A 56,658-nucleotide genomic window follows, 5' to 3' on the forward strand; every position below is an offset into this window, starting at 1 on the left:
CGTCCGCAAGCGGACGTCCAACCGAAGGGGCCGGCGCAAGCGTCGGCCCGGTGGCGCTTGCGCACCACCAGATGTCTGCGCAAGCCCAGACATCGAAGGGGTGTCCGCTGACGCTCCCACCCCTTCAGGTCCTTCCGGCTCCGCCTCCAGGACCAGGCCCGCTGTCGCGGGCCAGCTGGCAGCAGCGCGGTGTGGGGCTCGCCCTGCTACTCGTCTGGGGGCGTCAACCAATCCAGGTGGTCCAACGCGTGTGGGACGGCTCGCACTGCCCCGACTCGATTGCCCGTTGATACGCCTCCTTCCGGGTCACCGAACCGCTGAAGGCGAACACGCAATCCGGGTAGACCGGTTGCAGCCCATACCAGCAGATGGTTATCAGGAGAGTCAGCACGAATGCAGCAAGGGGGTGCCTCCACGTAAGAGGACCTGAGAGAGGACGGGTCACACCGGAGATCGTACGGCCCAGGCCTCACCAAATCCGCCGCCCAAACACCTGCCCCGGTGGTGCTGACGTGCCACCAGATAGCCACCCAAGAACGGCCCTCGACAGGCTGGGGCGGTGTGGCTCACCGCCTGCTCCCGGAGCTGGCCTCACGGGATTCGATCGGCTCCACACGTGCGTTGTCGATGTACGGATACAGTCCACCATGCTCTGAGCACCTCAGGCCGACGGAGAGCCGCCGCACGACACCGTCCTGGCCGAGCACCACGGCGACAGCCACCTGAAACACGCCGCCCCCGGCAGAACATCTGAAGTAGTCCGAGGGTGGCAGCGGAGGAAGCGGGGCCGCGGACGGTACGAGCTTCCACGGGAAGGCGTGTACCGGCAGGGGGAACGCCTCGGGTTCACTGCCGTCCCACACACCGATCGCTATGAGGCATCCCACGCAGTAGCAGTCACCCGCCCACACCTCGAACTCGCCGTCCGAACCGCACAACCGGCAGATCACGAGAGGTATGGCCACAACCTGCTCGGCCGTCCCCGCACCTGTCGCCCCCGCTACCAGCGACATCAGGTCGGCGTGACCCGTAGCCGACTCTGCATCGCATCCGCTGCTGTGTTCCATCCCTGGATCCTCGCATGATCGGTTGCTCGGCCTGTCCGCCACGGCTCTGCTGCATCATCTAAAATATGCTGTGTAGCATCCCGAGAACATCGCCATATCCCCCTGGCGGGGATCCAGCCGCCTGAATTTCAGTGGAGTGCCGCATGCAGAAGACCGGCGACATCGTCCTGCGGCCCCACCAGGAGGAAGCGGTGGAGGCGATCGTCCGGGGGCTGGATATTCCGCCGGGCAAGCGAATTCCGGAGGCCGGTCTGCGGGCGACGGTGGTGGCGGCGTGTGGGACAGGCAAGACCGTCATGGCGGCCTCGGCCGCGCTCCGGCTCGCCCGGCACGGGCGGGTGCTGGTGCTGCTGCCGACCCTCGATCTGCTGACTCAGACCGCGCGGGAGTGGCGGCTCGCCGGGCATGCCGGGCCTGCGGTCGCGGTGTGCTCGCTGGGGGACAACGCCCAGCTCTACGGCCTGAACGTGCGCGCGACGACGTCGGCGCCCCAGCTGGGGTTGTGGCACGGGCGGGGGCCGGTCACCGTGTACGCCACCTACGCCTCCCTTGGTGTGATCGCCGAGGCGCACCGGGGCGGGTACGGGTTGCCGATGGATCCCTTCGACCTGGTGGTGGTGGATGAGGCGCACCGGACTTCGGGGTCGGCGGGGAAGGTGTGGGCGGATGTGCACCGGCAGGAGATGATTCCGGCGCGGCGCCGGCTGTACATGACGGCCACGCCCAGGATCTGGGCCGAACGCCCGCCGCGGTCGCGGGCGGAGGCGCGGGCGCTGGAGGAGGCCCGGCGGCTGGCCGAGGAGGAGTGGCGCAGGGAGGCTGAGGCGGAGGGGCGGGTCTACGTCTCCCGGCCGCATGTGGACCGGCTGCCGAAGGAACTGGCGTGCTCGATGGACGACGCGAAGGTGTTCGGGCCGGTCGTGTACGAGCTGTCGCTCGCCGACGCGATCTCGCGCGGCCTGTTGGCGAAGTATCAGGTGGTCGTGGCCGAGCTGGTCGACCCCGTGGTGACTCCGGACCGCCTCTACAGCGAGGAACGGTACGAGGAGCAGCTGCGCGGCGAGCGGCTCGCAGCCCTGCAGACCACGCTGCTGGAGACCATGGCCACCCATGACCTGAAGACGACGATCACCTTCCATCACCGGACCGTGGAGGCGCAGGCCTTCGCCGAGGGCCTCCCGCGGGTCGCGGCCCGGCTCCACGCCGTCGACCCCGCCCGGCATCCGGAGAAGGTGTGGACGGGGTGGCTGCGCGGGGAGCACGAGGCCGGGCACCGGGCCACGGTCCTCGCCGACTTCGGCCGCCGCGCCGGGCGCGCCGTGCTCGCGAACTGCCGGGTCCTGGGCGAAGGCGTCGACATCCGCGCGGTGGACTCGGTGGCCCTGCTTGACCCGAAGGGGTCGGCCGTCGACATCGTCCAGGCCATCGGGCGGGCCCTGCGGCAGAAGCCCGGCCAGGGGAAGATGGCCACCCTGATCGTGCCCGTATTTCTGGGTGTGGATGAAAAACCGGAGGACATTCTTTCCTCGAAGTCGTACGGCTCTCTTATTCGGGTTCTGAACGGTCTTCGGGCGCATGATGAGCGTGCTGTGGAAATGCTGGCAATTCCACAGGAAGGTCAGAAGCGTGTCGTAAAGCCGTCGCTGCTGGTCGGGAAGGCGCCGGAGGAGGGTGAGGAGGAGCATCGGCTGCTGCTCCGGTTCGCGGTCCCTCGGGATCCCGCGCTGATCGCGAAGTGGATCAGCTACCAGATCTTCAACACCGAACGCCAGGACTGGCGCCGCGGTCTGGAAGCCGCCCTCCGGTACCGGGAACGCGAAGGCGGACTCAACGTCCCCTACGACCATGCCGAGGGCGCGTACCCGCTCGGGCGGTGGCTCTCCGACCAGCGCCGCGCCTACCGGGCCGGAATGATGACCGGGGAGCGGGCGGCCGAGCTGGAGGAGCTCGGCATCGTCTGGGACACCGCCGACCACGGGTTCGAGCAGAAGCTGGGCGCCGCTCGTGCCTACTACGCCCTCCACGGGACCCTCGCAGCGCCGCGGGGCGCGGCGCTCCTCGACATCGCCATCGGGCAGTGGCTGACGAACATCCGCCGGCCCGGCGGGCTGGGCAAGGACCCCGACCGGGCGCAGCGGCGGGCCGCCGCGCTCACCGCCATCGACCCCGACTGGAACCCGGGGACGCTGGGGTGGACGGTGGACTGGCAGCGGCACTACGCCTACCTCGCCCAGCTCCTGGCCGGAGGCGCCCGCCTGACGGCCGTCGTCCCCGGTGTCACCCGGCACGGCGACGACATCGGACGCTGGCTCGCCACCCAACGCCGGGCCTGGGACCGGCTCAACGCCGAGCAGCAACGCCGGCTCGCCGAACTCGGCGTGAAGAAGGCCCCCCGCGCCCGCAAGACGGCGGCGAAGACGACTACGGCGTCCGGGCCGCGCGCGGGCGGCGAGGCGTTCCAGAAAGGCCTTGCGGCCCTCCAGCAGTACATCGCGCGGGAAGGCGGAATGCCGGGGCGCGGCGCCATCGAGCAGCTCCCCGATGGTCCTCACCGGGTGGGCATCTGGATCGGGAACCAGAAAGCCCGCCGCGACCGGCTCGACCAGGCGCAGCACGCCGCACTCGCCGACCTCGGCATCGACTGGGCGCCGTAGGCGGTTTGGGGCGGTTCGGGTGCCGTTCCGGATTCCTGGAACGGCTGTCAGGCCGCCGCCCGGCCATGCATCACCTTGCGGAGGGCGAGCTCATCTCGCTCTTGCGGTAGTGCCCGTGCGAACCACCGGCCCGTAGCCCGATCGTGGAAGACCTGGGGGTCCTCCGCTGAGACTGGCGGCTCGCGCGGCGGGAAGGAGATCCGCCCGTTCGCTCCCGACATCAGGTAGTCGAGCATCCAGGTCGCCGTGTCGTTGGCCCTGGTTCGGCCGAGTACGGTGATCTCCACGAAGGCGTCACCCCAGCGCTCCAGCTGACGGCCTGCAAGGCCGCAGGCTGTCAGATAGGCGACGAATTGCTGCCGACTGGCGGGCAGGGCTTGCCGGTTCACTATCCGCCCGGCGCTGCTCACTGGCAGCAGATGGGTACCGCCCGCACGCCGTGCGAGCAGGCGCAGCGAGGGTGCCCCGGCCGCCTCGTAGAAGTACTCCAGTGCCGCGCTCAGCTCGGCGGGCGTGGTGATGAGCTCCGGTGCGGCCGGCCGGCGCAGCTGCGCCAGACGGCCCCGGTCCGCGGCCCTGGCTGCACGCCACAGCGTTCCGATCTTGATGGGATCTCTGCCGCAGGCGGCGGCGACTGCCTGGGCCGTCTGAAGGGCAGGAACGGTCCCGCCCGACGCGGCGCGCTTGAGCGTTGCCGGCGACACTCCGGTCCTCACCGCCAGCTCGTCATAGGTCAGACCGGCCTGCCGACGGAGGTCGCGTAGTGCCTCGGCCAGGAGGCCACGTGCCGGGACCGTGTGGTCCACGGGCAGTTCAGGACGTCCCATTAGATCCCCCTCAGCGGCCTGACTGCACAGCGGCCCGGACCATCGCGGCCACACTGCCCCGTACCGCTGGCGCGAGGACAACCACTACTCCGAGTCCGGCCGCGCCCGCCAGCATCCTGAAGGCTTCGCCCGCCGGCATCCCGTACAGGCGCAGTACCACGGCCGAGATCAGAATCACGCTGATAACCACCGCCTGCGGCATGCTCAGCCCGGCCGCCCGGCCGCCCGTCTCCCGCCGCGGTCCGTCCGGACGCAAGTTTTCTTGCACGCCCATGGCCATCCGCCTTACCGGGGCCGAGTATTCGGCCCCCCTTGAAGTTGATGGGAGGGCGCGGGACAGCGCCCTCCCGTATCGGTGACGTCGCGCCAAGTAGCGCTTTCCCAGGGGCGATTGCCGTCGCGTGCCTAGGAACACAAGGATGACAGGGATAGCCCGTCCGGCCTAAGGCCTGCTACGAACCCAGGGCCCGTAATGCCGCAAATGCCCGTTCATTCGTTCACTGGCGTCCACACCTTGCATACCAGGCAAGGCCCCCGCCGATCACAGCCTGAACTGCGGCAATACGTTCCCGGTTCCTCGCAGGTTCCGCTGCGGCCCGGCGGACGTCCCAATAACGTCCCCGTAACGGGGACGAGTAGCCCCGTTCGTACACCCCCGTCCAAGCAATTCTTGCCTCCTGCGACCGCTCCAGGGCACGGTGGGAAGGCACAACCCGCCGGGAGACCGACGGACCCCCTGAAGTTGGTGACTTCGCAGCAGGGACACAGCAGCACCACGTTGCCGCGTGAGTGCCGCACGCGACAGGGCCGACCCGCACCGCCGGGGCGGCCCTGTCCGCGTTCCCCCACTCCGTACTCCCACCGGTCCGTGAACCGGTTCACGGAGCCCCCGCCTCAACACCCCCAAACGACCCCACGCCCGTAGCGCTCCCGCCCTCACGGGCGCAGGCAGCCGTGACCCGGCGGGTACTCACCGGCGGGAAGTCCGGCGGTGCCGTGAGCACGATCGCTCGAACTCCGACCACTCCGCCGACAGGCCCGTCGTCGCCGGCTTCGTCGGTCGCTGCAGCAGGCGCAGCGACCGCACCCGGTCCGACTTCGCCCGCTCCGATACCGCGGGCCGCGGGGCCGGGCCCGGCTGGGATGGAGCGGGGCGCGGGGTGCAGGACCCCCGAGCGCCACGCGCCTACCGGCACCACAACCCCGGCCAGCAGGCTCAGGACCAGGCCAGCGGTCCCGTGCCCGGCCCAGTCGGCCCACCAGCCGGACGCGGCCAGCACCGCCGCCAGCACACCGGCCCCGGCACGGCGCGGTCGGGGCGGTCGACGGCAGATCCTGCCAGCATCCTGGGGCTCAGCTGCCCAGTCGGCTGAAGGCCCAGCGGAGCACTTCCTGGTCGGGGTGTTCGCGGCCTGTGCGGTCGAGTGCGGTCAGGGCGTGTGCGGTGAGCCGGGCCCAGTTGCGGAAGTTTCCATGCGCTGCGTGGCGGTCGGCGTAGGCGATGTCGACGGGGTCTGTGTTGGCCCAGATGGGATGGTAGAGCGGGACAACCTGCTGGACTTCATCCAGGGTCAGTCTGGTGACGGGCTGCCAGATGAAGATGCGGGAGGACAGCATCGGCTCCTTGCGCAGCACGCTGTGCGCGCCCTCTCCTCCGGCGAAGATGATCGCGATCTGGGTGTAGGGGTGATCCCAGATGAACCGGAAGTATTCGAACGTTTCTCGATTGAGCCACTGGGCTTCGTCCACGACCAGCGTGCGTGGTTGGGCTGCGAGTGAGTCCAGGAGCAGGCGGTCGAACTCGGACGGGTGGCGTGGTGGCTCTCCTGGCAGGCCGAGTGTGTTGAAGAGTTCGTGGCGCACGGCGCGGGCGGTGGGGCGGGCGCGGAAGGTGATCCGGCAGACTTCCTCGCCGCGGGTGCGTTCGAGGTCGCGCAGACAGACGTTGGCGGCGAGGGTCTTGCCAACGCCGGCCGGACCGTGAAGGCACATCATCGCCCGGGCCTCGATGGTGTCGGTGATGTTCTCGCGTGCGGTCAGCAGTGCCCGGGTCGTGACGACCGTGGCGTCGGGGAGCTGGCTGTAGTGGTCGGTCTCCCGGGGCGGGAGCTGGCTGGTCATCGCTTCTTCTCTCCGGTGCGGGGGTGTTGGGCGATGGTGGGGCGCAGGGAGGCTGGGGTGTTCCAGTCCTCGGGTGGTGGTGCGGGCGGGATGAGGTCCGGGAGGGCCAGGGTGGCCATGTCGTCGTGGGCGGCTGCGTGGAGTTCCTGGTCGGCTTCGGCTGCTGTGACGGCGCCCAGGCGTTGTGGTGTCGTGGGGGTGGTGGCGGGGGCGTAGCGCTGGCGGCGCTGGGCTTCGGCCTTCTTTGCGTCGTCGCGCAGGCGGCGGGCGCGTGTGGTGCGGGTGCGGCGCAGTGCGTCGAGTTGTTCGGGGGTGGCGGCGTCGGCGAGGTGGGCGGTGCCGAGGTGTCGTCCGGCGGGGTCGCAGACCTCGATCTCGTGGTTGTGGTGGGGCATGTGGCGGATGCGGACGCTTCGGCCGGCCTGGCCGGCCATCCATGCCGCGATGTAGTCCCGGCCGCGCCAGCGCACTCCGTGGCTGGTCAGCTTCCGCAGCCGGCCGTCGTCCTCGAGCATCAGCCCCCACATGGCGCTCTCGGCGACATCGGAGAGCGGTGTGGGGTCGGCGTTCCAGGCCTCGATGGGTGTCTGGCCCGCCAGGCTGGCGGGGCGGTGCTCGGTGTTCCACCAGCGCGCCCAGTCCAGGACCTCGGTGGTGAACTCCTCGAAGGGCAGCGGCGGGGAGGTGTCCGGGCTCGTCTTCTTCCTGCTGCGTCGGGTCGTGGCCGTGGGGGTGTAGCCGGGCAGGGCAGCGAAGAGCATGCGGTCGGCGCAGCGGTTGAGGTTTTCCACGGTGCCCTTGAGGTGGGGGCTGTAGGCGGGCAGGTCCTCGACGCGGGTGCCCAGGGCTCCGAGCGCGCCCAGGACCGTCTTGGACAGGAAGTCCTTGCCCCGGTCGACACGGACGTGCTCCGGTACCCCGCCTGCCGGACCGTAGGGGTCGGTTCGCAGGACTGCGGCGCGCAGGGCGGCCAGGATCGAGGCCCGGGAGGGGTAGCCGGGTGTGACGGCGGTGCCGGTGATCGTTTTGGTGGCGGTGTCGATGAACCACGTCACCCACGGGCGCACCATGTCTCCGTCCGCGTCGACCAGGAGCGGGGCCTGGACGTGGTCGGTCTCCCAGGTGTGGTTTCGCCACAGGCGGGGACGGCGGGCGAACACGTCGTGGGCGCGGGCTGCTTCCGGGCCGTGTGCGAGGGCCGCGCGTTCACCCGCGGTCAGGTCACGGCGTACGGCGCGCAGGAACGTCGACAGCGACGGCAGCGGATCCAGCACCGGCACCGCGTCCGCCGGGGCTCCTCCTGGGACTGAGGTGGCGGGCTGCCCGGCGGCGGTTCGGGCGCGGGCCGCGAGCTGACGGTGGACCACGGAGGCGTTCCCGTGCCAGTACGCGAGCAGCACTCGTATGTCGGCGGTGACCTCGAACCGGTCCCCTGACCTGGCGCCCGGCCGGGCGACGGCATCAGGGCCTGTTTCCGTCTGCGCGAGCCACCGCCATACCGTCCGCTCCGAGACCCCCAGGCACTCCCCCGCCAGGCGCACATGCCCGCGTGAGAGCCGTCGCTGGGCCCGCAGGCGGAGCAGCTGCTCGACTGCGGGCCCGCGCAACGCGGCAAGGCCAGGGCCCTCCAGTACCGGCGTGGCCGCAGATGCCGGCGTCGGGTCTTCTGGTTCATGTGAAGTGCTACTCATGGGTGTTCCGCCTGTCTCTGTGCCGCCGAGCTTTCCTTCTCCTCGGGTCGCTGGGTGTCATGGGTAGGGGCCCAGCCGGGCGCAGGCCTGCTCGATCAAGGGGCGGTCTACTCGTGTGGCGTTCTCGCGCTTGGACAGGGCGTAGACGTGGGAGGTGATCTTCGCCCAGGTGCGGAAATTGCCGCGCGCGACCGTGGCATCCGCCCAGCCGACGTCAGCCGGCTCCACGCCCTCCCACACGGCATGGAACATGGACAGCGTCTCTGTGAGCTGCTCCTGTTCCATGCCAAGGACCTGGTGCCAGGTCAGGACCCTGGAGCGCAGCGCCGGGGCCCGCGCGATCATCCGTTCCGCGCCCGCCCCGCACAGCACCAGCGCCGCCGCCGTCCCCGGCTCGTCCCACAACAGCCGCAGATAGTCCAGCAGAGCGGGAGACAGACGCTGCGCATCATCGAGGAACAGCACCCCAGGCCGGTGCAGCGCCTCCCCGAGCGCGCGGTCAGCCGTCTGGGCCCGGTGCGCGAGGGAGCCCCCTGACAGGCCCAGGGCTTCCAGCAGCGACGCGCGCATCTGAGGCAGCCCCGGCTTCACCGCGACCACAGCCCGCCACACCGGCACCCTTGAGGGCAGTAGATGCAGCGCCTGCTGCACCGCCACCGTCTTACCCACTCCCGGATCTCCGAACCAGCAGCCGATTCCTCGCGCCGCAACTGTGTGGCCGACCGACTCCACCACCGCGGCCACGGCGGCCGTCGAAACGACACGCGCCCCCGGCACGAACAACCGCACCCCGCCCCGCGGTGGCGTGACGTCCTCCGCATCGGCAGCGGCCATGGGCGGGTCCTGCGGCTCGGCATCGACCACCGGCAGGCCCTCACCCGGCCGCACAAGCTTCAACTCGGCCAGGGCCCGGTCGTACCGGCTGACCTCAACCCGGCCCCGCGCCGGCCGTGCGACCTCCAGCACCCGGCCGGCCCGCAGATCCCGCTGCACCGCCCGGTGCAACGTGCCCAACGACGGCCCACCCGCAGCCGCGGACGAACCTTCCGCCGTCATCCGCCGGTGCAACGCGGCGACGTTCCCGCCGACCTCCGCCAGGACCGCCCACAACCCGTCATCCATCGTGAACCTGTCCTGCCTCGGCACCGGCTCCAACCGGCCCTCACGCGCCTCGGACAACCACCGCCACACCGTCCGCACCGTCACACCCGCGGCCTCCGCCATCACCCGCACATGCAGCGACGACACCGACCCCGAACCCCGATCCACCGCCAACAAGCGACGCACCACCACACCCCGCACCAACCGGCCGTCCTCACCCATACCCGCCAGCACACCCGACAACAGCAGCCACGCACACAGGAATGGGCAACACCATGACAGCCAGCCGTCCTGCTGCTAGGCAGCCCGCGGCAGCAGCTTGGTCACCACATGACAGCCAAGACCACCAGACCTACGTGCGCGGCTCGATCGCGCAAAGTGACCGGCATGCCCTGTCGAGGGTGGATGAGCCGTATTCCGACCCGAGGCTCACCCTGCATCGGCGTTCTCCCGGATCTACCGGCCTGCAGTCGACAAGGAGTTGCGGTCTACGGCGAAGTCTTTTCCCCGCCGGCAGTTCCGTGTCGTGAGGGAGCGCGATGATCGCAGATTCAGCATTTCTGATTACAGCCGCCCGCAGCCTGTCGACTCCCCTGCGTTCCATGGTCCGGTGCACGATCTTCCGTGGCTGGAGGTCTTGACTGAGGGCAACGATGCGGTACGGGCTGATGGGCCACCACAGGTACTGGCTGGTCAGCGTCGACGGCGGCTGACCCGAGGAGTCCGCCGACAGAATTACCGGGTGATCGGAGGTAATCAGCCTCCCCTGCGGGTCGTCCCACAATTCGAGCTGGCGGGTGGAGTGCTCGTCAGCAGCGCTGTAAGCACTACTGAAGAGACTCGCGACGAACCCGGTGGTCGTGAGGGATGGCGTGTCCTGGAGCGCGCGATCCCTCAGCCATGTGCTGTGGGCGTCCAGAAGGCGCCTCCTCTGCGGTGTGCGGTTCCGCTGGAAGGCTAGAACCACAGCCAACGACATGAAGTCGCCGAAGTCCACATCGTCATCTGGTACCCACCCGCGCAGCAGACGGAGAAGGCGTGCGGATTCGGTGTCGATAACTGCCAGCATCGCCTCAGCCTGATTATGTGCCTCGCCGTCGCTGCCCGACACCCGGTAGAAGTTCTCCTGAACGCATGTATCTCGGAGGCCGCGGAGCCTGTCGAAACCATTCACCGTGTCCAAAACCCGTATGCGCTTGCCGTCCGAACTCCACTCCCGCATATAAGCCTGAGGAACGTAGTGATGCCTCCGAGACACACAATCGCGCCGCGCAGCCGCAGCAGCGACTTTTGTCATGTACTCCCGCACCCGCGGGTTGATGCTCTCGCCGCCAGCCGACAGCGGTACCTGGCCCCACGGATTCGCCACACGACTGACAAGTCTCCACCCCACGCCGCGCCCCCACTCACCGGCCCCGCCAAAGCACTGCGAGCAGTCAATCAGGTCCACACACAATCAGCGGACCGATACTCCCCGCTCTATTGGATCTGCTGACGCCCACCCGCTGCCACCAGCACGCACATTCACACGTTCGACCGCGACGGCTTCCGGGACGTCGTCGCTCCGTGGCTCGGCCGCCGGTGCCCGGAGCCGTGAAGTGAGGGCGGAGAAGCTGATCGGGTGGTGAAGCCGAAGGGTTCGTCCACCGGCGTGTGCCGGGTTCTGGCCGGCAACCGTGGCATCGGCCGGCACCGACTCTTCCGAACCGTGATGGCGGTTCCCTCCCCGTGCGGCCAGTGCCGCCTCGGCCTCGCGGCGCCCCTGCCGCGTCAGCACGCCCAGGGCCCTCGGTGGACGGCCTGGGTGCGGGCCGCGCTCCTGGCGGGACGCGATCCACTGCCGCTTGGCGAGTCTGGTCAGGATCTGCGAGACGGTGCTCTTGCCCAGGCCGGTCTGCTCGGCGATTCCCGCGGCCCACAGCGGCTCGTGCGGCGGCGCCGCCAGCAGCAGGCGCAGCACCTCAACGGTCGGGCGGGTCATGCGAGGTCCTGTCACGGCGCCCTACGCCACCATGCCTATCGACCGTAGGTCAAGAATGAACCACGCCCGCTCAGCAGACGTTGCCAGTGGCGGCCGAACGACGAACGGCCCTCGGCACCGATGTGCAGGCCGCCGAGCTCGTTCAGGTGAGTCGGCAGCTGGGGCTCGTCGGCCCGGGTTTCCTATGGGCAACCGGAAGTACGGCATGCGCACGCTGCGGTTGCCTGGGGGCAATCGGCGTGGAGCATCCTGCCGTGGGCTGCCGCCGTCTACTCGACACCCTCCGTGTTGGTAGCCGACTCGGAGACGGAACAGTCGAGGCACTCGGGGACAGTGGCGGTCATGTGTTGGAGGCCGCCGCAGTTCTCGCACCGGGGGTGTGCGGTGGCGTCGCCGAGTTCCTCGAGGGTGGCCTGAAGGCGGCGTAGCATGCGGTCGGCCTGGGAGATGGCGGCCGGGGCGCGCTGGGACGACATCCACCGAAGTGGACCGAGAAGAGCCTGTGCGAGGTTGACGGCGGTGCTCGCGGCGTACGCCCATCCGTCGGTCGCGACGGTGGGGTCGTCGGGAGCGTCTTCGTGGGGAAGTCCGACGGACCAGGGCGGCACCGTCATGGTGAGGGAGTCCAGCCGGTCACCGGCGAAGCCGAGTTCGAACCAGGCGCGCCGGACCTGGTCCTCGGCCAGGGGCCACTCCCAGGGGCCGGTGAAGTAGGCGCGTGCGTGGTCGGGGCCGGCGACGGATTCCTCGTAGCCGGCGCCCGCGGAGCGCCAGAGCAGGGCCCACAGAGCGGCCGTGCGCAGCTCGGGGTCGTGGCTGCTGTGGCCCAGGTCGTCGGGGACGTCGATGCCCAGGGCCGTGAGGGCAGCGAGAAGCTGCTCGTCGGTGGTGTGCGAAGGGGTCATGTCCTGCCTTACAGGGGGCTCGGTGTCTGCGGGGCCGGAGGAGAGCGAGGTGCTCCGTCCCCGTGAGCGTGCAGCGCGGAACTCGCCGGCAGTGCGCGACGCAGCGACCGGCGGATGGCCGCGGCGAGCACCAGGCCGGCCGGCCTGGCGGCATGTCGCCAGTTTCGTCGGGTTACGGCTGGTTCGGGAGACCGACCTCGCAGGCACCGCCCGGACCACCTCGCACTGCGCAACGCAGCCACACGCTGACGTACATGCTGCCGATCCTCTGCCCCGGCCCAGGGCCTCGCGGCGAGACCTTCGTTCACAGGTGTCAGGCACTGATGCCGGTCCGCTCGGGCATGATCGGCTCCGATCAGACTCGGCGGTGGGAGTGGTGTGACGTGGGCGACTGGCGGACCGATCCGACGTTCGCGATGTGCAAGGCGTTGGTGGACGGGGCGCAGCTGTCCTCGTTCGCGGGCGGGCCGTACGACGTGCGGGCGGTAGTGGCTGGCATCCGACCCGAGGCCAAGGACAGATTCCTGCTCGACGAGGTCCCCTGGGAGCACTTCCCGCACGGGGATCGGGTCCGGGAGGCCGTTCACCTGCGGCACACCGGCGGCTCGTCCGTCCAAACCGGGATGGGCGTGGTGGGCGGCATGTGTGCCGACGACATGCGGGCCGCCGCCGTGCCCGCCGTTCCGTTCCTGATCCGGATCGCCGCCGACCCCCGCCACCCTCACCGTGTCGACGCGCTCGCCGAAGTCTCTACCCCGGCCCGCGCCCGCTACTTCGGCGTCGCCTCCCGCGACGAACTGCTGCTCCACCGCGGCGACATCCAGGACGACGACCTCTACGACGACTACGGCGTCGAGGTGACCGGCTATCCGGCAGGCTGGTCGGTCGCCGCCGCCCGGGCAGCGATCACCGCCGACACCGCCCTCCTGCAACCCCTTCTCGACGACCCCGCCCCGTCGATCCGCATCCATGCCGCCTACGCCCTGGCCACCGCAACCGACCCCGACCGCACGGTCCGTGCCGCCTTCCGCACCCGACTCACCGCCGAGCCCGACCCGATCATCCGCGCCGCCCTGATCCTCGCCACCGCCGAAGCCACCCGCACCCACCCCCACCCGCCGACCACCACATGGATGCGAGAGCAGTGGGAGGACCGCACACAGAAGCCCGAGGTACGGCTGGCCGCCGCGATCGGCTGGCTCTGCCTCACCGACGAACCCGCCCCCGGCGACCTGCGCGCCGCCGTCGACAACCTCGCCACCGACGAGCGCGCCCGCGCCATGGACGACCTGCCCTGGATGGCCGCCGCCGGCGGATCCGGGGAGACGGGACTGCGGCGCTGCGTCCGAAAGATGCTCCACCCCGAACAGCCCGACCCTGCGGATTGCGACGACCCCTGGTGCCCGCACCACTGACGGCGAGAGCAAGTCCCCAGCACGCCCCGGCACGCCCATCTGCCACAACGGCGGTTGCTGACCGGCCGGACAGGTTCCCGTTCGCGGGCGCGGCAAGCGCCGGGTCAGCCCGTCGGCGCGTCCACGTCCTCGCAGCTGCTGTTCACGGCGTCCTCGGGCGGGCTGGCCAGGGCCTCCTGCCAGTGCTCCCGCTCCCCCGCGACACCCCGCTGGGCCGGCTCGGCGTACCACGCCCACGCCTCGGTACCCGCGGTGCCGGCCGTCGATCCGGACTGGACCGCGATGACGTACTGGCGGCCGGGCTCCAGGACCGCGTAGCGGTCCGGGTCCTCCGTGGCGTACCGGCCTGGGGTTCCGCCGTTCTTCACGCCCTGCGTGATGTCCAGGACGTCGCCGAGCTCGCCCTTGAGGGTTTCCAGGGTCTTCACCCGGGTCGTGAGGTAGGCGCTGCCGCCGTCCTCCCGGTAGCGGGTGTTCTCGACGGCCTCGACGACGGCCACGGCCTTGGACCTGGCCGCGGCGACGGCGTCGCGGCCGAGGTCGGGGCCGCACACCGCGTGCGTGGTCCCGGTCTCCTGGGCGGGGATGGTGAACCAGGCCGCGCCCGCTGCGGCGACGGCCGCGACGAGGCAGCCGCCGACCCACACCTTCATGCTCATGGTCAGCCCCACAGCTTCTTCAGGTTGGCCTTGTCAACGTCCGTCGGGGCGTCCGGGTACTGGGCGACGTCCGGCCACATCACCGAGGACACCGCGTTCTTCCCGCTGCCCGACTTGTGGCACAGCCCGAGCGCGTGGCCGAGCTCGTGGGCCGCGACCATCCGGCGGGTGGCCGGGTCGTAGGTGTCCATGCGCGCCTTGTTGAAGCGGATCAGATCCGTCGCCGCCGGGCCCGGACGGCGCGACCACACCCCCGCCGCGGCGTTCCTTGCCTCGGAGAAGTCCTCGTAGTTCAGGTCGTTGACGGTGGTCGCCGCATCCGGCGCGATCCTGATCCTCGCCCCCGGATACGACCACGCCCTGTTGGCGTGGGCGTACTCGGCCCTGTACTTCGTGCTCGCGGTCCACCGGATCTCGCCGTCATCGACGGAGCTGTCCTCACGCGTCTCGGTGGCGTCGCTCCCCGACTTCGCGATACATGGCGCCGCCACCGCAACGTGCGCCGGGACCGGCGCCAGGAGCAGCACGGCAGCGAAAGCCGCCGGACCGGCTAAGAGATTGCGCATCCCATCAACGGTAGGGCAGCCCCGGCCCGGGACGATCGTTTCAGCACGGCCACCCGCTCCCGAACCTGCCCCTGTACGCCCTCAAGCCTCTGGCCGCAGCGGCCCGAGGTTCACATCTTCGGGTAAAGCGCCAGAGCTTCCCCGGCAGGCGGCATCCACGGAACGGCATGCTGGGGGTGTGGACGAGATGCTGCTGGAGCAGTTGCACGATGCGCTGCGCACCCTGGCTCAGAACCCTGGGCACCCTCCGAACCGCCGAGACCTCGAAACGGCAGATGAGGACTTGCTGAAGGTGATCCTCACCGCTGCCGAACGCGCGATCCGCGCACGGGACCAGGTATGGGCGCTGACCGAGACACTGGTGGACACCGAGATCCCGCTGGTGATCTGGGGCGCGCGAACCATGGACGACCACCGCGCCATGGGTGAGGAGGCAGAGCGGGCGGACGAGCGGACCAGGCAGCACACCGCTGAAAGCGCCCGCAACCTTGCACAGTGGCGCCGCGAGCGACTGCAGAAGGTTCAGGAACACCTGGAAGACAGCCAGAAACGCCTGGAAGCGGAATTGCAGCGCGTGGACGATGAGATCGCCGCCGGTCCGCCACCGCGCAACCGCATGGGCTGGTAGGCCCAGGGGCCGCGATTCCTCGTACTGATCAGCGGCGGGGTGCGGGCGCGGTCAGTCGAAGATGCCGGTGACCACCAGGACGCCGGGAACCACGGTGAAGGACGCGCGTACCGCGGCCTGCGGGCAGTGCTCTGACCTCGTTGGCCGGGGCCCCGGGGACCCGCGAGAGCGCTTCGGTGGTGGGTGTGGTCACGCGTTGGAGGGTTCGTCCCAAGGCATGACCAACGCGGCGGTGCCCTCGTCGGTCCAGGCGACGCGGCAGGTGCGGTTGTCGGCGTGGGCGCGCCAGCCGTGCATCTGGGCGTCGTAGTCGGCACTGATCAGCGCGGTCTGCACCCGCGTGGGGCGGCGGGGTGTGACGCTGTCGTCCCATTCCAGGACGTCGACCACCGGCAGGCCGTCCACGACCGCCCAGCCCGCGCCGGCGACCTGCCGTGCCCACGTGCGGGGGACGGACAGCTGGACCAGCGGCTCGTCGCCGTACTCGACCTTGTAGGTGAAGAACATCTTCGGGTCGTCGTCGGTGATGGTGGACTCCACCCGGGCGGGACGAACTTCGGGGACGCAGGAGGCGTCATGGCCTGCGAGCTCGCGACCGGCCTTGAACGCGGGTGGCGGGGCTGGATGCGTCGCGTAGTCCATGTCGTCGAACCAGGTGGCGAAGCCGGAACGCACCGCGTCCGTCACCGCCTGCCCGATCAGTTCCCTCGCCTGTCCCACCCTCACGGCCCACCATCCCCTTCCTCGCCCGGTCCCGGCTTCGCCCGGGGCCTGCATCCCGGTATCCCACATCACCACCGCGACGCGCTCGGGAACGGAGTGAGACCACCCCATGCGCACGCGGTTTCCCGTCCAGGCCCTGTGAGGTACCGCTGCGCTGCCTAGCCTGGGAAGTGATGCGTGGGCCCTCAACCTGCGTGTCATCGGCGTCACAGGGGTCTAGGCCACCCTGGCGACGTGCCCTGGCCGATGTGGTGCAGCATCCGGTGAGGGCGGGGTGGAGGAGCCGGGGCAAGCCGAGCTCCTCACCCCCGGCGCCCGGCTACACCTTCCCGAAAACGATGGCGCCCGCCCCCCGGCCTGATCGCGGCGTCGGGCAGCGGAATACCGGTTCGGGGTCATCCGAGCCAGACGATGTCCAGGACAGACATGCGCCGGGTGAGGCGGTTGACCGTGTAGACGACGGACAACTGCCCCACCGACGCGGCGCGGACGTCCTCACCCTCCGGGTCGCCGGTATTCCATTGGGGCCAGCCCCACGGTGAGCGGACCGCGATGTCCAGGACGTCGCGGACCATCTCCCGGGCGGGCGCGGGAAGTCCGGCGAGGGTCTTCGCGGCCTGCGGGGACAGGCGCACCGCCCACGGCTGTTCTTCGGTCACGGGCGGCCGCCGAGGACGTCGGCGAGGTTGATGAAGTCGGAATCGTCCTGGCCGGAGTCCATGAACGCGTCGACGGCCGGGGCCGCGGCGACGCGGAGCTGCCAGGTGCGCACCACCTCGTGCAGGGGGGTCAGGCTGAAGGTGTGCCGGGCGTCCTCCAGAGCCTTGGCCCAGTCCCGCTCGAACGCCGGCACCCACTGCTCGGCACGCCGGTCCTCTCGGAGCTGGGCAAGGAGTTCGGCCGCAGCACCCGGTGCTGGCGCATACGGGGCGGCGGGGGCGGGTGTGTGGTCGGGCTGGGCGCTCATCGGCTCCTCCTCGCGGGTGCTACCGGCCACGGTAGAACGCCGTGACCTGAGCCGTGGAGGTTCGGACGGATGCCCGCAGCCCGCGCGAGAACGAACCCGGCGAGCACGTCGGTCTCGAACTGCTCCAGTTCCTCCGCCGAGACCGGATCGCGGAACTCGCGCAGGTCGCGTACGGCTGCCAGCGCCAACCCGAGCTTCCTCACCTTCACCCCGATCACAGATCAATCGGACGAAGTGAGAAAGCTTCAAGAATCCTGAAGTTACGTCACCGACTCGAAGAACACTCTAAGGAGGCAGAACACCCTGGCCACGGGGACAAGGACTCAGCAGGGCTCAGACGAACTCACGGGATGTCGCACATCCGTGCACTCCTCGGCTACGCCCGGCCGGGCGACACCGTGCACATCTCCGAGATGTTCCGCCTCGTGCGCGGCAACGGCCACATCCTCGACGTGCTCGACGTCCTCCACCGCGACCAGGTGGCGCTGCGCATCCACGACGACGCGTTCTCCGCGATGGACCTCACCGCCCGCCACCCACGCACCGGCGAACTGCTGTCGACCGTGAAGTTCATGGTGCAGACCCTCGCTGCCGCCGGCGAACTGCAACGCGACCTCCAGCGCGAGCTGACCTACGACGGACTGCGCGCCGCCGAGGCCAAGGGCAGCAAGGGAGGACGACGCCCCGCAGCGACACGCCGACCAGCACGCCGACGACAAGCGCTTTGAGGGCTATGGTCGACCGCTGCACCCTGTTCGATCTGCGCTCGAGACCACTTTCGCTGGGGAGCCGGGGAGCGAAGCCCTGAGCCCCGAGGCGGCTACGCGCGGAGGTGCCCGCTGCTGGCCGCGCTCACCAGCCGGCAGCCGTGACATCACGACTACTCCCCCATCAGCACAGTCCGGCAGCCCACGGGCACGCTCAGCATCCCGCCACAAGACCTTGCTGTACATAAAGCCGTCTCAGTGAAAGTGACGTCACGTCTCAGAACTTACATATGAGCAGTTCACAGCTCCAACCTACGGCCTACCCGCGAGGTTTCAGCGGCCGAGCCTCCGAAGATCATCTTCTCGGTTCATGAAGGCACGCAGGTAAAGGGCTTGAAGCCTAGCAACGTGCCACAAACACATTGAGACGACATAGCCGAGTACGCCTGGAATCTCCGCGACGAGCTCGGGCTGGACGGACAGGTACCGCGACGGCACGGAAGGCGGCTCCACCGCGGTCATCGGTGGAGCCGCCTTGTCGCTGCCGGACGCGCCGCGTCCGTAGCGCCAGCGTTTCACGGTCCGTCGGTTGATCCCGACGATCCGGCACGCTTCCGTGTCGCTTACGCCCTGCTGCATGAGCCGGAAGTATGCCGCCCGCTCGGCGGTGAGCTTCTTCCGTCCCTGCGGCTGCCGGTCCTCACGGACTCGAAGTCCATGCCACCCCTTGAGCTGGGGTGTTGCAACGACTCCTAGAACCTGAGGAAGTCTCCGGGGTCTTCCGCTGTCGCCCTGGGCCGGAAGGGCCGCACGGCGGTCGTGCGTGGGTGCTCAGTGCGGCCCGAGCACACCTACTTCAGAGATGTGAATTCGTGCTTCTCCGGGCTCGTCTCCCGCCACAGTACGGTCACACCGTCGATCGTTCCGACCCAGAGCGAGCCGAAGCATCCGGATCCGAACTTCAGCTGGACCCTCGTCACCCCCTGACCCGTATCAAACGACGACCAGCTGCCGGCTCCCGGATCCGGGACCCCTTCATGACAGTCCTCCTTACCGAAGTCGACACCCTTGGATTCGAATGAACCGTCCGCCTTCAGGGCGACTTCGCTTCCGCCCGCTCCCCAGGAGCGGACCAACGAGTCTCGATCGGCCAAGACGGCCTTCGGATACCCCGCCCCGGCGTCCTCAAGGGCCGCACAGGAAGACACGACAGGAGCGGAGAGAGCCAGGAACAGTGCGGCCACTCGAATCGATTTGAAGGTTCTCACTTATTCGGACCCCCGTAGTTGTAATTTCGCGGAATTACCACCCGGAAGACGATCGTCATGGCCTGCCCCTTGCCGTGCCCCAGGACGCCGACATGGTCGACATTCTTCTGCAGGAACTTATCCGCCGGAGTGTCATAACCCGTCTTGGCGTGGGCGAAGGACGAGACCGTCATTCCATTGGTGATGGTGATACGCGCCTGAACGCCATTTATCCCTTCACGGAGTATCTCATAGTTCGCCTTGTACGAACCCAGAACAGCCGTGGCCAGCTTGGCATCATCGTGCGTGGCGATGGCGGTCAGATCCTCCCGGAGCTGGCTCGACTGGCCGGCCGCATCCTTTTCGCCGATGGAGTTGGGGGTCAACTTGCCAGACCTCTGCCCAGTTCCGTAGAAGAGATCCCCGATTTCCTTTCGGTGTGCTGCGGTGAGATCGCTCTTCATCACGTCTCGCGCGACCTGGCTGTTTTCCCCATAGGTCATTTCGGGTGACAACGCCCCCATTGCCCAAAGGAATGCCACCATGGTGACCGACCCGTTGTTCTGCCCCCCGTAGACGGCATCTTCAGGGTTGCAGGACAGGACCGGATCGAACTGGCACGCCCGCTCCTTCGCGTATTCGGGGGCCGCGATGGTGGGAGGGATGTAGGGGAGCGGCGTGATGACGCTGACGAAGGAGCCGGGCTTGTTGCCGGAACCGCCATTGCCTCCCTGCTTGCCGCCGCCGCCGCCGCCGCCGCCGCCGCCGCCACCGCCGCCGCCGCCACCGTCGTCGTCATCGTCCACGTCTTCGATGTACTCGCCGTTGGTCCAGCCGCCGCCACCGCAGTAGCCGTAGCTGCCGCAGCTCTCGAGGCCCGTCGGGTCGCTGAAGGTGAGCGGGCTGTTGTTCGCGTAGCTGTAGCCGTTGAGGGACTGGTGCTGGTCGAGGCTCAACGCGGGGTCGACGCTGATGAACTGGCCGAGGGTCGCGTCGTACTCGCGTGCGCCGATGTGGGTCAGGTTCGTGCCGGTGTCCTCCGGCTTGTCGAGGAACCGCTTGTCGTCCGGCCAGTTGGCCGCCGGTCCGCGCGCGGAGCCGAACGGGGTGGTGTAGCGCTTGGCCACCGCCTGGGTGTCGTCGGCGGAGATGGCCAGGGACGAGGTGCCGTGGGCGTCGGCCGCGACGAAGGACAGCTTGGCGGTGCCGGATTCGTTGGTCAGTACCCCGATCTTGACGGCCGCGATGCTGTAGGAGCGGACGGCCCACTTCTTGGCACCCTTGAGGTGCACCTCGTTGGATCCCGCGTAGAGGACGGTCTCCCCCAGCGGGTCGCGGCGGATGAGGAGCTCGCCGTCGGCGTCGTAGACGTAGTCGGTGGCGGTGGCGCCCTCCGTGGTCTTGGTGAGCTTGCCCTCCGGACCCCAGTTCAGGGTCTGGGAGGTGGCGCTGCCCGGCGTTTCAGCGCGCTTGGTGGTGTTGCCGGTCGCGTCGTAGGTGTACTGCGGGGTGACACCGGTGCAGGTGGCGCCGGTGGTGGTGGCCGCCACGGCGTGCGGGCGGGCCGGGTCGTAGCAGTAGGTACGGGTCTGCGGGGTGCCGGTGTTGGTCTTCTCCGTGGCCCGCTGGCCCGACGCCGTGTAGGTGTAGCTGTTCCAGTACGGGGCGGCGCCGTCGAGGTTGGCGGCGGTACGGCCCGAGACGGCGCAGTCCGCGGTCTTCGGGGTCCAGGCCTCGGTCAGACGGCGCTGGGCGTCATAGGTGAAGCACTGGTTGTCGGCCTTGGTGAAGCCGTTGAGCGGGGCCGAGTCGAAGATCGACAGGACGTTGCCGGCCTGGTCGTAGTTGTAGGTCAGCTCCTGCAGCATGCCGTTGTGGGTCTGGTCGTTGACCGTGGACTTCAGCAGACGGCGGGTGCCGTCCTCGTAGGTGTTGCCGATGAACGTCTTGCGGACACCGGCGGCCGCGGAACGGGCCAGCGTCAGCTGCTCGATCTCACCGATCGGGGAGTACGCCACGTCCTGCACGTAGTCCGTGGTGCCGGAAAGCCCCTTCGGCAGGCCGAAGTTGTTGTAGTTGACCTGGAGGGTCTCGGCGGGTAGACCTGCGACCGCCGGTGCTGCCACCGTGTTCGCAGTCCCGTCGAGCCGGTAGGTCATCGTGTGGTCGGTGGTGGCCGCGATGGCGCCCGAGGTGACGAGCGGGTCGTCGGAGGGCAGGGTCAGCCGGGTCGTCGTGGGACGGCCCAGGGTGTCGTAGGCGGTGACGGACTTGGTGTACGCCTTGCCCGTCAGGCCGCCCTCGTAACGGGTGGAGGCCGTGGGAGCCCCCTTGCGGATGCTGTCGTAGGTCCATGCCGCGAGCTGGTTGGCGTCGGACTTCGGCGACTTCCACAGACCGGTCTTGCGACCGATCTCGTCGTAGGCGTACTCCAGGACCGTGTTGCGCGCGTCCTTCGTGGTCGCGATCTGGTCGAGCGCGGTGTAGGTGGTGGTACCGGTGCCCTTGTCGGGGTCGGTAGCGGTGGTGGTCCTGCCGAAGAGGTCGTAGCCGTACGTCCACTTGGCGTTGTCCGGGCCGGTGGTCGTGGCCTGCTTGCCGTCGACCGTGTACGTCTGCTTCACGCTGGTGTACGGGGTACCGGGCGCGGTGCCGCCATAGGCGAGGTCGTTCGGCGTGGTCCCCGAGTAGGTCCGGGTCTCGACGGTCCGTCCCAGTGCGTCGGTGATCGTACGGGTCGCGGTGCCGCCCTGGACGGCCGTGGTGGCGGTCGAGTCACCGGTGTAGCTGGTGGTGGTTGACTGCTTCTGCACCCCGTAGACGAGGAGCGAGGAAGTGACCGGTCGGCCGAGGCCGTCGAAGACGGTCGCCGTCTGCGCCGGCGTGCTGCCGTACTCGGCGCGGGCGTAGACGCCCTCCGGCCCCTTGTCCTTGTCCCAGATGTCGGCGTACGTCTCGTAGGCCAGGCCGCGGGAGTCGTAGCGGGTGTCTGTCAGGATCCGGCCGCCGTTCGGCGACGGGGTCTGCGTCTGCAGCGGGCGGAGCAGTGCGTCGGCGATCGTGTAGACCGTCTTGTAGGTCGTCCCGTCGGCGTTCAGCGTGCTGACCGAGGTCCACGGCTGCTTGCCGCGTTCCAGGAGGTAGTCGTACTTGGCGTTCGGGGACTGCGACTGGCCGCGGTTGGGCAGCCAGGTGGCGGTCACGCGGCCGAGGCCGTCGTAGGTGTTGAAGGTCGAGGCCATGTTGGCGTCGATGGATCGCACGGTCGAGCCGCGCAGGTCCGTGTAGCTGTACTTCTTGTGCTGCTGCCCGTTCGAGGCGAGCTTCGGCTCCGTGACCACCGTGACTTCCAGCGGGCCCGCGGCTGCGGGTGTGTAGCTGGTCGTGGTCGTGTTCCCGGCCGCGTCACTGACGCTCAGCGGACGGCCGAGCTTGGCGGCGGCCGTGTCGTAGGTGGTCTTGGTGACGGTCTGCCAGCCGGCGCCGCCGGCCGGGTTGCGGTCGGCGGTTCCGGCTGCCGCCGGGTAGGCCTGGGCGCGGCCGGTCCAGGTGGGCAGGCCCAGGGTCGGGGTCTGGTTCGCCGTCCAGCCGGTTGCGGCGTTGTCGTCGTACACGGTGGCCAGGTCCGACAGGACGTCGCCACGGGTCGCCGAGTTGGCGGGCAGGCTCAGCTTGTCGTCCGTGACCGAGCACTCCGCGCCGACAGTGCGGTTGCGGGAAGGCAGGCCGGAGATGCCCTTGGCATCGTTGCGGGCGTACCAGGTACGGGTGCAGGTCTCGTCGCCGGTCTTGGCGGTGTCACCGGCCGACGAGATCGACGTCGGCAGGCCGTAGGCGTCGTAGGCGGTATCGGTACGGGTGGTCCGCCAGGTGTTGGAGCCTGTCAGGAAAGTGTGCTTGTACGCGGTCTGCGGGCGGACGAAGAAGGCCTTGATGTTGGCGTACGACTTCTGCTGGCTCGCGGTCTCCTTGCTCCACGGGTCCGTGACGGATACCGAGAGTGGCGTGTTCCCGTCATACGTGATCTGCTGGCGCTGGAAGCCCGCGTACTGGTCGTCGTCGTTGACGTCGGGGATGGTCAGGCCCGGCACGGGTACGGCCGCGACCGTGGTGGTGCGGGTGGCCGTCGTGCCCTTGCGGGTGTCGCCGCGCATGCCCTGCATGAAGACCTTGACGGTCTTCGAGCGGGTCTTGCCGACGGCTCCGGTGTAGGCGGTGACCTTGCCGTAGCCCCGCCAGTCGGACCAGGTGCGCTCGTCCTCGGGAGTCAGCGGGTCGTCGTTGTGGTGCCAGCCGGGGTTCGCGTACTCGTAGGCGTTCTCGACGAGGTCGTTCTGGCCGGCCGGGTCGGCGATGGTGACTGCCGTGACGTTGTACTTGTGGAACCAGTCGAGCTTGGGGTCACCGCCGTTGATCGGCCAGTGGACCGGGTAGCAGGACAGCGAGTTGTCGTCCTCCGCCACCGGCATCTTGGAGCCGCGCACGCACTCCGGGTTGGAGAGGGTGACCGTGGTGATGGCGCCCGTCTCGGACGTGATCGTGTTGATGCGGGGGCGGTTGAGCGGGACGATGTTGTCCCCGTCGATGTCCACCCGGTTCGGCTTCATGTGGTAGGTGAAGTCCACCGGCGGGACCTCGACCGTACCGCCGTTCTTGCCCGTGCGCTTGATGGACTTCAGGATCAGGGACTGGTCGCTGGTGTCACCGAGGTCGCCCGGGTCCAGGTACTCCTGTGCCAGGTCGAAGGTGTCCACCGGGGCGTAGTTGTCCGGCTCCAGGGACGTGGACCACGCGAAGGTGTTGATCGCCGTCATCCGCTTGCGGGTGAAGAAGGCGGGCCCGGACGCCCGGCAGTCGGTTTCGCTTGCCGAGCAGATCGAGTCGAAGGGGACGTCGGGCCAGTTGTCCGAGGTGTCTTTCGTCAGGTCGGTGCAGCTCGCCGCGAAGCACCGCTCCTTGTAGTCGAAAGTGACCTTGTGGGAGGGCGTGCCGGTGAAGAGCGAGGCCGCGCGCTGGCCGTAGCGGATCTCGGAGAGAGTGCCGCCGCGCGTGTAGGGCAGCAGCTTGGTCTTGTCGCCGTTCTTCGCGTAGTTGTTCGTCTCCGCGGCGTACCAGTAGGTGGCGGTGTTGCCGTGAACGTCCTGCACCATGTCCACGTTCCAGCGCCAGGCCTGGGTCTCGTAGCGGCTGGCGAAGGTCGAGCCCTTGCTGTAGCCGGGCTCGCCGGAATCGTCACCGAAGACCGGGACGCTCCAAGTGGAGTTGGTGCGCTCGGAGCCCGCGCCTGGGAGCTTGTTCAGGCCGAAGGTGTAGGTCGTACCGTCACCGGTGACCACCTTCCAGTACTCGCCGTCGTTGTCGCCGTTGTCCGCGCCCGTCCCCCAGGTCACCTGGGAGGCGTCGTCGTCCTTCAGGCGCCACTTGCCCGTCGCATCGTCCTTGACCAGCTCGCTGGACTTGCCGTTCAGGACGAGCGAGGCATTCTCGTACTTCCAGCACAGGTCGAACTTGTCATCCTGTCCGTCATCGTCGCACGAGCCGTACTTGCGCTCGATGTACGAGGAGGTCAGGTCGAAGCCCTCGCCGACCTGCGAGCCCTGGTTGTTGGAGTTCGCGGTCCGGCCGTCGACGTTCCCCGAACTGTACGAGAGCGCCAGTGAAGGTGTAGGACCCGCCACGGCGCCCGGAACCGTCAACGGATAGGACCAGGCGAACGCCCCGGACGCGGCTCCCGACTCCCAGCTGGAGGAGGCCGCGAGCGGGGTTGCCGCGAAGTCGCCCCCGCCCTGGGGCGAGGCCGTTTCCGTCGCCATCACTGCGAAAACCGCCGGAGCCTCGGCCGCCGGGGCCTTGGTCTTGGTGGTGGTCGTGGTTCCGGCGGGGAGCGAGGTGACGTAGGCCGTCACCGTGCGGTTCTTGATGTCGTTTGCCGAGGGCAGCGGGGTGGTCTTTCGGCACTCCGCCTTCTCGGGCGTCGTCAGCGCACAGGCGGGCAGGCTGACCAGCCCCAAGCGGGTGGACCAGCTGCCACCGACCGCCGAGGCGAAGGAGCCGTAATCGACGGTCAGCTGCGCCGGCCCGTTGGTGGGACGGGTGGCCGAGAAGAGCACACCGGTGATCCCGGCCTTCTCGGCCGCCTTCTGGTCGAGGACCTTGACGGTCGACTTCCCGACCGCTCCCTCCGGAGCCGCGGCGGGCGCCGCCGGCCCCTTGGGCACGGACGGATTGAGCAGCGGGCTCTTGACCCGAGCCGTGGACCGTACGTCGACCAGCAGGCGCGAGCCCGACCGTACGGCCGAACCCTCCAGTGTGGCCGCCTTCGGCCAGTCGGCCTTGGCCTCGGCGCGGGCCCGGTCCGCCTGGACCTTGTTCTCGGCCTGGTTCCTGGCCACCAACTCCCGGGCTTCCTTGGCGCCCTGCGCGTTGACGGCCCGGACCTTGGCGTCCTTGTGCTTCGCGATCTTCGGGGCACCCGGAAGGTCCGCGGCCTCCGCTATCGGGGTGATGACCCCCGGCACCGCGAGGGCCAGGGCCAGTGCGGCCGCCAGCGGCAGCCGGCGGCGGATTGTTCCGCCTGGTGGTCGGATGGACACGAATGCTCCATGTGGATAGGGGTTTTGGGTACGGGTGAGGCCGTGGCCGCCCCTGTGCGGGGCGGCCACGGCAAATCGGTGGTGGAGTCGGAGGGTCAGCTACCGGAGCCGAAGACGGTGTCCGTGACCTGCTGGGCGTCCTTCATTGCGCCGGACCACAGGCGCATGTCCTTGATCTGGCCGGGCAGGAAGTTGCCCCAGGCGCTGTTGGTGAAGCCCTTGCCCACGGCGAGCTCGCCGCTGCCGACGCTGGCCGTGTAGGCCTTGGGCTGGGCCTGGCCGGCCGCGCCCACGTAGAGGGTGATGGTGCCGTCCTGAGCGTTGTGGACACCGGTCACCTGGACGCCCGCGTTGAGCGCGGCCGGGCTGTCGCTGGCCACCGAGGTCCCGGTGCCGTCGGCCGTCAGGCGGCCGAAGTGCCAGCTGCCCTCGACGAAGTCCAGCATCTTGGTCGGGTCCTGCTCGTCCGGCTCCTGGCGGATGCCGGTCTTCTCGAACCACAGGCTCCAGGAGGAACCGGTGGCCGTGCGCTGGCCGATGACCTGGGCCTTGTAGCCGTTCGGCTTGGCGAGGAGGGCGGTGTTGTCGAGCTTCGCCTCGGCCGTCACCGTGAACGATCCCGTGTCGTCGACGACCGGACCCGCGACGGTGGCCGCCTGGGTGGAGCCGTTCAGGACCAGGGCGCCGCCCGTGACGGGCGTACCGGTGGTCGCGGTCAGGGCGCGGCCGTTGCCGGACTTGTCGGTGAAGGCGGGGCCGGCCGTGGTGAGGTCCCAGGCTCCGGCCAGGTCGACGGCGGGCTTGCCGGTCGCCGGGTCGAAGAGCGAGGAGTCCTGCTTGACCTCGACGGCGCTCTTCTCGTCCTGCCAGACCTTGACCTCGTCGATCCGGCCCGGGAGCTGCTCCGTCCAGGCGGCGGACTGCTTGGCGGCGCCGATTCCCATGGCTCCGGTGGAGGCGATGGGGTTGGTGACGGTCATCTGGCCCTGGAGCCGCCCGTTGACGTACAGCTTCGCGAGGTCGGTGGACTCGCTGTACGTGGCGGCGACGTGGGTCCACACCCCGGCCTGCGCCGGGTTCGGACCGCTGAGCCGGCTGATCGCGCCGGTACCGCCCGCCGTGTCGTCCGTGGCCATCTGCATCGACCACGGCTGGCCGGCGGCGGCGGTGATGGCGACACCGCTGAAGTTCTTGCCGCCCTGGGCCAGCATGGAGAAGGTGCCGTCCGTGCGGTCCAGGCGGACCCAGCCGGCCACGGTGAAGGAGCTACGGGTGTCGAACACCGGCTTGTCGCTGTTCGCGTACTGGCCGTTCGTCAGCTGGAGCGCGCGGTCCTCGTGCGGGGTGGGCGTCTGCACCCAGCCCCGTCGGCCGGTTGCGGGGCGCTGGGCTCCGGCGGCGAGGTACATGTTGTTCCTGAGCGCCGGGTCGGTGGTCGACGTGTCGATGGCCTGGCCGGAGGCCTCGTCGAAGGTCCAGTAGCCGATCGGGTTGGGGCCCTCCTTGACCACGAAGTCGACGATCTTCGTCGCGCCCCAGCGGCCCACGGCGTCCTTGGCCTTCACGCTCAGCTTCATCGTCCCCGACAGCGGCGGAGTGATCGAGACGGTCGGGTTCGAGCCGGCGATCTCGGTCCACGTGGTGTCCGTGGACAGCTTGTACTGGAATGCCGTGACGGTGTCGCCGCTGGCCGGAGCGAAGGTGAACTGACCCGCCTGGCCGGGCTTGCCGGCCGCCGTGCACGCGGTGCTGGTGCACTGGCTGTACGGAGCTCCGAAGGTGACCGTCGGGGCCTTGGGGGCACTGGAGTCGACCTTGAAGTAGCAGTCCGCACTGGGAGCGCTGGTTCGTTCGTTGCCGTCCGCGTACGACCGGGTCCAGGTCCGGAAGCGGTACTGGGCGCCGTCCGTCAGCGTGGCGGGCGGGTCACTGGTGACCTTGACGTTGTCCCCCACGAATCCCGAGGACGGCCGATTGACGTAGTCGGCATCGGCCGCCGTGGCCTTGACCGGGGTCCAGGTGCCGTTGGTCTCCTTCTTCTCGGTCTGCATGAGGATCCGCAGCTGGGCGCCGGACTCGCCGCCCCACACGGTCTCGGTGATCGCGGTCATGGCCGGAGTCGGGTCGGAGACGATCGACGGCTTGGCCGGGTCGTTCGAGCAGATCTCCCCCGCGCCCGTGACCAGGCCGACGTAGATGGGGGTGTTGGGCTTGCCGATGTAGTCGACGGACAGGACCGCGTCGTTGCGGAAGCGCTTCCACGAGGCGGTGTCCGACTCGTCCTCGGCCCTCAGCTCCAGGTTCAGACGGTTGTAGCGGCCGTTGGCGAAGTCGCGGACGGTGGGGGTGAGGTTCTCGTCCGGCTCGTCAGGAAGGTTGTCCGAGAATTCGACGGGTGCGGCGGGCGAGTTGGGATCGCATGCGGAGCCGCGGCCGGCCGACAGCCAGCGGTCGCCCATGAGGTCGGCGTAGTTGGGCTTGTTGCCCCAGGTCGTCGAGGGGGAGATCTCCCCGTCCATGCGGACCAGCCAGACGCTGCGCAGATCGCACTGGAAGGCCCACGGCTCGGTGACGCGGAAGCGGGCGGTCAGGACTTCCTTGCCCACCAGCTTGCTCGGCGAGAACTCGAAGTACAGGCGCTGTACGTAGCCCGGACCGCAGTAGTAGCCGTTCCAGGAGCCGCACTTGCCCATGCCCTTGCCTTGGCCGTCGCTGCCGTTGTCCCAGTTCCAGAAGGAGACGCCGTCGTCGCGGAGCGCGGTGTACTCGGTGCCGTCGTCGAGGGCGACGGAGGGGTCGATGTACAGGGGGAAGGCCGCGGGGTCGCTCTGCTTCAGCAGCGAGGAGTCCGGTACGACGGCCAGCGAGTCGGTGCCGACCTGGACGGGCATGTTCGCCGCCCCGGAGCCAGGGGCCGGACCGTCGGCGGGACGGCTGCCGGGCTCCGCGCCGACGGGCGCCTTGGGCAGCGCGCCGCCCTCGCTCTTGGCCGCGGCCGCCTTCGCCTTCGGCGACATGGCCGGCGCGGTGGACACGCCCTTCGAGTCCCACATCAGGGCCGGGGGCGCCTTGAACACCGGCTTGCCGTTGGCGTCCGTGGCGGACAGCCCGCCGTCCTTGGCGGAGTTGAGCCGGACGTCCTTCGCCTCAAGGTCGAACTCGACGCGCTGGAGCTTCGGGTTCTTCGCCGCCTCCGGCGTCTTGACCACGAGTACCTCGCGGAACCCCTTCAAGGTCGCCGTCATCCGCAGGTCGACCCCGGGCAGCACCTCCTGGTACACGGCGCTGTCACCGTCGAGCACCGGCTTGGGCAGCTTGCCGCCCTGCCAGCCCAGGGACATCGACCGTCCGCCGTGCTCGATGGTGACCAGACTCGAATCGCCGCCGCCCGAGAACCCGACCGAGGCCACGGCGGCCTTCGGGCCCACGGTGCCGTCCGGGCGGACCCCCAGCGTGGCGTCGGGCGCGACCCAGCCGGCGCCGTCCTTCGCCTTGACCCGGACCGGAACGGCCGAGGTGTCCAGGCGGAAGGACTTGCCGTCCGGATTCGCGTACGTCGTCGTGGACTCGGTCCGTTCACCGAGCACCTCGACGGGCTTGCCCGATGCGGCTGCCGCTTTGAGCGCCTTCTCGCCCTCATTCACCGGCAGCGCATCTGCAACGGCGGCTACCGGCGTGTACACCGAAGCGACACTCATCACCATGGCCAAGCCGAGCGTGGTCGCCACGGCATGACAAAGCCGCCGACCAAGGGTTGCAGACATTTTCTCCCATTTCATATGACGCGGAGATCTCCCCGGGCGCCGCGCCATGCCCTCACCAGCTATGGCGGTTGAACGTGAAAACGCATGGTGCTCGATCCGAACCTGTCCGCTTGATTTCGACAGGCGATCGACCGGGGTTTTCCTGACGGAATACCGGAGTGCTCAGCGAATGCCCGGCCCGTCGCCGGCAGCGCCGTCCGACAGACGCCAGGCGATGAGCTCGGGTGCGCGCTCAAGGGCGCGCAGACACGCTGCGCGAGCGGTGAGCATGGCCTCGGCTTCCGAGTTGGCGAGGGAGAAGAGAACCAGATCGATGCGATCGTCTCCCGCATCCGCCGTTGCGGTCACGTGCTCGATGCCGTCCGCAGGAGCAAAGTGGGCCGTAAGAAGGTCCCTGACATCGTTCGGGGCTGTGACTGATCCACAGGAGCCGATCAATTTGAATGTGATCATATACATGGCGACTTCCGGCGGGTTTGCCTTTCTCGCTCTGCATCGAAAGCGAAGCTACGGGTGGGCGATACCGTCTCGCGGCGCGCTCCATCCGTAGCCATCGCCGGCCAGCACTTGGTGCGTGCTGCTCCACCCGAAACCATCGCCCGCAGTCGTGTGCCGCGTTTCCGAGAGGCCGAGAACGAACACACCAGATCCGATGGCGGCGAGGAGTGCGGCGGGCACGAGCAGGCGTGCGGCGACGTAGGACATGAAGAACTCAACCCCAATAGGCGTGCTGGCCGACGGATTCATCTCATCTCCCCCATTCAGGGAAATGCCGTGTGCGATGGAGCAAGCCTGTCCGCGCCGTGAGCCGGTGTCACTAGTAGGCGAGTGGCGCCAAGGCGCCTGGCGCCTTGACGCCACCTGGGTGCCTGTCTGTAGCCAGACCACGCCAGGGCTCGAGCGTCAGGAGCGGAAGCAGTCGCTGGACGAAGTGGCAGGCGGCGGGGAGATACGTAGGCGGGTCAAGCAGTTCGCGGTATGGCGTCGGTGCGGCAGCACGCAGCCACCCGTACTCATACGCCCGCTCCCCCGAACAGTGGGTATGCATCGCAAATCGGTCGATCCGCCAGCCCGCGACTTTCTCCACGCACACCGCCTCAGCCCGCAACACTCCACCTTTTCAGGAAAAAATGCCTCCGAAAATTGCCTGCAACATCCTTTAGGATCAAGGCTTCGTATCGGGGGGATCTCATGTTGCAGTGGCTGGGCTTGTCTGCCCACGCAGAAGCTGTTTATCGGGCGATGCTCGAGCGACCTGACCACGGGGTGGCCGCCCTAGTCGCGGACACCGGACTGGACGAGCAGGCGACACGGAGCGCCCTCGACGAACTCGCCCGCCTCGCCCTACTCAAACCGTCGGGCCAGACGGGGGCCGGCCTCCGCCCGGTCAGCCCCGAAGTCGGACTCGCCACCCTGCTGGCCTCCGCCGAGGCGGAGATCGCTGAACGCCAGGCCCAGGTGGAAAGCGCCCGAGCGGAGATAGCGGCCATCGCCGCCGCCCACCTCGGCACGAGACTGTCCGACAGCGCCACCCGGCTCGAAGGCCTCGACGCGATCCGCACAAGACTGGAACAACTCCAGCGGACCACCCACTTCGAATGCCTGTCACTGAACCCCGGCGGTGCCCACCGCCCGGACGCCCGCAGCGCCGCCACTCCGCTCAACGAAGAGGCCCTGCGCCGCGGAGTCGTCATCCGAGCCGTGTGCCGCGACAGCTTCCGCAATGACCCCGACACCCTCGCGTACGCCCGATGGCTGACGGAGCGCGGTGGTCAGATGCGCACCATACCCACCGTGCCCATACAAATGATCATCATTGACCGCCGTGTCGCCATCATTCCCGTCGATCCCGAGAACCCCCGCGCGGGCGCACTCGAAATCCTCAGCCCGGGCATCGTCACCGCCCTCCGTGCACTGTTCGAGCAGTGCTGGTCCGCAGGTACACCCTTTGGGGCGCCTCCTCGCCCCGACTCCAACGGCTGCACCCCCACAGAACGAGCGCTCCTGGCCCTCGCCGCCGCGGGCGACACGGACGAAGCCGCGGCCCGCACGCTCTCCGTCTCCCCCCGCACCGTCAGCCGCATGATGTCCAACCTGATGGAGAGACTCGAGGCGGTCAGCAGATTCCAGGCAGGGGTGAACGCCACAAGGCGCGGATGGCTGTAGCGCCGATACAAGGCTGATAGCACGGCGCGGCGGCAGGGGGATGCCGTTTCCCCGGTCAAGCCCGGTCGTTCGGCGGATGGGTGTGGCGGACTTTCTGGCTGCGGATGACGTCTGGCCACTGCGGCTGCTCTCGTGCTCAAGGCTGGGCTTCTCCTGTCGGTGGCATGCCGTGAGGTGTTGCGAGAGTCAGGGACGGGGCCAGTTGAGGGCAGGCTTGCTGTCAGGAGAGGTGCGGCATCCACCTCACTCTCCTGTGGCACCGCCCGGCCGGTCCGGGCCTGAGCACGCTGCTCGACGGTATGGAACACCAGATGATCGACGATCTCGACCACGCTCGGACCGCCCTCCACACCAGGGCGCACGGGACCCGGACCACCTGGCGCCCGACCGCCGCCCCCAGCCAGGACGACGGACAATGGATCACCCCAACCCCGCACCAGCGGGGAACATCCGTCGCCCGGCCGGCCCGCACGCCATGCCCCGGCGCAGACCACGACCCGCTCCAGCATCTCCTCCCACCCGAACCCGCAGGCCCCGACATGGGCCAAGCCCAGCAAGCCACCCTTGTCCAGCGCCTGCACCAGATCGCCCACCCCCTGCACGCGGCAGCCCTGACCATCCACGCCCTCACCGGAACGAGCACAGTCCAACTGGCCCTGATCCGCGGCAGCGATGTGAACGAAACAGCGACCGTCATCAAGTCCACAACAGCACAGCCCACCGGCGCTGCCGTGTCCACCCCGTCCCCGGCTGGGCCCGCCCCCTGCTGTCAGCGGCAAAAACCTACGGCCGGTTCCAACAGCGGGATTCCGGCCAGGCCCTCTTCCCCCTCATCGGCAGCCGAGACTGCGAAGAACTCCGCCGGACCGCGGCAGGCATCCGCTACCGCTTACCCGCGACGCCGTAAAAAGAGACACCGGCCTCTGCCGCCACCGGCCTGACCTGCAGCAACCCCACACGCTGTACCGACCGGCAACCAACTGACCTGCACCATCACCAAAAACGTCAGCGCCGAACCAGCATCCACGTCCCCACACGACCACCAGACACAACCCGCTGAACAGCGACAACCCCAAATCCAACGACTGACATCACAACCCCGAACCACCACCGACAAAAAACTGCACGCCATCGCCCAGGCCCTGCTCCACCTCGCCCGACACCCGCAACCACAACCACTCCCCCATCCGGCCTGCGACCTCCAGACGGCACGAAAACCGCCCCCACTGCGTGTGCGCGCTCACCACCAACGGGGTACCGGTAGGCAGACGTTCAGCGAGGACCAGCGGTTACCGGCCACCGCACCGTCACCGACAGACCACCCCGGCCCGGTTCACCCGCCCGAGCACACGGTTCACCGGCGAAACGCCACTGCACCCCACCCCTGCCCCTGTCAGCCAATGGCTGCCGTCGGCCCCTCACCGAACCTAGGTACGTCCTCAAAGTCCCTGACTCTCCAGGTTCAGGCGGTGGGGGTGAGGTGGTGGGGGAACCGTATGCAGCAGGCGGCTGCGGCGCAGGCGGCGGCGAGCACCAGGGCGGCGCCGAGCAGGAGTGCGGAGTGGTAGCCGTGGCGCAGCAGCGGTGCGGCCAGCAGGGGGCCGAGGATCTGGCCGAGGCTGTAGCCGGTGGTGAGCAGGGCGATGGCGTGTGGGATGCGCAGATGGGTGCCGATGGCGAGGGCCATGGTGCTCACGCCCATGAAGGTGGCGCCGAACAGGATGGCGGCGGCGAGCGCGGGGACGCTGCCGGCGGACAGGGCGGGCAGGGCGATGCCGACGGCCTGGAGGGACAGGGAGATCGTCAGCAGGGCCGGGCGGGACATGCGGCGGGCCAGGCGCATCCACAGGGCGCACGAGGGCAGCGCGGCCAGGCCGACCACGATCCAGGCGCCGCTGCTGATCCAGCCGGGTGCACCCTGCTGGAGGGCGGCGACCAGGAAGGTCCCGGCGATGATGTAGCCGATGCCCTCCAGGAGGTAGCTGGCCAGCAGGGCGGTAAACCAGCGCCGGGTGCGCGGCCGTTCGGCCGGCACCGTCGCGGCGGGAGCCGCAGTGCGGGGCGCCAGGCCCCAGGCGGCGGCGGTGAGGAGCACGGTGAGCGCGGCGCAGGCCGACCAGGCCGCCTGCCAGGAGCCGGCCTGCTGCACGGCGACCACCGTCATCCCGGAAAGGGCGATTCCCGCGCCGACCCCGCCGAAGGCCCAGCCGGTCATGTGCTCGGCGTGCGCGGCGAGCCCTGCCAGCATGGCGCTCGTCGCGATCATGAAGACGAGGGCGCTGGCCGCGCCCGCTATCAGTCGCAGCGCCCACCATGCGCCGTCGTCGTGGGTCAGGGGCATCAGGGCGAGGGACACCGTGAGGACCAGCAGCCCGACGCGCAGGGCGGTCGCCGACCGTAGTAGCGCGGGGGCGGCGATGCCGAGCAGGGCGCCGGCCAGGTAGCCGAGGTAGTTCGCGGTGGCCAGCGAGGCTCCCAGGCTGTTCGATATCCCGGCCTGGGCGTGCATGAGCGGCATGATCGGTGTGTACGCGAACCGGCCCACACCCATCGCGGCGGCCAGGGCCGCCGCGCCGCGCAGCACGGTCGGCCACGGGGAGTCGGCCCGCGCTGTGGCGCGGGTGTGGTGGGGCTGTGCGAGCGCCTGTTTCATGGTCGCTTTCTTTCGCGGGCATCCCCGTGCGCGAGGCTTCCCCATCGACGCTAGGCCGCGCGCACAGTGAGCGGAAATGCCGGTTACGCTGCATTCATGTTCCCCAGGCATAGTGCGAGGCGACGGTGACCGCGCCCGGCGGCGCAAGCGCATCCGGCATCGAGCTGCGGCACCTGCGGGCGTTCGCCGCGGTGGCCAGGCGCCGCTCGTTCACCCGGGCCGCCGAGGAACTGCTGATCACGCAGCCGGCCCTGAGCCGCACCGTTGCCCAGTTGGAAGCGGCCCTCGGGGTGCGGCTGCTCGACCGCTCGTCTCGCGGCGTCGCGCTCACCGGCACCGGCGCCGAGTTCCTCGTCCACGTGGAGCGGACCTTGGCCGCGTTCGACGCGGCCCTGGCCGCGGCCCGTCACGAGTTGCGCCTCAGGCTCGGTTTCAGCTGGCTGCTGCCCGATCCCTGGGCCCAGCGCGCCATCGCCCGCTTCGAGCGCGACAGCGGGGCACAGGTCGAGCTGGTGCGCTGCGACGATCCGCTGGACGCCCTCGACCGCCAGGGTGTCGACGTGGCCCTGGTGCGCGGCGGCAGACCGGTCGGGACCGCCGTGCGCACGGTGCACTTGTACGACGAGCAGCGCGTCGCCGTCCGTGCTCGGGAGGAAGCCCCCGGCGGCGGGCCGCGGTCCTCCCCCGGCCCTCCCTCCAAGGCCATGGCCGGCGCTGTGCGCTGGCAGGACGCCGCCGAGTGGACACTGGTCGTCAACACCGCCAGCGGCACCACCGGCCCCTGGTGTTGGCCGAACGGGGACGGCCCGCGTCGGTACGTGGAGACCGCGAATTTCGACGAGTGGCTCGAATCTGTGGCGGCGGGACGCGGTCTCGGCATCGTCCCCGACGTCGCCGAACGCCGCATCCACCACCCCGCGCTGCGCTTTTGGCCGTTGACCGGCGCACCGCCCAGCCCGGTCCGCCTCGCCTACCGCCCAGAAGCAGGAACCGGCTCCGCGCTGCTGCGCCGCTTCCTCGACGCTGCACTCGAAGCAGCCGCGACCTGTACCCATGCGGGTGGGGCATAGCCACAGCCGGAACGGCATTTCCGCTTGCGCCTGTCATCTCCCTACGGTCGACCGCGAGGGATGGGACGGCCCGGACCACCTGGCGCCCCGGACCACCCCTCCCCTCCCTGCCCCGAACCAAGGAGCTGCAGCAGCATGGCGTCGTCCTCCCCCCTTCTTCCCCGTCACGAGGGCTCGGCCCTGGTGGTCGGCGGGCCCACGACCGTTCTCGACCTCGGCGGGCTCCGCATCGTCTCCGACCCGACCTTCGACGCCCCGGGCCCACACGGTTACCTGACCAAGACCGAGGGCCCGGCCCTTGCCGGGGAACGGCTCGCCGACGTCGACCTGGTCCTGGTCAGCCACGACAACCACGCCGACAACTTCGACGACCGCGGCCGCGTCTTCGCACTGGCCGCCCCACTGCTGCTCACCACCACGGGCGGCGCCGACCGGCTCGGCGCAGGCGCGAAGGGCCTGGCCGCCTGGGACACCCACACCCTCGCCCGCCCGGATGGCGGCGAGCTGACCGTCACCGCCGTGCCGGCCGTCCACGGCCCCGAAGACGGCGAGCGCGACCCGGACGGCGAGGTCAACTGCCAGGTCGTCGGCTTCGTCCTCGCCGGAGACGGGCTGCCCAGCGTCTACATCAGCGGCGACAACGCCTCCCTCCGCACCGTCACCGAGATCGCCCGCCGCACCCCGCGCATCGACGCGACCGTCCTCCACGCCGGCGCCGCCCGCGTCCCCGGCAAGTTCCGCGAACGCCCGGTCAGCCTCGACAGCGTCCGCGCCGCCGCGGCCGCCGCGATCCTCGGAGCCCCCGTCAACATCCCCGCCCACTACACCGGCTGGGCCCACTTCACCGAAGGCCGCGACGCCATCGAGCACGCCTTCGACGACGCCGGCCTCACCTCCGTCCTGCGCATCGCCGACCACGGCACCTGGCTCTCCCTCAAGCCCTGACCGACCCTCACCCGCAGGAGCTGCTCGCCATGCCGGTACGCCGTGCGACCCGGCCGTGCTCGCTGCGTTCATCAACCTTCGTGTCCTGAACTCCGATCGGGGCGCGGCGGTGGGCATCTGGCTGAAGAGCGCGCGGGCCGCCGTGCGGGAAGGCCCGCGAGATCGAGCAGCGGCGTGCGGAGGGGCTGCCGCGCGCGTTCCCGCCTCGTACGCCACACGGCGCCCCTGTGGCCTATGGCTGCGGAACAGCAGGGTGGCGTGTGGTCATGGCGTGAGGCGGTTGAAGACAGCTGAGGCGAGTGCTGCGTCGAGTGCTCCGACACCGGTGAGGTCGGCGACGGTGATCGCGGTATCCGGTCGGTCGGGGGGTGTTTTGAGGAGGAGGCCGGCTGCGATGTCGCTGTCCTGCGCGGTGGCGCCGGCGCGGACGGCGTGGCCGAAGTCGCCGTGGTGGAGGCACTGGGTGTGGTCGTCGGTCGCGATGAGCTGGGCGCGGTGGAAGAGCTCCGGCGGCAGTTCGTTCTTGTGAGGCGTGTCCGTGCCGATGCCGGTCACGTGGGTGCCCTCGTGGACGTCGGCGGCGTCGAGGACGGGTGCTGTCGCCGGTGTGGTGGTGATGATCATGTCGGAGCCGGCGGCCTGCTGTGCGGACGCGGGTCGGGCCGGCAGGCCGTTCTTGTGGAGTTCCTCGCACAGGGCTGTGGCGTTGTGCGGGTTGCGGCCGTGGACGAGGATCTGGCTGATGGGGCGGAGTTCGGCCAGCCAGACGGCCTGGAGGAGGGCCTGTTCGCCGGTGCCGAAGAGGCCCAGGGTGAGGGCGGTGGGCCGGGCCATGGCATGGGTGACCAGTGCGCCCGCGGCGGCGGTGCGCCAGGCGGTGAGCAGGCCGCGGTCGTTGAGGATGGCCCGTATCTGCCCGGTGTCGGCGCTGATGACGCAGACCAGGCCGTGATGGTGGGACGGCATGCCGAGGCCGGGGTGGCGGTTGAAGCCGGTCGCTATCTTGACGGTGAAGTCGGCGGTGTCGGTGATCCAGCCGGCTTTCACGTGGCAGTCCCCGCCTGCTTTGGGGAAGTCCATGTGCAGGGGCGGCGGGACGCTGGTTCGCCCTTCGGCGTGGGCGATGAGAGCGTCACGGACGCTCTCCAGGACGATCTCGGGGGTGGCGGCCGTCTCGATGGCGACCAGGCCGAAGACGGGCAGAGTGGTCATCATCGGCGTGTCCGCATCCCGTGCGCGAAGGCTACGGTCTCGACGGCCTGGTGGCTCGGGGTCACCACCGCCGCGTGGTCCCCGGCGTCGGGCAGGACGTTCATCGCCAGGTAGAAGGCCTCCTCGGCTCCCGCGAAACAGATCACGTCGTCCGCGCCGGCGTTCTCGTGCCTCTGGGCGATCACCTCACGCAGGGCCGGATCGCCGAAGGTCTCCGTGTATCCGATGGGCTGGTTCTCGAAGGCCACCCGGGCCTTGTCGTCGGCCGGCGAGAGGAGCTCGCCCAGCGTCATGGTCCGGACGTCGGAGGCGGTCAGATGGTGGCGGGCGGTGAACTCCCAGCGGGAGAAGTACGTTTCCAGACGGAAGTCGGGCAGCCGGGCCATGTCCGGTCCTTCGCATTCGGTGATCTGAGCCCGGCCTGCAGGCCGCAGAACGGGACACCCTCAGAGCAGTGGCGACAACGGGAGCGGCGCGGCGGACCGCGAACCCCGGCCCCGTCCAGCCGACAGCCGATAACGGCCAGAAGGCCAGGCGGATCATGCGTTCAACGGGGTGCCCCGTCTCGCGGACGTAGTCGCCGGTGATGTGAGGGGAAACGCGCGGACCGGTCCTGCTCGGACAACGGCTCCGGGCGCCGCGCCATAGGGGCGCCGCAGACGGACAGGACCGCAGCGGCCTGTCCGCCTGCGGGCGTCCGGTCCAGATTGATGCACACCACGGCCGCCGGCCGGCCCCGCGGATCGCGCAGGACCGGCCGGCGGTGTTCAGGGGGCGATGGGGAGGTCCGCCCAGTGGGCCGCGCCGCGGGGAAGGGCGCGTTCGCCGTGCGCGGTCGCCAGCAGAGCGACGATGAGGCCGCCGCGGCCGTGCTCCTCCGGGTCGCGGCCGGCGGCCCGGGCACGGTCTTCGGGGGTGGGGCCGCCGTCGTCGACCTCGATGCGCAGGGCGCCGGACTCCGCGCGTTGCTCAAGGTGGAGGACGACGGGGGGCAGGGCGTGTTCGACGGCATTGGTGACGAGTTCGGATACGACGAGCAGGACCACGTCGGCCGTGTCGACGTCCGTGCCCCACGCGTCGAGGAGAGTGCGGGCGATGCGGCGCGCCGTGCCGGCGGACTCCGGACGGTGCGGAAGGCTCCAGGCGCAGGCCGCCTCCCCGGTGCAGACCGCCGGAAGGACGCCGGACGTGGCATACGGCGCAGGGCCGGCGGCTACTCGGGCGGTGGCGGCGTACATGGGGGTCTCCTCAGCGGGGGCGGCCGGCGCCGCCGGTGTGGTGGCGCCGGGCTGCCCTGGCGGTCAGGCTGCCTTGAGCTGCGCGGCTATCCTCACCACGCGCTGGGCCTGGTGACGGGCGGCGGCTCGGGTGGTGTCGTCCACCGGCTTCGTGCCCTGACCGTCCACGTGCGAGGTGCCGTACGGGTTGCCGTCGGCGAACTTCACCGGGTCCGTGAATCCGGGGGCGACCACGATGCCGCCGAAGTGGTGGACGCTGGTGTAGAGCGCCTGGAGCGTGGTCTCCTGGCCGGCGTGGGCGGTCGCGGACGAGGTGAAGCCGCTGTAGACCTTGTCGGCCAGCTTCCCCTGCGCCCACAGCCCGCCGAGGGTGTCGATGAACTGCTTGAGCTGCGAGGAGATGTTGCCGAACCGGGTGGCGGATCCGAACAGGACGGCGTCGGCCCACTCGATGTCCTCGGGTGTCGCCTCGGGGACATCCGCGGTGGCGGCGTGGTTGGCCGCCCACGCCGAATTGGCCTCTATGGCCGACTGCGGGGCCAGCTCGGCGGCCTTCACCAGGCGGACCTCGGCACCCGCCTTCACCCCGGCATCGCGCAGTTCCTTGGCGATCTCGGTAATGGTGCCGGTGGAGGAGTAGAAGACGATCGAGAGCTTGACGGGGGTGGCCACGGCAGCGGCTCCGTTCCTTGTCGAGACTGTGAATGCGATGACATCGACTAGACGACCGGTCGACTAACCCAAAGTAGACGACCGGTCCAGCCGTAGTCAAGGTCGGACGCCACGGTCGCGGCGGGAGCGGTGGGGGGTGGGGCCCGCCGGGCGGCGGCGAGCCCCACCCCTACGGGGTTCAGGCGGTGACAGCAGCCCTTCCCGGGTCATTGGGGTGGGGCTGCAGGGCCGTCACCACCGAGGCCATCCACGGCCAGAGCGGCAGCGTGCCGAGCACCTCGCCGTACAGCTCATCCTCGTCGGCGGCCCGCCACAGGCCGATGCTGCGCAGTTCACCCACCGGGCGCCACAACCGGACGAGGTGGCCGGCCGCGGCCAGCTCCCCGGCCCTTACGGATTCCTCGGCGCGGCGACGGTCGACCTCCGCGGGGTCGATGCCCTCGGGAACGGTGGTGGTGAGTTCGACCAGGAACTCCTTCATGGCAGCTTCTCCTTCTCTCTGTGGGGCCTGCCGGCCCCCTCGCGACGACGTGCGGGAGGCAGGGGCCGCATCACGCGCGTTCCGCAGGCGCACACTCTGCCGCCCGACGGAAGACACGCCTTTTGAAATAACTCGACCGGTCGTCTACTTTGACATAGACGACCGCCCGGCTACCAGTCGGGCAACGCTCGTCCCCCTTGAAGGAGGTCAGGTCGCCATGAGCACGCAGGTTCAGAAGGTCGCGGTCGTCACGGGTGCGTCCCAGGGCATCGGCGCCGGGCTTGTCACCGCCTACCGCAAGCTGGGCTACGGCGTCGTCGCCACCTCTCGCCACATCCCTGCGTCGGACGACCCCGACATCGTCACCGTCCAGGGCGACATCGCCGACCGCACGACCGCGGAGCGCGTCATCTCCGCCGGCGTCGAGCGGTTCGGCCGTATCGACACGCTGGTCAACAATGCGGGGATCTTCGTCGCGAAGCCCTTCACCAATTACACCGAGGACGACTACGAGGCGGTGCTCGGCGTGAACCTGGACGGCTTCTTCCGCATCACCCAGCTCGCGGTGCAGCGCATGCTGGAGCAGGGCGGCGGCCACGTCGTGCAGATCACGAGCACCCTCGCCGACCGGGCCAGCTCCAGCGTGACCTCCGTACTCGCCTCCCTGACCAAGGGAGGACTGCAGTCCGCGACGAAGGCGCTGGCCATCGAGTACGCCGGCCGCGGCATACGCAGCAACGCCGTGGCGCTGGGCGTCGTCAAGACACCCATGCACTCCGAGGAGCATCACGCGGCACTCGCGGGACTGCATCCGCTCGGCCGCATGGGCGAGGTGAGCGACATCGTCGACGCGGTCGTCTACCTCGAGAACGCCCCGTTCGTCACGGGCGAGATCCTCCACGTCGACGGCGGCCAGAACGCCGGCTCCTGAAAGTCGGGCACTCACCGCCGACGCGCCGCCGCGGGCCGTGGCGGGACGTGCCGGGTCGCCCCGGAACCGGCTGCCGACGGGCCCGCCCGGCCGACGGCGAACCGCCCGTCGCACTCGGGGCCCGGGCGGCCCGGGCGGGCCACAACCCACCCCGGGCCGCACCCGTTCCCCGCTTCACGAAGGAGAGAGGACACGCCATGGGTTCGCTGCTCAGCGCTCTTGCCGTGGACAACCCGGTGCTGGCCGCGCCGATGGCCGGCGGCCCCACCACCCCCGCACTGGTCGTGGCGGCGGCCCGGGCGAGCGGGCTGGGGTTCCTCGCCGGCGGATACAAGACCGCCGACACGCTGGCCGGGCAGATCGCCGAGGTCCGACGCCACGGCGTCGCCTTCGGCGTCAACCTCTTCGCGCCCAATCCCCTGCCGGTCGATCCGGAGGTCTTCCGGCGCTATGCCGCCGCGATCGCCCCCGAAGGCCGGGCCCACGGACTCGACGTCCGGGAAGTGGGAATCGTCGAGGACGACGACCACTGGTCGGACAAGATCGACTTGTTGCTGTCCGTACCGGTTCCGGTCGTCAGCTTCACCTTCGCCGTCCCGGACCAAGCCGTCATCGCGGCGCTGCGCGCTGCCGGAACCCTGGTCGTCCAGACGGTCACTTCGGCGGCGGAGGCCCGCCTGGCCGCGGACGCGGGCGTCGACGCACTGGCCGTGCAGGCGTCGGCCGCCGGAGGGCATTCCGGCACGCTCACCCCTGAGTGGATTCCGGCCCCCGTCCCCCTGGCCGAGCTGCTGGGGCGGATCCGGGAGGCGGTGTCGCTGCCGCTCGTCGCCGCGGGCGGGCTGGCCACCCCTGCCGCCGTGGCCGAGGCGCTGCGCGCCGGGGCGGAGGCGGTCATGGTCGGCACGGTCCTGCTGCGGGCGGACGAAGCCGGCACCTCACTCCCCCACAGGGCCGCCCTGGCCGACCCGCAGCGCCGCGGGACCGTGGTGACGAGGGCGTTCACGGGCCGGCCCGCGCGGGCTCTGGCCAACCGGTTCACCGACCGCTACAGCCACCTCGCCCCCTCCGGCTATCCCGCCCTGCACCATCTGACCAGGCCGATGCGCCAGGCCGCCGCCGCGGTCGGCGACCCCGAGCCGATCAGCCTGTGGGCCGGTACCGGGTACCGGCAGGCCACGGCCGAGCCCGCCGCCGAGATCCTGCGCAGACTGGCCTCCCACACCTGAACACTCCCAGCGCCCCGCGCACGCCGAAGCGCCGGCGGTCCGGGCTCGGTGTCGACGCAGCTCCGGCGCTCCGCGCACGGGCCCGTCGGCAGCGGACCGGGACTCACGCCCCGGCCGCTGCCTCCTGCGGGATCCGTGCCCCCAGCAGGGCCAGGCAGTTCGCCCAGAGAACGCTCAGCTGGGACGTGTTGTTGTAGAGCTTGGCGAGCAGCACCTGTCCTTCGAGCTGAGCCACGACCGCTCGCGCCGCCTCATGCGTGTCGGCGACACCGACCTCGCCCCGCTCGCGCGCCTCGGCGACGACCGACTCCACCAGGCCGACCTGGGCGTCGAAGATCTCCTGAAGGCACAGGCGGATCGCCTCGGTCTGGTTGCTCAGCTCGAGCGTGAGGTTCCCGAACAGGCAGCCGGAGACGGTGCCGCAGCTCTTCTGCCCCGCCCGCTGGGTCGCCTCGGTCTCCTCGAAGAGCTGGCGCAGTCGCTGCAGGGGCTCGGCGTCGCCGTGCAGAACGCGGGTCCACTCGCGGCGCTGGGCGGCCCAGTGCTCGTCGAGCACGGTCAGCGCCAGAGCCTCTTTGGACTCGAAGAAGTAGTAGAAGCTCCCCTTGGGCACCCCGGCCGTCTTGCAGATCTCGGCCACGCCCAGCGCCGAGTAACCACGCAGCTCGATGAGCGACTGCGTGGTGCTGATGATCTTCTCTCTGGCGTCACTGGTCCGTCCCATGCTTGCCAGTATACGACCGCTCGTCTACATTCTCACTAGACCGGTCGTCTACGGGGGTGGGGAATCAGGTCGCCCGCATTGCGCGACCACGCACGGTGGGGCCCCGCGCGCCCACGCCCGTCCACGCCCGTCCACAGATGAGAGCTGAAGCAATGAGTCATCCGATGCAGGACGTCCTTCGGCGCTGGAAGGCCGCTTTCGACGCCCATCAGCCCGACGCCATGGCCGATCTCTTCACACCCGACGCCCTCTTCCAGGGCTTCGGACCCGCCGTCCTCACCGGCCGGGACGCGGTACGGGACTACTACGAAGCCGTACCACCCGGCCGCAGGGCCGACGTGACGGTCCTGCACAGCTACACGATCGGAGAGCAGGCCGCCGGAGGCTTCGCGGACGTCACGTTCGGCGACGCGCACGGCTGGGAGGCCCACGTGCACCTGTCGCTGGTGCTCCACCTCCACGACACCGGCTGGAAGATCCAGCAGTACCACGTCTCCCGCGTCGAGGACGAACACCAGTAGTCCAGCAGCACTCGCCATCCGGTCAGAGGCGCCGCAGGAAGTGCAGCATGGTGACGCCCAGCAGCAAGGCACCCAGGACGCGGACTGCGCGCGATTCGTCGCCGAAGGCTCCAGGGCGTCACCTCGAGGACGGCGGCACTCGCGCCGACCGGCTCGAGGTCGAACCTCGGGCAGCCGGCCCGAGCCCCAGGCTCCTCTCGCTCGGTCCGGTCCACCGCCGGGCCCCGCCGACGCTCGATGGTCACCACTCACCGATGTACCGGCAGCGCGCCGCCGGATCCATCCACGTCGGCAGGAGCCCGGCGCCGACGGTCAGGCGCGAAGGCGGCTGTGGGGGCCGTCCTTATCCCCGGCCGTTTCGTCGTTGAACCAGTAGTCGCCGGCGGCCAGGTAGCGGAACCCGGCCGGGCCCTGCCACCTCCCCCGGATCTGCCGGACCACTCCGGGCGCGCCCGTGGTGGCGGTATCGCGCCGGCGGGCGGGCCAGGCCGGCGGCACCCGAAGGCCGCCCGATCCCGACCGGAACCGGTCGCTCACCCGAACCTCGCCGAGCACCGCAAGCGACACGGTGGCGGGCGTGGTCGGCCGGTTCGCCGATGCCCGAACTCCCCAGCCGCCGGCCCGGCCAGTGCGTCGGCGTCCGCCTCGGTGGACCAGCCGGACAAGCGATCCTCCCCTCCACCTCGTCCTCCAGGACCAGCCTCGGGGCATCGAGCCGGAATCGGCGCTTTGCGCCCCCGGCGCCGGCCACGTTCCGTGGTGCCGACCAGGAGTCGCTCGTGGGCCGTGCGCCCGTCCGTCCCATGCGGCCAACCATCACGCGTCCGACTCCGGAGCAAAAATAGTCGACCGGTCGGCTACACTGAGGTGGAGCCGACTTGGGCTCCAAAACATTGACAGGAGAAGGACATGCCTTCGATCTTGATCGTGCTGACCGGTGCCCGGCACTGGACGCTGAAGGACGGCACCGCGCACCCGACGGGGTTCTGGGGGGAGGAGTTCATCGAGTCGCACCGGGCCTTCACCGCGGCCGGCGCCCAGGTGACTCTGGCCACGCCCGGAGGGGTGCGGCCGGTCGTGGACGAGCTGAGCCTGGCCCCGGCGATGAACGGTGGTGACGAGGCCAAGGTCGCCGGCTTCCGCGCCTACCTCGCCGAGGTCGACGGGTTCCTCGCCGCGCCTCGGCGGCTGGAAGACATGAATCCCGCGGACTATGACGCCGTGTTCGTGCCCGGCGGGCACGGACCGATGCAGGACCTGGCCGTCAGCGACACGCTCGGCCGGCTGCTGGTTTCGCTGCTCGACACTCCCGGCAAGGTGGTGGCCTCGGTCTGCCACGGCCCGGCCGGTTTCCTCGCCGCCGGCCGCGCCGACGGCAGCTGGGCCTTCGCCGGCCGGCACCTGACCGCGTTCACCAACGACGAGGAAACCCAAGCCGGTTTCGCGGACAAGGCCCCCTGGCTGCTGGAGGACCGGCTGCGCGCGGCCGGTGCCAAGTTCGACGCCGGCGCCTCGTGGGGCAGCCACGTCATCGTCGACGGCAACCTGGTGACCGGACAGAACCCCGGCTCCACCATCGACGCCGCCCACCGCGTGCTCGAGCTGCTCGCCTGACCACGCCCATGGCGCAGGGGGTGCCGCGGCGAGAGCGACCCGCTCGCGCCGCGGCACCCCCTGCCCAGGTCACCGGTTCGACACGCAGTACCCCATCGCGCAGGACCCGTTCGGCGATGGCGTCGGACACCGTCGTGGCGGGCGCGGCGGTGTCCGACGCCGGCGATCCGGGCTCCTTCGGTGGTCGCCACCTGCAGCCCCGACCAGCTCGACGCCACGATCGGTGCGCTGGGGCCGTGTGGTGGGGCCGACGTCGAGTTGCTCATGGGGTGGGGTACGTGGAGCTGGATCGTCCCGGACGGGTTGTGGGAGATCGTGTAGCCGTCGATCCCGCCGTTCTGTGCGGCCGCAAGGCGGCGGGCACACGGGACACGCCTGATGAGACGCTGTTCGCCGCGATCATCCAGGTGCTGGTCAGCGGCTGTGCCCGGCGGGCGATGCCGCACTGCTTCGAGATATGGAAGCCGACAGCCCACCACCGGTTCCTGACCTGATCGAGAGCCGGAGCGTGGGGCCGGCTGCAGGAGGAGATCCTGCACCGTCTCGACGACGCCGGCCTCCCGCGTCGTCCTCGACTCAACCCACGGGCCAAAGTGGGGGGCGCACTCACAGGTCCGAGCCCCATGGGCCGAGGCGAACCGGGTTCCAGGATGCACGTCCTGTCGGACGCGGCCGGACTGCCCGTCGCCGGGGTCTCGGCCGCCGACACCCACGACAGCCGGGCCTTGAAGCCTATGGTGCTCGGTCACCCAACGAGACACGCCCCCAACCGCGGCCGCCACTTCAAGCCTCAACGCCTGCATGCCTGCATGCCTGCACGGCCTACGACATCCCTGAACTGCGAGATGGCTTCGCGGCAAACGGATCGGGGGCTATCGCCCGCAAAGGCGTCGAGTCCAGCGAACGGCTGGGGCGGCGCCGGTGGGTGATCGAGCGGACCATGTCCTGGCTGACCGGCTCCGCCGACTCAACCACCGACGAGCCCCGCCCCCGCAACTGCCTGGCCTTTCCCGGTCTCGCCGCCGCCCTGTGCTGCTACAAACGGCTCGTCCGCCTCACCGCACAGGGCACGGTCTAAGCCGCTGATCGGTCAGCCCAGGCCTCTTCCAGTGCCCGAGTGAACATCTCGGCCCGCTGAACGCCGCTGACCTTGTAGCGCCGGTTCAGCACGAAAAAGGGCACACCGCTCGCGCCCAGTTCAGCAGCCAGTCGCTCGTCGGCCCGCACCTCTTCGGCGTACGCATCCGGGTTGTCGAGCACCTCTCGCGCCTCCGCCTCGTTCAGCCCCGCCTCGACGGCCAAGCCGGCCAGGGTCCCCCTGTCATAGACCGAGCGCTCGTCCGCGAAGTTCGCCCGAAAGGCGAGATCCAGCATTTCGGCCTGAAGGCCGCGGGTCTTGGCGAAATGGATGAGACGGTGGATGTCGAAGGTGTTACCGAAGACGCGTCCTCCGATGCGGTACGCAAGCCCCGCGGACCGCGCCAGCGCCGAGGCCTGCTCCTCCCTGGCGATCTGCTGCTCGCGGGTACGCCCGTACTGCGCCGCGACGGCGTCGATGATCGGTACCGTGCCGTTCTCGGCCTGCGGATTGAGCTCGAACGACCGGTGCACCACCTGCACCTGATCACGGTGCGTGAAAGCGGCAAGCCCTATCTCAAAGTGCGCTTTGCCGATGTAACACCAGGGGCAGGCTATGTCAGTCCAGATCTCGACGCGCATGTGTGGCAACTCCCTGTATTCCAGGGCCGCACGGGTACATGAACCCGCAGCACGGAGCGAGGTCGCGGTGCAATCCGATCCGGCTGAGCCCCGCCCGCACCATAATCCGGCCCGCTAGACGATCGACCCAAAGAATAGACGACCGACCATCTAGTTGCAATCGCGGCAGGCAAAGGCCCTCCGTACCGCTCAAGCCCTGCCTGAGCTCCCCGCGACCCGCTCTCCGGTCGCGCAGGGCAGGGGCCTCAGCGGCGGCCACCGCCAGGAGGTCACCGGGAGCGGCGACATCACCGGGCCGCGCGGGACAGTGCCGAAGGAGCCGTCGGGCGTCGACATCGCCACCGACCGGCCGACCTGCGGACTCGGCGGCCCGGTCGGCGGTCACCTTGGCCGTGACGCTCCCCGGCGAGGCGGGCGGGAAGGAGACGCCGGCCATCACCGCCACCGGCGGCGGGAGCGGGTCATGAGCCGTGACCTCGGCTTCGGTCACGAGGCTCACCCGTGACTCGGCCGTCTGGTTCGCGATGTCGCCTCCGGCGCCGAAGGCCTGCTGATGGCCGTGGTGGTTGAGGAAGTCGCCACCCACGACGGACCGCGCTGGACCCGTACACCGGGCCCGGTTCGCTGCCGCCGACCAGTACACCCGCCGCGCCCGCGTGCGCGTCCCCGAAGTCCACCGCCCACCAGTCCCAAGACACCAGCGCACCCCTCTCCAACGTCCCTGCGGACAGGCTGGCCGGATCCCGTCTGCGACCCTGCCCCGTCCACGCACGCGCCCATGCCCGGGCGGCCCCGACAACCAGTGCAGTTGGGTACCGGGCTTCGCGACACGTCCCGAAAACACAACACCAGATAGGGTTAAATCCAACATCTAGATGGGGCTAATTTTGCTAGGGTTCGGGGTGGAGGTGGGCCATGCCGAGCCAGGAAGAACTGTTCGACGCGGTGGACGCACTGCTGGAAGGCGAGCCGCAGTTGCCGTCTCCGGCGGAGCGGGCGCGACTGCGTGAAGCGGCCGGTGTCACGCAGGCGCGGCTTGCGGCCGCGTTGAAGTCGACGCCGCAGACGGTGAAGAACTGGGAGAACGGCCGCTCCGAGCCGCGCCCGCCGCGCCTGCAGGCCTATCTGCGGCTGCTGGACGGCTGGGCCGAGCGGTACCCCGCGCCGGCCGCCGCCCCTGTGCCCGGATCCGCTCCGGTTCCGGAGGCGTTCACCGGCCCGGTGGAGCAACCCGCGGAGCGCGCCCCAGCCGCCGTCGCCACTGCACCGGATCCGGTTGTGAAGGCGCCGGTGGAGGTGGCCGGGCCGTCGGCGACGTCGCGCCGCCCGGCCAGGAAAGCCGCCCCGCAGACGCCCGCCGACCCGCGGTTCCCCCACGGGCCGCTCGTGGTCCTGGACGGTGACGGGAGCGCGTACGGCGTGGACGGGATCGTGCTGGACTGCCCGGCCACCACCGTTGCGCAGTTGGTGGAGTGGACGCTGAAGGAGTCCGGGCTCGGTACGCCGCGCCTGAACCGCAACGGCAAGGACTCCGACCCGCTGGTCGTCCTCACCGCGGCCGCCGCCGTACGGCTGGGCCTGCCCGAGCGGCTGGAGGGGCATGAGCAGCGGCGCTCCCTGCGCCTGGAGGACGACCACCGGGTCGTCACGCAGCTCGCGAAGGCGAAGTGGAAGCTGACGCAGCGCGGCTTCGGCCCCTGGGCGCGCATCTACCGGCCCGCGCAGGCCGGTCGGCGTCAGTGCGTGCAGCTCGCCGTCTTGTCCTGGGACGCGCTGGATGCGCGGTCCTGGCCGGGGGTGGCGGAGATGGGGCCGGCCGAGGTCGCCCGTGTGCTGGTTACGTATGCGGCCCGGGTGATCACCCCGCGCGGCTCCACCGCCACCTCCGGGCTGGAGCTGATGACCGCGCTGCGGCCGCCGACCCGCGCCGTGAAGAACGAGACCACCGGCGCGTGGGAGTCCGCTTACAACCCGGGCTCGCTCGGCACCGAGCCGATGGACCCCGCCCCGCCAGAGGCGCCGGCCGAACATCCCGCCGCGCAGGGGTGGACGGGTGGGTTCCTGGACGAGGAGGCGTTCCAGTGGGTGCGGGACCCGCAGTTGCTGTCGGATGAGGAGTGTCTGCTGCCGTACGCGGTCGGCCTGGACCTGAACACCGCGTTCCTCGCCGCGGCCGCGCGTCTGGTCGTCGGCCTGTCCGCACCCGACCACTTCCACGCGCCGAAGTTCAACAAGAAGATCCCCGGCAGCTGGCTGGTGGACCTGTCCGGGATCGAGCTGGACCCGCGCCTGCCGTCGCCGTTCACGCCGTCCGGCCGGCGGCCGACCGGGCCGGCCTGGTACCAGACCCACACCCTCGCCTACGCCCAGGAGCTCGGCCACGATGTCACCCCCATCGAGGCGTTCCTACGGCGGGAGACGGGTGCGTACCTGGATCCGTGGCACGACCGCCTCAAGACCGCCTACGCCGACACCCTCGCCGACCTCGGTGTGACCGCCGATCTGGACGACCGGCAGTTCCTCGCCGCGATGGAGCACCACAAGGACGTCGACCCCGGGATGGCGGCCGTCCTCACCGCGATCAAGGCGACCGTCAAGGGCGGCATCGGCAAGCTCCGCGAACGCCCTCAGGGCCGCCACTACCGCGACGGGGAGCGGTGGCCGGCGCTGGAGCGGCCGACCTGGCGGCCCGACATCCGGGCTGCGGTCATTGCCAAGGCGCGGGTCAACATGCACCGCAAGATGGCCAACGTCGCGAAGGTCACCGGCCGGTACCCGCTCGGTGTGCTGTCCGACTGCGTCGTCTACGCGAGCCCCGGACCGTCCCCGCTCGACTTCCTGCCGTACACCACCTCCGGCAAGCCCCTCCCCGGAGCCTTCCGCCTCGGGACCACGCCCGGCCTCGCCAAGGTCGAAGGCGTCCAGGAGATGGCGTGGGCCGTCGACCTCATGGAGAAGGGGCTCAACCCGGCCCGGCACATCAAGGGCGGCGACGCCGTCACGGACGAAGGAGAGTAGAGACCGTGGGGGACATCGACGACGCCCTGGAACGCGCGGACCACGAGACCTTCACGCGGGAGCCGCCCAAGACGCTGAAGGGGCGCATCAACTTCCTGATGGGCAAGCTGAAAACCACCAAGGCCGTGGCCGCCGAGCTCGGCGTCAGCCAGCGCTCCGTCGAGCGCTACCGCACCGGGGAACGCAAAACCCCGCCCACGGCGATCACCGACCGGATCGACACCGCCGTACGGGCCCGCTGGCAGCCTGTGGTGCGCATCCGCCGCCGGAAGGAAGCCGCCACCCGCACCGGGATCACGGTGGAGACGCGGGCACGGTTCGGGTACACCGCGCCCGTCGGCACCACCGACGACGGACGCATGCGACGCCTCACCGTCCACCTCCCCCCGGCTTACGCGCAGCGCCTGTTCGACGCCCAGCAGCACGGTGCCCAGGATCCGGAACTGCGCGCGATCGTCGCCGAGGGCCTGCAGGACATCTACTTCAAGGACGGCGGAACCCGCGCCGACCAGCTCGGAGTCGAATTCACCGACATCGACTACATCGACGTGTCGTTCTGAGGCGAGGCCGGGCGGTCGTCCACCGAGCGGTTCCGTTGACTGGGGCTGCTGAACCGCTCACCGTCCGGCGGGGGTTATTCGGCCTGGGCGGGGTTTCCGGTGGGGCCGGCGGTTCGCAGAACGGATCCGGCTGCGCCACCGGCTGTGGAGTTCTCTTCTTCTCCTGACACGGCACGCCGCCGGCTCACGTCACCTCCCGGCCCCCGAAACGCCACTGCACCCCATCCGGCCCGCCGGCCGCGGCCGGCCCCTCACCGCACCGGGGCACGTCCTTCGTGGTCACGTCCAGGCGCAGCCGCCGCATCGGTGGACCGGCGGGACAAGCCGGTCCTCTGTCGGACTGGCGCGGTCCGGCCGACGTGCCGTCGGGTCCACTGATGCATGTCGGCCAACTGTCCGAATATCGCATGGTACGTGAGTTGTACAAGGAGTGGCCCTTACGAGGGATTCGACCCGCCCACCGGTGCGACACGGTGGGCAGGCACGCAATCTCCGACAGAAGGGGACACCGCACGTATGAAGCGCCTCGTACCGCTGTTAGCCACCGCCGGACTCATCGCAACCACCCTGTCCCAGCTGGCCGTTCCCCAGGCATCCGCCGCCCAGCCCACCCCCGGGTACATGAGACAGAAGCCCGTCTGGCACCGTTGCAGCGCAGACAAACCGGCGACCTACGAGTGCGCGACCCTCAAGGTCCCGCTCGACTACAAGCGCCCCCAAGGCCCCACGATCGACCTCGCGATATCCCGAGTGAAGAGCGAGAACCCGGCCAAGCGGCACGGCGTCATACTCCTCAACCCGGGCGGACCCGGCACCACCGGCCTCTACCGGTCGATGCGGATGAGCACGGAGATGCCCAAGGACGTACGGGACCGCTACGACCTCATCAGCTTCGACCCGCGCGGCGTCGGGGCCAGCAGCCCGATCACCTGCGGGCTGAACCAGACCGAGACGGGCATCGGCGGGGCGTACCGGCCCGAGCGCTTCGCCTCGGACGTGGCGTGGGCGCGCAACGTCGCGGACAAGTGCCGTGAGAAGGCCGGTGACGTGCTCCCGTACATCACCACCCGCAACACGGCCCGCGACATGGACGTGATCCGCGCCGCGCTGGGCGAGCGCACGATCTCGTACCTGGGCTACTCGTACGGGACCTACCTCGGCGCGGTGTACTCCCAGATGTTCCCGCAGCGGACGGACCGCTTCGTGCTGGACAGCGGGGTGGACCCGCAGCGGATCTGGCGCGGCATGTACCAGGTGTGGGCGACCAGCTCCGGGCCGGCCTTCGAGCGGTGGACGCACTGGGCGGCGGAGCGCTCGGCCGAATACGGCCTCGGCGCGACCCCCGAGGCGGTGTCCGACACGTTCTGGGCCCTGGTGGCGCGCGCCGACCGGGAACCGATCGACTACTTCGGGCAGAAGGTCACGGGTGACGACATCCGGGACCCGGGAGTGTTCTACTCCCCGGTCGAGGCCTCGATCATCACGAGGTCCCTCAAGGCCGCGGCCGAGCGGACACCCCTGCCGACGGACGCCGGGGTGCCGGACGTGAAGAGGCTCCTCGCCGGCGGCAGGGTGGCCACCGGGCCGAATACCGACACGGCGGCCGCCCCCGCCCCGGGCGACGGACCCGCCCCGGCCACCCCCGGTGACAACGCCACCGCCGTCTACTGGTCCGTGGTGTGCGGGGACACGGAGAACTGGCCACGCGACCCCGAGCAGTACGCTCGGGACGCGGCCCAGGACAAGGTGAAGTACCCGCTGTACGGGGACTTCGCGTCGAACATCAAGCCCTGCGCCTTCTGGCAGCGGCCGTTGGAGGCCGCGACGCCCATGACGCACCAGGCGAAGGTGCTGACCGTGCAGAACGAGTGGGATCCGATGACCCCGCTCAGCAGCGGTCAGGGGCTGCACCGCGCCCTGAAGGGTTCGCGGATGGTGCTGGCGAAGGGTGGGCAGGGCCACGGCGTGTACCTCACCGACCCCACCTCCTGCGCCAACGACCCCGTCAACACCTACCTCACCACGGGCCGGCTCCCCGCGAGGGACCTGACCTGTCAGAGTCCGCCGCGCAAACCAGGAGCCTGAGAGGCCCCCCGGCGCCGTGAACCACGCGACCACCGGCCCGGCCCGACGTCCGCAGCCGGGACCGGGACCGGGACCGGACCCGAACCCATTCCGCATCACCTCGGCTACATATCGTGGCGGAGGGGTGAGCGGTGGTCGGGTCAGATGTCGCCGGTCCACACGTCGGGGCCGCCGCCCTCCCACCGGATCGGCCCGTCCTCGGACAGGTCCACATCCTCCAGGCCGGCCCGGCGCAGGAACTCCGACACGTCCCCGGGCGTGAACGCCCGGCCGAGGTCCGCGTCCACGCCGAGCGCGTGCACGGTGACCTTGCGCCCGCCCTGCGGCGACACGGGATGGATCACGATCTCCGTCTGGTCCGCCATACCCCCAGCGTGCGGCGGCCCGGGTCGCGCGGCATCCGGAGCGGAGCGCGCTTCCGCGCGCTGAACAGCAATGAAGTGGCTCCGCACGCGAGCCTGCGAGCGGCCGGGCTCGACGTCCTCTCAGAACTGTTGAAGCGAAGGGCGTTTGGGGAACGGGAGCCGGGTCAGACGCGTACATGTCGGAGGCCACGCCCTTGGGGGGTCGGGCTTCCGGAGCGGGCCCCGCCCCCGTGACACCCCTCCCCCTGGCGTCACGGGGCAGGCCCGCCCGCACGACGGGCTGCCGCCCGGATCCGTACGGCACCCGGACAGCCCGCACCCCGGCCTCCTCCCCGGCCGGGGACCCCGGGGCCGTCCGGCGAGCCCCCGGCACCGGCGCTCAGACCGCCGCCCCCGGGCCACGGACCCGACGGCAGCAGCCCGCCCCACGATGGTGCGGGTCGGCGGGCGAGCAGGGGGCGCTCTCGGGCGCCACCGGGTCCTCCGGAATGCTCGGGCGGAGTTCACGGTCGAGTTCGGTGACGATCGGCGCATCCGTTTCGACGTCCGAGTCCGAGCTCCGCCTCGACGCATCGAAGGAAATTGTCGTGAGGTCTTCGGTCGCCTCGTCCCCGGGTAAGTACGTGTGAATTTCCTTCGTGGGTCGGGTTCCTTTCCCGCCGGGACGGCGAAGGCTTGCCGTCCTGTTCGCCTTCGGACGCGTCGCAGGCGAACAGGGCGACGAGGAAGGAGGTGTTAACTGACACTTGCTCATATGTCGTGTCCGGTAAGCGATTTCAGGCCATCGAGCCGCCATGATGCGAAGCGGGGCCGATAGGGCGCGCGGCTATGATTCGATCATGGGACCCCTGAAACCGAATTTCATCGAGCTCATAGTCGGCCTCGTCGTCTTCTTCGCGGTGTTCGCCACTCTGGCCATGGTTCTCCTTCCGAGGATCGACAAGACCCTCGCCGAGCGGGAAGAGGCCACCTCGGGCACGCTCGAACGGGCCGAGGCGGTCGAGTCGGAGGCGCGGCGCGTCCGTGCCGAGTACCAGGCGGAGTTGAGCGCCGCCCGTCAGGAGGCCTCGCGGATCCGCCAGGCCGCGCACGAGGAGGGCGTCGCCCTGCTCGCCGCCGTTCGCTCGGAGGGGCAGAAGGCGCGCGAGGACATGGTCGCGGCGGCCACCGTGCAGCTGGAGGCCGATCGGGTGATCGCCGAGGCGGAGCTCCGCGAGCACGTCCTCGGGCTGGCCACCGCGCTGGCCGGGCGCATCATCGGTGAACCGCTCACCGACATCGACCGTGCCCGCGCCGTCGCGGACGCGTTCTTCGCCGGCGCGGAAGCCGATACCGCCGGCTGAGGTCGACGCGGCTGCGCGCACCGGCGGTGTCGGGGGCCGTCACCGGTCGGTGACGGCCCCTCGCGATGTCCCGGCCGAGGCACGCTCCTGGCGCCCTGGGTACGGGGCGGCTACGGCTGCGGCTGCGGCCGCGGCCGCTCGAACGGGGAGGGGACCGGGAAGTAGGCCTCCAGGAAGGCGGCGACGATGTTGTGCTGCTGCGTCGCGGTGAGTCCGGACCGGTCTGCGGCCTGGTCCGCGGCCTCGGTGGGTGCGTCCTCGTCGTCGGCGAGACAGAACGCGTCGTGGCCGCGCTCGGCGGCCAGCGGTGGCAGCTTCTCGATCACGTCGTGGTGCGCGGTGCTGACGTAGGTGTGCACGAGGTGGCCCTCGACCGCGTGGCCCCGCGCGAGCGCGAGGTGGGAGGCGAGGGTGACGGGGGCGAGGTCGTCGGTGCTGCGGAAGACCGAGCGGGCGGTGGCGGCGAGCCGGCCGGGCAACAGCTCCTCGACGTGGGTGAAGAGGGAGCGGGTGAGGGGGTAGGGGGTGTGGGCGAGGATGTGCGGATAGGTGCGGCCGACGGTCTCCTCGACGGCCTGCCGGGTGACCTTCTGCGAGGAGGTGAAGACGTCGTCACCGGCTCGGCTGCCGGGGTCGACGGCACGCCGGTCGTGGAAGACCTTGGGCAGTCCGGAGGGCAGGAAGTAGTCCTGCGGGCGCTGGGGGCGGCCGAGGAGGATGTCGTCGTTGAAGTAGATGAAGTGTTCGGCCAGGCCGGGGATGTGGTGCAGCCGGCTCTCGATGGCGTGGGAGTTGAACACCTCGGGGGCGTCGGGGTCCGTCAGGAGCTCGCGGTGGTCGACGACGGTGATGCGGGGGTGGCCGGTGTCGAGCCAGTCGGGGGCCTGGTCGTCGGTGACGAGGAAGACGTGCCGGATCCAGGGTGCGTAGGCGGCGATGGAGCGCAGACAGTAACGGAGTTCGCCGCGGTCGCGGTATCGGTTGTCCGCGAGGTCGATGCCCGTGTCGCGGCCGGTGCCGGAGGTGGCGGCGGCCCGCGCGGCGCGGTCCCTGCGTCGGCGCCAGGCGGGGTCGGCGGCGTCCACCCAGGTGATCACGGCGTCGACGGGGAACTCGATGTCGTCCGGGAAGCGGCCCGAGAAGCAGTCGACGACGGGGTAGTCCCGGTCGCCGACCCGGTGGGTGGCCGAGGCGGTCAGGGAGGGGACCCACCAGCCGTACGGGGTCTCGCGCAGGGTGGCGATGGCGCCTTCGCCGGAGTCCGGGGCCTCCCAGAACTCCAGGTCGCAGCCGGTCTCGGGGCCGTAGGTCAGGGTCCGGCCGGAGGTGACGACCGGGTGGTGGAGGCGTACGGCCCGGACGTGGGCGGGGCGCGGGGCCTTACCGGTCGGTCGGTCGCCGTCGCCCGGGACCGGGACGGCCTCGGCGGTGTCGACCGCTGCCGGAAGGTCCTCCGCCAGTACGTCTACCCGTACGTCCCCGGTCTCGCCGTCGGCGGTGACGAGGCGGGCGTAGACGGGGAGCCCTGCGAAGGCCGCGGCGCAGGCCTTCAGAGCGGCGGCACGGTCGCCCGGGGCGATGGCCACCCGGTGGGTGAGCCGGCCGTCGGGGACGAGCCCGTAGGGGACGGCGGCGGCTTCCAGGGCCTCGGCGAGCGAGCGGAGGTTGGCGTCGCGGGCATCGGCGGGGAGCAGGTCGTCCCGTACGAGGGCGAGCCGGCCGCGGTGGCGGACCAGGTTCGGTACGGTCGCCAGCAGTTCCTCCTCGCGGTCGGCGGCCCGGCCGCGCCGCGTGGACGTGTCGGCCGTGCGTTCCGGCCCGGCGGGTCCCGGTTGAGGCGGGATCCCGCCGCGGCGACGTACTGTCCGGGCGAGTCTGCGCAGCCCGGCCGGAAGGGGAAGCCGGCGTATTCCCTGCATGTACGTCCTCGGTGTGCGGCGCTGGTGAGCGGCTGCCGTTTTTCTGGGTGCCCTCTCGGCGGGAGTGGTGCGTCAGGGGCACGGCGGAAGTCTTGTTCAGCGAAACGTTTCCTTTTGTTTACGTTTCATGCAAGGGTCCGAGATCCTGTTGTCCCGACTCACAGCGACTTCTCATGTGCGGGGCGGCGTCGACCGGCCCGGCGGCGTGGCCGAAGTGGTCGGGGGCGGGGAGGGCGTCGGCTCAGGTGTCCGAGGCTTCGGGGTCACGCCGGAGCAAGACGTGGTCGACCGGCTGAGCGGCGGCGTGTCCCGGCGGGCGTGGTGGGGGGTGAGGGGTGTCCCGTTCGGTTCGGTCCTGTCGAACCCGGCCCACCACACGTCGCTCACGTCGGATGCCTCGGTCGGGTCGGGATGGTCCCCGGCGATCTCGACGTACATCTGCCGGTGGGGGACGATCCCCTCGACGGACATGGGCGGCTCGCCCGGGACCGGGTCGTCCCACGGCGCACAGGCTCTCGTGTCCGGCTCGCCACGCGCGCGGTCGTGCCGGCCGCCGGGGCGTCGACGCGGTCGTCGG

At 70.1% G+C, this 56,658-nt stretch carries 44 protein-coding genes and 3 pseudogenes; 16 read left to right on the forward strand and 31 right to left on the reverse strand.

Features of this window, described 5'->3' with window-relative positions; genetic code table 11:
* Positions 1-566 precede the first annotated feature (566 nt).
* Positions 567-1,067: a hypothetical protein gene (locus tag AB8A24_RS28620; RefSeq protein ID WP_369477982.1), complete on the reverse strand. Its 501-nt coding sequence runs from the start codon at positions 1,065-1,067 to the stop codon at positions 567-569.
* Between the two features lie 143 nt (positions 1,068-1,210).
* On the opposite strand from AB8A24_RS28620, the gene AB8A24_RS28625 reads away from it, so the two are divergent.
* On the forward strand, positions 1,211-3,721 hold the full coding sequence (locus AB8A24_RS28625) for a Helicase associated domain protein (RefSeq protein ID WP_369477983.1): 2,511 nt from the start codon (positions 1,211-1,213) through the stop codon (positions 3,719-3,721).
* A gap of 47 nt (positions 3,722-3,768) precedes the next feature.
* Here AB8A24_RS28625 and AB8A24_RS28630 read toward each other — a convergent pair whose 3' ends face one another.
* The 8 genes from AB8A24_RS28630 to AB8A24_RS28665 all read right to left on the reverse strand — a co-directional run bounded on the left by AB8A24_RS28630 (position 3,769) and on the right by AB8A24_RS28665 (position 12,347).
* Positions 3,769-4,548 (reverse strand): helix-turn-helix domain-containing protein, encoded by a 780-nt coding sequence (locus AB8A24_RS28630; protein ID WP_369477985.1) that lies wholly within the window; start codon positions 4,546-4,548, stop codon positions 3,769-3,771.
* Between the two features lie 10 nt (positions 4,549-4,558).
* Entirely contained in the window at positions 4,559-4,822 is a 264-nt protein-coding gene (locus AB8A24_RS28635) for a hypothetical protein (RefSeq protein ID WP_369477986.1), read from the reverse strand.
* Positions 4,823-5,901: 1,079 nt separating this feature from the next.
* Positions 5,902-6,669, reverse strand: a complete 768-nt coding sequence (locus AB8A24_RS28640; RefSeq protein WP_369477987.1) for an AAA family ATPase — start codon at positions 6,667-6,669, stop codon at positions 5,902-5,904.
* Entirely contained in the window at positions 6,666-8,276 is a 1,611-nt protein-coding gene (locus AB8A24_RS28645; protein ID WP_369477988.1) for a Mu transposase C-terminal domain-containing protein, read from the reverse strand. Before AB8A24_RS28645 ends, AB8A24_RS28640 begins: the two co-directional genes overlap by 4 nt.
* A gap of 141 nt (positions 8,277-8,417) precedes the next feature.
* Positions 8,418-9,683 (reverse strand): AAA family ATPase, encoded by a 1,266-nt coding sequence (locus AB8A24_RS28650; RefSeq protein ID WP_369477989.1) that lies wholly within the window; start codon positions 9,681-9,683, stop codon positions 8,418-8,420.
* Positions 9,684-9,813: 130 nt separating this feature from the next.
* Complete coding sequence (locus AB8A24_RS28655) at positions 9,814-10,758, reverse strand: DUF4238 domain-containing protein (protein WP_369478005.1); 945 nt, start codon at positions 10,756-10,758, stop codon at positions 9,814-9,816.
* Positions 10,759-10,917: 159 nt separating this feature from the next.
* Positions 10,918-11,442, reverse strand: a complete 525-nt coding sequence (locus AB8A24_RS28660; protein ID WP_369477990.1) for a MarR family transcriptional regulator — start codon at positions 11,440-11,442, stop codon at positions 10,918-10,920.
* A gap of 269 nt (positions 11,443-11,711) precedes the next feature.
* Positions 11,712-12,347: a hypothetical protein gene (locus AB8A24_RS28665; protein WP_328959545.1), complete on the reverse strand. Its 636-nt coding sequence runs from the start codon at positions 12,345-12,347 to the stop codon at positions 11,712-11,714.
* Positions 12,348-12,670: 323 nt separating this feature from the next.
* Here AB8A24_RS28665 and AB8A24_RS28670 point away from each other — a divergent pair, with 323 nt between their 5' ends.
* The gene (locus tag AB8A24_RS28670) at positions 12,671-13,762 is read left to right on the forward strand and encodes a HEAT repeat domain-containing protein (RefSeq protein ID WP_369477991.1); all 1,092 of its coding nucleotides are present in this window, start codon (positions 12,671-12,673) and stop codon (positions 13,760-13,762) included.
* A 104-nt stretch (positions 13,763-13,866) separates the two neighbouring features.
* Here AB8A24_RS28670 and AB8A24_RS28675 read toward each other — a convergent pair whose 3' ends face one another.
* Together AB8A24_RS28675 and AB8A24_RS28680 are read right to left on the reverse strand one after the other, a co-directional pair.
* A complete protein-coding gene (locus AB8A24_RS28675; protein ID WP_369477992.1) occupies positions 13,867-14,421 on the reverse strand; it encodes a hypothetical protein in 555 nt (184 codons plus the stop codon).
* 2 nt (positions 14,422-14,423) lie between these two features.
* Positions 14,424-14,987, reverse strand: coding sequence for a matrixin family metalloprotease (locus AB8A24_RS28680; protein WP_328959548.1), 564 nt, complete (start codon positions 14,985-14,987; stop codon positions 14,424-14,426).
* Positions 14,988-15,165: 178 nt separating this feature from the next.
* Between AB8A24_RS28680 and AB8A24_RS28685 the strand changes: the two genes are divergently transcribed.
* The gene (locus tag AB8A24_RS28685; protein ID WP_328959549.1) at positions 15,166-15,615 is read left to right on the forward strand and encodes a hypothetical protein; all 450 of its coding nucleotides are present in this window, start codon (positions 15,166-15,168) and stop codon (positions 15,613-15,615) included.
* Between the two features lie 189 nt (positions 15,616-15,804).
* On the opposite strand, the gene AB8A24_RS28690 is transcribed toward AB8A24_RS28685, so the two are convergent.
* The 4 genes from AB8A24_RS28690 to AB8A24_RS28705 all read right to left on the reverse strand — a co-directional run bounded on the left by AB8A24_RS28690 (position 15,805) and on the right by AB8A24_RS28705 (position 17,523).
* A complete protein-coding gene (locus AB8A24_RS28690) occupies positions 15,805-16,335 on the reverse strand; it encodes a hypothetical protein (RefSeq protein WP_328959550.1) in 531 nt (176 codons plus the stop codon).
* A gap of 398 nt (positions 16,336-16,733) precedes the next feature.
* On the reverse strand, positions 16,734-16,997 hold the full coding sequence (locus tag AB8A24_RS28695) for a hypothetical protein (protein ID WP_328959551.1): 264 nt from the start codon (positions 16,995-16,997) through the stop codon (positions 16,734-16,736).
* Complete coding sequence (locus tag AB8A24_RS28700; protein WP_328959552.1) at positions 16,994-17,305, reverse strand: DUF6247 family protein; 312 nt, start codon at positions 17,303-17,305, stop codon at positions 16,994-16,996. The genes AB8A24_RS28695 and AB8A24_RS28700 overlap by 4 nt, the downstream gene beginning before the upstream one ends.
* Complete coding sequence (locus AB8A24_RS28705) at positions 17,302-17,523, reverse strand: hypothetical protein (protein WP_328959553.1); 222 nt, start codon at positions 17,521-17,523, stop codon at positions 17,302-17,304. Before AB8A24_RS28705 ends, AB8A24_RS28700 begins: the two co-directional genes overlap by 4 nt.
* Before the next feature lie 132 nt (positions 17,524-17,655).
* Between AB8A24_RS28705 and AB8A24_RS28710 the strand changes: the two genes are divergently transcribed.
* Positions 17,656-18,033 (forward strand): recombinase family protein, encoded by a 378-nt coding sequence (locus AB8A24_RS28710; protein WP_328959554.1) that lies wholly within the window; start codon positions 17,656-17,658, stop codon positions 18,031-18,033.
* Between the two features lie 312 nt (positions 18,034-18,345).
* On the opposite strand, the pseudogene AB8A24_RS28715 reads toward AB8A24_RS28710, so the two are convergent.
* The 5 genes and pseudogenes from AB8A24_RS28715 to AB8A24_RS28735 form a co-directional block, all read right to left on the reverse strand.
* A pseudogene (locus AB8A24_RS28715) lies at positions 18,346-18,666 on the reverse strand (helix-turn-helix domain-containing protein); the annotation flags it as partial.
* Between the two features lie 610 nt (positions 18,667-19,276).
* Positions 19,277-25,852: an RHS repeat domain-containing protein gene (locus AB8A24_RS28720; protein WP_369477993.1), complete on the reverse strand. Its 6,576-nt coding sequence runs from the start codon at positions 25,850-25,852 to the stop codon at positions 19,277-19,279.
* Between the two features lie 95 nt (positions 25,853-25,947).
* On the reverse strand, positions 25,948-29,496 hold the full coding sequence (locus AB8A24_RS28725) for a LamG domain-containing protein (protein WP_369477994.1): 3,549 nt from the start codon (positions 29,494-29,496) through the stop codon (positions 25,948-25,950).
* Positions 29,497-29,778: 282 nt separating this feature from the next.
* Positions 29,779-30,075 carry a hypothetical protein gene (locus tag AB8A24_RS28730; protein WP_328959557.1) on the reverse strand — a complete coding sequence of 99 codons (297 nt, stop codon included), beginning with the start codon at positions 30,073-30,075 and terminating at the stop codon, positions 29,779-29,781.
* Between the two features lie 48 nt (positions 30,076-30,123).
* Positions 30,124-30,363, reverse strand: a complete 240-nt coding sequence (locus AB8A24_RS28735; RefSeq protein WP_328959558.1) for a hypothetical protein — start codon at positions 30,361-30,363, stop codon at positions 30,124-30,126.
* A 444-nt stretch (positions 30,364-30,807) separates the two neighbouring features.
* On the opposite strand from AB8A24_RS28735, the gene AB8A24_RS28740 reads away from it, so the two are divergent.
* Complete coding sequence (locus tag AB8A24_RS28740; RefSeq protein ID WP_369477995.1) at positions 30,808-31,782, forward strand: LuxR C-terminal-related transcriptional regulator; 975 nt, start codon at positions 30,808-30,810, stop codon at positions 31,780-31,782.
* Between the two features lie 1,462 nt (positions 31,783-33,244).
* On the opposite strand, the gene AB8A24_RS28745 is transcribed toward AB8A24_RS28740, so the two are convergent.
* Entirely contained in the window at positions 33,245-34,333 is a 1,089-nt protein-coding gene (locus AB8A24_RS28745) for a YbfB/YjiJ family MFS transporter (RefSeq protein WP_328965742.1), read from the reverse strand.
* A 227-nt stretch (positions 34,334-34,560) separates the two neighbouring features.
* Here AB8A24_RS28745 and AB8A24_RS28750 point away from each other — a divergent pair, with 227 nt between their 5' ends.
* Together AB8A24_RS28750 and AB8A24_RS28755 are read left to right on the forward strand one after the other, a co-directional pair.
* Entirely contained in the window at positions 34,561-35,505 is a 945-nt protein-coding gene (locus tag AB8A24_RS28750) for a LysR family transcriptional regulator (RefSeq protein WP_328959561.1), read from the forward strand.
* Between the two features lie 135 nt (positions 35,506-35,640).
* Positions 35,641-36,450 (forward strand): MBL fold metallo-hydrolase, encoded by an 810-nt coding sequence (locus tag AB8A24_RS28755; RefSeq protein ID WP_328959562.1) that lies wholly within the window; start codon positions 35,641-35,643, stop codon positions 36,448-36,450.
* Positions 36,451-36,714: 264 nt separating this feature from the next.
* Here AB8A24_RS28755 and AB8A24_RS28760 read toward each other — a convergent pair whose 3' ends face one another.
* The 5 genes from AB8A24_RS28760 to AB8A24_RS28780 form a co-directional block, all read right to left on the reverse strand.
* Positions 36,715-37,665, reverse strand: coding sequence for an ornithine cyclodeaminase family protein (locus AB8A24_RS28760; protein ID WP_369477996.1), 951 nt, complete (start codon positions 37,663-37,665; stop codon positions 36,715-36,717).
* Complete coding sequence (locus AB8A24_RS28765; protein ID WP_328959564.1) at positions 37,662-38,048, reverse strand: hypothetical protein; 387 nt, start codon at positions 38,046-38,048, stop codon at positions 37,662-37,664. The genes AB8A24_RS28760 and AB8A24_RS28765 overlap by 4 nt, the downstream gene beginning before the upstream one ends.
* A 381-nt stretch (positions 38,049-38,429) precedes the next feature.
* Positions 38,430-38,900: an ATP-binding protein gene (locus AB8A24_RS28770; protein WP_328959565.1), complete on the reverse strand. Its 471-nt coding sequence runs from the start codon at positions 38,898-38,900 to the stop codon at positions 38,430-38,432.
* Between the two features lie 63 nt (positions 38,901-38,963).
* Positions 38,964-39,572: an NAD(P)H:quinone oxidoreductase gene (wrbA, locus tag AB8A24_RS28775; protein ID WP_328959566.1), complete on the reverse strand. Its 609-nt coding sequence runs from the start codon at positions 39,570-39,572 to the stop codon at positions 38,964-38,966.
* A 178-nt stretch (positions 39,573-39,750) separates the two neighbouring features.
* Complete coding sequence (locus tag AB8A24_RS28780) at positions 39,751-40,053, reverse strand: muconolactone Delta-isomerase family protein (RefSeq protein WP_369477997.1); 303 nt, start codon at positions 40,051-40,053, stop codon at positions 39,751-39,753.
* Positions 40,054-40,270: 217 nt separating this feature from the next.
* Here AB8A24_RS28780 and AB8A24_RS28785 point away from each other — a divergent pair, with 217 nt between their 5' ends.
* Together AB8A24_RS28785 and AB8A24_RS28790 are read left to right on the forward strand one after the other, a co-directional pair.
* Positions 40,271-40,984: an SDR family NAD(P)-dependent oxidoreductase gene (locus AB8A24_RS28785; protein ID WP_369477998.1), complete on the forward strand. Its 714-nt coding sequence runs from the start codon at positions 40,271-40,273 to the stop codon at positions 40,982-40,984.
* A gap of 197 nt (positions 40,985-41,181) precedes the next feature.
* On the forward strand, positions 41,182-42,213 hold the full coding sequence (locus AB8A24_RS28790; RefSeq protein ID WP_369477999.1) for a nitronate monooxygenase: 1,032 nt from the start codon (positions 41,182-41,184) through the stop codon (positions 42,211-42,213).
* Between the two features lie 103 nt (positions 42,214-42,316).
* Here AB8A24_RS28790 and AB8A24_RS28795 read toward each other — a convergent pair whose 3' ends face one another.
* On the reverse strand, positions 42,317-42,937 hold the full coding sequence (locus AB8A24_RS28795) for a TetR/AcrR family transcriptional regulator (protein WP_328959570.1): 621 nt from the start codon (positions 42,935-42,937) through the stop codon (positions 42,317-42,319).
* Positions 42,938-43,101: 164 nt separating this feature from the next.
* Between AB8A24_RS28795 and AB8A24_RS28800 the strand changes: the two genes are divergently transcribed.
* The 3 genes and pseudogenes from AB8A24_RS28800 (at position 43,102) to AB8A24_RS28810 (ending at position 46,150) form a co-directional block, all read left to right on the forward strand.
* Positions 43,102-43,458, forward strand: a complete 357-nt coding sequence (locus tag AB8A24_RS28800; RefSeq protein WP_369478000.1) for an SgcJ/EcaC family oxidoreductase — start codon at positions 43,102-43,104, stop codon at positions 43,456-43,458.
* A gap of 909 nt (positions 43,459-44,367) precedes the next feature.
* Positions 44,368-45,072, forward strand: coding sequence for a type 1 glutamine amidotransferase domain-containing protein (locus AB8A24_RS28805; protein WP_328959573.1), 705 nt, complete (start codon positions 44,368-44,370; stop codon positions 45,070-45,072).
* Positions 45,073-45,336: 264 nt separating this feature from the next.
* Positions 45,337-46,150: pseudogene (locus tag AB8A24_RS28810) on the forward strand (transposase).
* On the opposite strand, the gene AB8A24_RS28815 reads toward AB8A24_RS28810, so the two are convergent.
* Positions 46,147-46,791, reverse strand: coding sequence for a DsbA family oxidoreductase (locus AB8A24_RS28815; RefSeq protein ID WP_328959574.1), 645 nt, complete (start codon positions 46,789-46,791; stop codon positions 46,147-46,149). The pseudogene AB8A24_RS28810 and the gene AB8A24_RS28815 sit on opposite strands and share 4 nt — an antisense overlap.
* A gap of 915 nt (positions 46,792-47,706) precedes the next feature.
* On the opposite strand from AB8A24_RS28815, the gene AB8A24_RS28820 reads away from it, so the two are divergent.
* The 3 genes from AB8A24_RS28820 (at position 47,707) to AB8A24_RS28830 (ending at position 52,454) form a co-directional block, all read left to right on the forward strand.
* A complete protein-coding gene (locus AB8A24_RS28820; protein ID WP_369478001.1) occupies positions 47,707-49,809 on the forward strand; it encodes a helix-turn-helix domain-containing protein in 2,103 nt (700 codons plus the stop codon).
* 5 nt (positions 49,810-49,814) lie between these two features.
* The gene (locus AB8A24_RS28825) at positions 49,815-50,369 is read left to right on the forward strand and encodes an XRE family transcriptional regulator (RefSeq protein WP_369478002.1); all 555 of its coding nucleotides are present in this window, start codon (positions 49,815-49,817) and stop codon (positions 50,367-50,369) included.
* Positions 50,370-50,990: 621 nt separating this feature from the next.
* Entirely contained in the window at positions 50,991-52,454 is a 1,464-nt protein-coding gene (locus AB8A24_RS28830) for an alpha/beta hydrolase (protein ID WP_369478003.1), read from the forward strand.
* Between the two features lie 140 nt (positions 52,455-52,594).
* On the opposite strand, the gene AB8A24_RS28835 is transcribed toward AB8A24_RS28830, so the two are convergent.
* Complete coding sequence (locus tag AB8A24_RS28835) at positions 52,595-52,819, reverse strand: hypothetical protein (protein WP_266385344.1); 225 nt, start codon at positions 52,817-52,819, stop codon at positions 52,595-52,597.
* 839 nt (positions 52,820-53,658) lie between these two features.
* Between AB8A24_RS28835 and AB8A24_RS28840 the strand changes: the two genes are divergently transcribed.
* On the forward strand, positions 53,659-54,162 hold the full coding sequence (locus tag AB8A24_RS28840; RefSeq protein ID WP_328959578.1) for a hypothetical protein: 504 nt from the start codon (positions 53,659-53,661) through the stop codon (positions 54,160-54,162).
* Positions 54,163-54,272: 110 nt separating this feature from the next.
* Here the strand turns inward: AB8A24_RS28840 and AB8A24_RS28845 are convergent, their stop codons facing one another.
* On the reverse strand, positions 54,273-56,081 hold the full coding sequence (locus AB8A24_RS28845) for a Stealth CR1 domain-containing protein (RefSeq protein ID WP_369478004.1): 1,809 nt from the start codon (positions 56,079-56,081) through the stop codon (positions 54,273-54,275).
* A gap of 171 nt (positions 56,082-56,252) precedes the next feature.
* Positions 56,253-56,658: pseudogene (locus tag AB8A24_RS28850) on the reverse strand (hypothetical protein); the annotation flags it as partial.

The sequence above is a fragment of the Streptomyces sp. BF23-19 genome (assembly GCF_041106355.1).
GTDB lineage: Bacteria > Actinomycetota > Actinomycetes > Streptomycetales > Streptomycetaceae > Streptomyces > Streptomyces virginiae_A.

Excerpts from the sequence above, each read along its gene's own strand:
- AB8A24_RS28710 (WP_328959554.1), top strand. The coding sequence starts at position 17,656 with ATGTCGCACATCCGTGCACTCCTCGGCTACGCCCGGCCGGGCGACACC.
- AB8A24_RS28735 (WP_328959558.1), bottom strand. The coding sequence starts at position 30,363 with ATGAATCCGTCGGCCAGCACGCCTATTGGGGTTGAGTTCTTCATGTCC.
- AB8A24_RS28630 (WP_369477985.1), bottom strand. The coding sequence starts at position 4,548 with ATGGGACGTCCTGAACTGCCCGTGGACCACACGGTCCCGGCACGTGGC.
- AB8A24_RS28680 (WP_328959548.1), bottom strand. The coding sequence starts at position 14,987 with ATGCGCAATCTCTTAGCCGGTCCGGCGGCTTTCGCTGCCGTGCTGCTC.
- AB8A24_RS28625 (WP_369477983.1), top strand. The coding sequence starts at position 1,211 with ATGCAGAAGACCGGCGACATCGTCCTGCGGCCCCACCAGGAGGAAGCG.
- AB8A24_RS28740 (WP_369477995.1), top strand. The coding sequence starts at position 30,808 with ATGTTGCAGTGGCTGGGCTTGTCTGCCCACGCAGAAGCTGTTTATCGG.
- AB8A24_RS28820 (WP_369478001.1), top strand. The coding sequence starts at position 47,707 with ATGCCGAGCCAGGAAGAACTGTTCGACGCGGTGGACGCACTGCTGGAA.
- AB8A24_RS28805 (WP_328959573.1), top strand. The coding sequence starts at position 44,368 with ATGCCTTCGATCTTGATCGTGCTGACCGGTGCCCGGCACTGGACGCTG.
- AB8A24_RS28670 (WP_369477991.1), top strand. The coding sequence starts at position 12,671 with ATGCCGGTCCGCTCGGGCATGATCGGCTCCGATCAGACTCGGCGGTGG.
- AB8A24_RS28785 (WP_369477998.1), top strand. The coding sequence starts at position 40,271 with ATGAGCACGCAGGTTCAGAAGGTCGCGGTCGTCACGGGTGCGTCCCAG.
- AB8A24_RS28755 (WP_328959562.1), top strand. The coding sequence starts at position 35,641 with ATGGCGTCGTCCTCCCCCCTTCTTCCCCGTCACGAGGGCTCGGCCCTG.
- AB8A24_RS28765 (WP_328959564.1), bottom strand. The coding sequence starts at position 38,048 with ATGGCCCGGCTGCCCGACTTCCGTCTGGAAACGTACTTCTCCCGCTGG.
- AB8A24_RS28745 (WP_328965742.1), bottom strand. The coding sequence starts at position 34,333 with ATGGGTGTGGGCCGGTTCGCGTACACACCGATCATGCCGCTCATGCAC.
- AB8A24_RS28640 (WP_369477987.1), bottom strand. The coding sequence starts at position 6,669 with ATGACCAGCCAGCTCCCGCCCCGGGAGACCGACCACTACAGCCAGCTC.
- AB8A24_RS28845 (WP_369478004.1), bottom strand. The coding sequence starts at position 56,081 with ATGCAGGGAATACGCCGGCTTCCCCTTCCGGCCGGGCTGCGCAGACTC.
- AB8A24_RS28815 (WP_328959574.1), bottom strand. The coding sequence starts at position 46,791 with ATGCGCGTCGAGATCTGGACTGACATAGCCTGCCCCTGGTGTTACATC.
- AB8A24_RS28660 (WP_369477990.1), bottom strand. The coding sequence starts at position 11,442 with ATGACCCGCCCGACCGTTGAGGTGCTGCGCCTGCTGCTGGCGGCGCCG.
- AB8A24_RS28800 (WP_369478000.1), top strand. The coding sequence starts at position 43,102 with ATGCAGGACGTCCTTCGGCGCTGGAAGGCCGCTTTCGACGCCCATCAG.
- AB8A24_RS28790 (WP_369477999.1), top strand. The coding sequence starts at position 41,182 with ATGGGTTCGCTGCTCAGCGCTCTTGCCGTGGACAACCCGGTGCTGGCC.
- AB8A24_RS28635 (WP_369477986.1), bottom strand. The coding sequence starts at position 4,822 with ATGGGCGTGCAAGAAAACTTGCGTCCGGACGGACCGCGGCGGGAGACG.
- AB8A24_RS28830 (WP_369478003.1), top strand. The coding sequence starts at position 50,991 with ATGAGACAGAAGCCCGTCTGGCACCGTTGCAGCGCAGACAAACCGGCG.
- AB8A24_RS28620 (WP_369477982.1), bottom strand. The coding sequence starts at position 1,067 with ATGGAACACAGCAGCGGATGCGATGCAGAGTCGGCTACGGGTCACGCC.
- AB8A24_RS28700 (WP_328959552.1), bottom strand. The coding sequence starts at position 17,305 with ATGAGCGCCCAGCCCGACCACACACCCGCCCCCGCCGCCCCGTATGCG.
- AB8A24_RS28675 (WP_369477992.1), bottom strand. The coding sequence starts at position 14,421 with ATGAGCATGAAGGTGTGGGTCGGCGGCTGCCTCGTCGCGGCCGTCGCC.
- AB8A24_RS28840 (WP_328959578.1), top strand. The coding sequence starts at position 53,659 with ATGGGACCCCTGAAACCGAATTTCATCGAGCTCATAGTCGGCCTCGTC.
- AB8A24_RS28665 (WP_328959545.1), bottom strand. The coding sequence starts at position 12,347 with ATGACCCCTTCGCACACCACCGACGAGCAGCTTCTCGCTGCCCTCACG.
- AB8A24_RS28770 (WP_328959565.1), bottom strand. The coding sequence starts at position 38,900 with ATGTACGCCGCCACCGCCCGAGTAGCCGCCGGCCCTGCGCCGTATGCC.
- AB8A24_RS28730 (WP_328959557.1), bottom strand. The coding sequence starts at position 30,075 with ATGTATATGATCACATTCAAATTGATCGGCTCCTGTGGATCAGTCACA.
- AB8A24_RS28655 (WP_369478005.1), bottom strand. The coding sequence starts at position 10,758 with ATGACAAAAGTCGCTGCTGCGGCTGCGCGGCGCGATTGTGTGTCTCGG.
- AB8A24_RS28650 (WP_369477989.1), bottom strand. The coding sequence starts at position 9,683 with ATGGGTGAGGACGGCCGGTTGGTGCGGGGTGTGGTGGTGCGTCGCTTG.
- AB8A24_RS28780 (WP_369477997.1), bottom strand. The coding sequence starts at position 40,053 with ATGAAGGAGTTCCTGGTCGAACTCACCACCACCGTTCCCGAGGGCATC.
- AB8A24_RS28795 (WP_328959570.1), bottom strand. The coding sequence starts at position 42,937 with ATGGGACGGACCAGTGACGCCAGAGAGAAGATCATCAGCACCACGCAG.
- AB8A24_RS28760 (WP_369477996.1), bottom strand. The coding sequence starts at position 37,665 with ATGATGACCACTCTGCCCGTCTTCGGCCTGGTCGCCATCGAGACGGCC.
- AB8A24_RS28835 (WP_266385344.1), bottom strand. The coding sequence starts at position 52,819 with ATGGCGGACCAGACGGAGATCGTGATCCATCCCGTGTCGCCGCAGGGC.